This window comes from Streptomyces sp. NPDC006923, assembly GCF_040635655.1.
Lineage (GTDB): Bacteria > Actinomycetota > Actinomycetes > Streptomycetales > Streptomycetaceae > Streptomyces.
The window spans coordinates 115344-156060 of sequence record NZ_JBEYIF010000016.1; the positions used below are offsets into that span (position 1 = coordinate 115344).

Consider the following 40717-nt stretch of genomic DNA (forward strand, 5'->3'; position numbering starts at 1 on the left):
GGCGGCGAGAAGGGCGACCACATCTCGTACCCCGCGGCCTATCCCGGTGTGATCGCGGTGACCGCCGTCGACCGCTACGGCACCCACGCCGCCTTCTCCACCCGGCGCTGGTACGCCACCGTCAGCGCCCCGGGCGTCGACGTCGTCATCGCCGACCCCGACCGGAGCTACTACGAGGGGTGGGGCACCAGCGCCGCCGCCGCCTTCGTCTCGGGAGCCGTCGCCCTCGTACGCTCCGCCCACCCCGGCCTCACCCCCGCCCAGATCAAGAAACTCCTCGCGGACACCGCGCGGGACGCGCCGCGAGGCGGCAGGGACGACGCGAAGGGCTACGGCTTCGTCGACCCGGCCGCCGCGATCGAGGCCGGTGCGAAGCTGCCGCCCGCGCGTCCGCGCGGCGAGGCCGCCGGCTACGCCGCGACATACTTCGGCACCGGCCCGGACGTCCCGGCCGAGGAACCGCGGCCGGCCGGCTGGCTCGCCCCCGCCGCCGCCGGAGCCGGCGCCCTGCTGCTGGCCGCCGCGACGATGCTGTGGCGCGGCGGCGGACCGCGCCGGGGCTCACGCCGGTAGCCGGACGACCCGCCGCACCGCGCGGACGGCGGCCTCCTCGACCCGCGCGATCCCTTCCTCCCGGCTCCCGTGGCCGTCGGACAGCACCGCCACGAGACAGCCCCGCACCCGGCCCACCGAGTGGACGACCCACAGGCCGCTGCCGGATCGTGGCAGCCAGCCGTTCTTCAGCGCCCAGTCGCCGCCCGCCGCCGAGACGCCCCAGTGCTGTCCGGCCACGACCCGTCCCATCAGGGCGGCCAGTAAGCCGCGCGCTCTTCCGTCCAGCGGCGAGTCCGTGCCGAACACCGCCTTCAGCAGGGTGAGCTGATCGCGCGCGGTGGTCCGGGTCAGTCCCCAGGCGGGCGCGGCCGATGTCCGCGTCATACCGAGCCGGGCGTGCGCGGCGTCCAGTCCGGCCGGGCCGCCGGCCGCGGCCCGCAGCGCCGTCGCCGCGTCATTGTCGCTGCGCTCGATCATGGCCTCGGCCAGCCGCAGCTCCTCGGCCGTCAGCCACCGGCCGCTGTCCCGCGCCCGCAGCAGCACGGCGGCCAGTATGGCCACCTTCACCACGCTGGCGGTGACATACGTACGGTCCTCGCCGTACACCGCCTCACGCCCGCCGGCCGTGTCGTACACCGCGAAGGAGAGATCCACCCCACGACCGTACGTCCCGCGGGCGGGGCTAGGCTCGACCCGTGGCGCTCAAGAACATCCCGGACTCCGGCTTCTCCGACGACGACGGCACCGCCGACCCGGCGCTGACGGCGGCCCTCGCCGCCTGGGCCGAGGACCGGTCGGCCGAGGGACAGGTGCTGACAGCGCTGCGCGGCGCCCGGCTGCTGGTGCCCGTCGTCGCGGTCCTCGGCGAGACGGAGGAGGACGAGAACGGCCTGCGCCGGGAGAAGACCAGCGACATGGCCGTCCCTACGCTCCGGGCCGGCGACCGCCGCGCGCTGCCCGCCTTCACCTCGGTCGCGGCGCTGGCCCGCTGGGATCCCGGCGCGCGTCCTGTCGCCGTACCGCTGCACCAGGCGCTCCGGGCGGCGGCCCACGAGCGGGCCGACACCGTGGTGCTGGATCTCGCCGGGCCCGTGGCGTACCAGCTCACCGGCCCCGCGCTGCTCGCCCTCGCCGAGGGCCGTACCAGCGCCGACCCGCTCGACGACCCCGCCGTGGTCGCGGCCCTGCGCTCGGCCGTCGCGGCCGAGCCCGCGGTGGTCCGGGCCCATCTGGTCCGGGGCGGTGCCGGGGGCACCCTCGCGCTCGTGCCGGCGCCCGGCGCGCTCCCGGCGGAGGCGGTACGCCGGGTCGCCGGGGCGCTGGCGGCCGACGAGGTGCTGAGGGCCCGCCTGGTGCGCGGGCTCGACCTGGCACTGCTGCCGGCCGAGGCCACGCCGCCCGGCGAGCCCCTTTTCGTGCGTGACTGAGGTCGGGAAGAAGCGGCGGACCGGTCAGCCGTAGACGGCGCCCGTGTACTTCTCGCCGGGGCCCTGGCCCGGCTCGTCGGGTACGACCGACGCCTCGCGGAACGCGAGCTGAAGTGACTTCAGTCCGTCCCGCAGCGGCGCCGCGTGGAACGAACTGATCTCCGTGACGCTCGCGTCCAGCAGACCGGCCAGTGCCTGGATCAGCTTGCGCGCCTCGTCGAGGTCCTTGTGCTCCTCGCCCTCCTCGGTCAGGCCGAGCTTCACGGCGGCGGCGCTCATCAGATTCACCGCGACCGTGACGATCACCTCGACGGCGGGGACTTCCGCGATGTCGCGGGTCATGGCGTCGAAGTCGGGAGACTCTTGGGGGGAGGTCGCGTCACTCATGGACCACACGATAGGCCCCACCGCCCGGGGACCGGTCCCTGCCGTCCGTTAGCCCCTGTGCGCCGGAGCTGCTAACCTTGTGTAACGGACCAGCAGGGCGCACGCGTGCCCTGCTCACAAGTGGAGGCTCCGATCTCCCACCTGGCTGCCCCTCCGGGGCGGCGGGTCACCGGTCAGGTGGTGCCCATCGTTCCGTACGGACGATGGAGCCGCCCGATGCGCCCCGCGGTCGACGCGGCGGTGCTCCGGTATTTCTTGGAGCTCCTGCCTGTGTCCCGTCCGGGGCATTTTTCATGTTCCGCCGCGGTTGGTCTGAGTAAACAGACGTTACGCGGCTGTCTGCCAGACAGTCGTGTGGTGCTACCGAGGAGGATCCATCAGCGCCGAGCCCCGCATCAACGACCGGATTCGCGTTCCCGAAGTGCGACTTGTCGGTCCCAGTGGCGAGCAGGTGGGCATTGTGCCGCTCGCCAAGGCCCTGGAGCTTGCGCAGGAGTACGACCTGGACCTGGTCGAGGTCGCGGCGAACGCCCGTCCGCCCGTGTGCAAGCTCATGGACTACGGGAAGTTCAAGTACGAGTCGGCCATGAAGGCCCGTGAGGCGCGCAAGAACCAGGCGCACACGGTCATCAAGGAGATGAAGCTCCGGCCCAAGATCGACCCGCACGACTATGACACCAAGAAGGGTCATGTCGTCCGGTTCCTCAAGCAGGGTGACAAGGTCAAGATCACGATCATGTTCCGTGGTCGTGAGCAGTCCCGCCCAGAGCTGGGCTTCCGACTGCTCCAGCGTCTCGCTTCGGACGTCGAGGACCTCGGCTTCATCGAGTCCAACCCGAAGCAGGACGGCCGGAACATGATCATGGTTCTTGGCCCGCACAAGAAGAAGACCGAGGCCATGGCCGAGGCTCGTGAGGCGCAGGCCGCTCGCAAGGCGGAGCGTCAGGGCTACGCGACCGAGGAGTCCTCGGAGGAGGACGCTCCGGCTGAGGCCCCGTCCGAGGCCCCTTCCGAAGCGTGAGCCGAGAGGGTGCCATCCAGGCGCCCCCGGCTCCGGTCCGGAATCACATACCAGAGATCTGACGCTCCCGCGCACCGGTCCACCGACCGGTGGGGAGCGCCACTGACGAGGAGAGAACGGCGCTATGCCGAAGAACAAGTCGCACAGCGGTGCCAGCAAGCGCTTCAAGATCACCGGCTCCGGCAAGGTGCTGCGCGAGCGGGCCGGCAAGCGCCACCTGCTCGAGCACAAGTCGTCCAAGCTGACGCGTCGCCTCACCGGCAACGCCGAGATGGCCCCGGGCGACGCCAAGAAGATCAAGAAGCTTCTCGGCAAGTGATGTCGCGACCCCGGGTGACCGGGGGCGCGGCACAGGACCGGGACCCATTCGTTTCCGGGCCGTGTGAGTCCAACCACGGCCCCGCTACAAGGAGTTAAACGTGGCACGCGTCAAGCGGGCAGTCAACGCACACAAGAAGCGCCGGGCAATTCTGGAGCAGGCCAGCGGTTACCGCGGCCAGCGTTCGCGCCTGTACCGCAAGGCGAAGGAGCAGGTCACCCACTCCCTCGTCTACAACTACAACGACCGCAAGAAGCGCAAGGGCGACTTCCGTCAGCTCTGGATCCAGCGGATCAACGCCGCTGCCCGCGCCAACGGCATCACCTACAACCGCTTCATCCAGGGTCTGAAGGCCGCCAACGTCGAGGTGGACCGCAAGATCCTCGCCGAGCTGGCCGTCAATGACACCCACGCGTTCGCCGCGCTCGTCGAGGTCGCCCAGAAGGCCCTCCCGAGCGATGTCAACGCCCCGAAGGCCGCCGCCTGATCCCGTCAGGCCGCATTTCCTTCCCGCCGGACCCGCAGGCACCGCGCCTGCGGGTCCGGTCTGTTCCCGGACCTCTCACGCGAGGGCCGCGCCCCGCCCTCCGGGGTGCCTCCCGTACCGAGCCCCCTCGTGACCGGCACTCCCGTACAGATCCTTCTCGTACAGACGAAAAGTGAGCCACCGCCCATGGGTACCCCCGAGCTGATCTCCCCGCGCTCCCCGCGCGTCACGGCAGCCAGACGGCTCGCGAAGCGGGCCTTCCGCGGCAAGGAGCGCCGGTTCATCGCCGAGGGTCCGCAGGCCGTACGCGAAGCCGTGGCCCACCGGGGTGACGGCGACCGGCCCACGCTCACCGAGCTGTTCAGCACCGCCGAGGCCGCCGAGCGGTACGCCGACATCATCGACGCGGCCCGCGCCACCGGGGCCCGGGTGCATCTCGCGCCCGACTCCGTGCTCGCCGAGGTCTCCCAGACGGTCACCCCCCAGGGGCTGCTGGGCGTCTGCCACTTCCTCGACTCGCCGTTCGAGGACATCCTGCGGGCCCGCCCCCGGCTCGTCGCCGTCCTGGCCCATGTCCGCGACCCCGGGAACGCGGGTACGGTGCTGCGCTGCGCGGACGCCGCGGGCGCCGACGCCGTGGTCCTCACCGACGCCTCCGTCGACCTCTACAACCCCAAGTCGGTCCGGGCCTCGGCCGGCTCGCTCTTCCATCTGCCGGTCGCCGTGGGCGTCCCCGTCGAACAGGCCGTCCAGGGGCTGCGGGACGCCGGCATCCGTATCCTCGCCGCCGACGGCGCGGGTTCGGACGACCTGGACGACGAGCTGGACGCGGGCACCATGGGCGGGCCCACCGCCTGGATCTTCGGCAACGAGGCATGGGGCCTGCCGGCCGAGACCCGGGCCCTCGCGGACGCGGTGGTGCGTGTGCCGATCCACGGAAAGGCCGAGAGTCTGAACCTCGCGACGGCCGCGGCCGTATGTCTGTACGCCTCGGCGCGTGCCCAACGAGTGCGTGATACGCGCTGAGGGGGTCCGCTCCGTCACGTTCAGCTAGTAGGGTTGCGGCTTCGGGGGCCCACTGAGCGACGCGGAAGAGGTGGGATACGGGGATGACTGTCGGGACGAGCAGACCCGCCGCTGTCCAGGGACCCGTTCCGTGCGCGTCCGGCGATTTCGGGATCGATCCGGACGACCTTCCGGACGGGCTGGTCGTCGCCGACGAGACCGGCCGGGTGATCTGCTTCAACACGGCCGCCTCGCGCATCACCGCCGTACCGCTCTCGGACGCGCTCGGCCACCCGCTGGAGCGGGCGCTTCCGCTGGAGGACCTGAAGGGCCACCGCTGGTGGGCCCTGACCGACCCGTACGGCGGCCTCGCCACCCGGGTCGGCCAGCCCGAGCGCAATCTGCTGCTGCCCGGCGGCCGTGAGGTCCTGGTCTCCGCGCGGTATGTGCGTGATTATCCGACCGGACCGGTCCGCAGGCTGGTGATCTGCGTGCGCGGCACCGAGGCGCGCCGCCGCACCGAGCGCAGCCACGCGGAACTGATCGCGACCGTCGCCCATGAGCTGCGTTCCCCGCTCACCTCCGTGAAGGGGTTCACGGCCACGCTGCTCGCCAAGTGGGAACGGTTCACGGACGACCAGAAGCGGCTGATGCTGGAGACCGTCGACGCCGACGCCAACCGCGTCACCCGGCTCATCGCGGAGCTGCTCGACATCTCCCGTATCGACTCAGGTCGCCTGGAGGTGCGCCGCCAGCCGATCGACATCGGCGCGGCCGTGGGCCGCCATGTCCAGTCGCACACCGCCTCGGGACAGTCGCCGGACCGCTTCCTCGTACGGATCGCGCAGCCGCTGCCCGATCTGTGGGCCGATCCCGACAAGATCGACCAGATCCTCGGCAACCTGCTGGAAAACGCGGTGCGCCACGGCGAGGGAACCGTCACCATCGAGGTGGCACCAGCCCCAGCCGAGAACGACGAGAAAGGTACGGCCGTCACCGTGTGCGACGAAGGCCCTGGCATCCCCGAGGAGTCGATGGGCCGTGTCTTCACCCGCTTCTGGCGGGGAAGCAAACGCGGTGGGACCGGCCTCGGCCTGTATATCGTCAAGGGCATCGTCGAGGCACACGGCGGGACGATCACCGTCGACCGCGGACCCGGCGGCGGTGCCCAGTTCCGCTTTGTCCTGCCCGTCGGTGCCCCCGCCTATTTGACATAGGATCTGGCGCGAAGCGTCAGGCGGGGCGGTGGCGGGCGGGCCCGAGCGGCCCACGGGATTCTCCACGTTCGTTCGACCTTTAGACTCGACCTTTGGCACCTTTGCGTCCTCAGTGATCGAAGTGATCGAGCAGGGTCGTTTCGCCAGCCAATCGGAAGTACGGGAAGAGATGTCCGCACCCAACAAGTCGTACGACCCAGTCGAGGTCGAGGCACTGAAACCGGCAGAGATCGAGCGCGTCAGGGACGAGGCGCTCGCGGCCTTCGCCGCCGCCGGTGATCTCGACGCGCTCGCTCACGCGAAGACCGCGCACACCGGTGGCACCTCGCCGCTCGCCCTCGCCAACCGCGAGATCGGCGCCCTGCCCCCGCAGGCCAAGGCCGAGGCGGGCAAGCGCGTGGGCCAGGCCCGCGGCGCCGTCAACAAGGCACTCGCCGCCCGTCAGACCGAGCTGGAGGCGGAGCGCGACGCCCGCGTGCTGGTCGAGGAGGCGGTGGATGTCACGCTGCCGTACGACCGCGTCCCGGCCGGTGCCCGGCACCCTCTGACGACCTTCATGGAGCGGGTCGCGGACGTCTTCGTGGCCATGGGCTACGAGGTCGCGGAGGGCCCCGAGGCCGAGGCGGAGTGGTTCAACTTCGACGCCCTGAACTTCGTGCCCGACCATCCGGCGCGCCAGATGCAGGACACCTTCTTCGTCCGGGGCCCCGAGGGGACCGAGGGCGACGAGTCCGGTGTCGTGCTCCGTACGCACACCTCGCCGGTGCAGGCCCGCACCCTGATCGACCGCGAGCCGCCCGTCTATGTCGTCTGCCCGGGGCGCGTCTACCGCACCGACGAGCTGGACGCCACGCACACCCCGGTCTTCCACCAGATCGAGCTGCTCGCCGTCGACGAGGGCCTGACCATGGCCGACCTCAAGGGCACCCTCGACCACATGGTCCAGGCGCTCTTCGGCCCGGACATGAAGACCCGGCTGCGGCCGAACTTCTTCCCGTTCACCGAGCCGTCCGCCGAGATGGACATGGTCTGCTACGTGTGCCGCGGCGCCTCCGTCGGCAACCCGGACCGGCCCTGCCGCACCTGTGGCAGCGAGGGCTGGATCGAGCTGGGCGGCTGCGGCATGGTCAACCCGAAGGTGCTCGTCGCCTGCGGTGTCGACCCCCAGAAGTACAGCGGATTCGCCTTCGGGTTCGGCATCGAACGGATGCTCATGTTCCGCCACAACGTCGAAGACATGCGAGACATGGTTGAGGGTGACGTCCGGTTCACCCGGCCGTTCGGGATGGAGATCTGATGCGCGTCCCGCTTTCCTGGCTGCGGGAGTACGTCGACCTGCCGGCGACGGAGACCGGCCGTGACGTCCAGGCCAAGCTCGTCTCCGCCGGTCTTGAGGTCGAGGCCGTCGAGCAGCTCGGCGCCGGACTCAAGGGCCCGCTCGTCGTCGGCAAGGTACTCACCATCGAGGAGCTGGAGGGCTTCAAGAAGCCCATCCGCTTCTGCACCGTCGACGTCGGTACGGCCAACGGCACCGGCGAGCCGCAGGAGATCGTCTGCGGCGCGCGGAACTTCGCCGTCGGCGACAAGGTCGTCGTGGTCCTCCCCGGCGCGGTCCTGCCCGGCGACTTCGCGATCGCCGCCCGCAAGACATACGGCAAGACCTCGCACGGCATGATCTGCTCCGGCGACGAACTGGGCATGGGCGACGACGGCTCCGGTGGCATCATCGTGCTGCCGCCCGAGTACGAGCCCGGCACCGACGCCATCACGCTGCTGGAGCTGGTGGACGAGGTCCTCGACATCGCCGTCACCCCCGACCGCGGCTACTGCCTCTCGCTGCGCGGAGTCGCCCGCGAGACCGCCATCGCGTACGGCCTGCCGCTGAGCGACCCGGCGCTCCTCGACGTCCCGGCCCCGAACTCCTTCGGCCACCCGGTGAAGGTCGCCGACCCCATGGGCTGCGACCGCTTCACGGCCCGCACGGTCACCGGTCTCGACCCCGAGGCACGCTCCCCGATCTGGCTGCGGCGCCGGCTCCAGAAGGCCGGGATGCGGCCGATCTCGCTCCCCGTCGACATCACCAACTACGTGATGCTCGAACTGGGCCAGCCGCTGCACGCGTACGACCGCGCCCGGCTCGACGGGCCGATCGGTGTCCGCCGCGCCCTGCCCGGCGAGCAGATCACCACCCTCGACGGCGCGAAGCGGGTCCTGGACGCCCAGGACCTGGTCATCACCGACAACCGGGGGCCGATCGGTCTCGCGGGCGTGATGGGCGGCGCGAACACCGAGATCGCCGACCCCGCCACCGATGCCGGGACCGGCGACGTCAGCGGTACCACCGAGGTCGTCATCGAGGCCGCGCACTTCGACGCGATCTCCATCGCCCGCACCGCGCGTCGGCACAAGCTGGCGTCCGAGGCGTCCAAGCGATTCGAGCGGGGCGTCGACCCGGAGGCCGGGGCCGCCGCCGCGCAGCGCACCGTCGATCTGCTGGTGCTGCTGGCCGGCGGTTCCGCCGACGCCGGGGTCACCGAGATCATCGCGCCCTCCGCGCCGCACACCATCGCCATGCCCGCCGACCACCCCGACCGGGTCGCCGGGGTCGGCTACGGCCGCGAGACCGTCGTACGACGGCTCCAGCAGATCGGCTGCGACGTCTACGGGCAGGACGAACTGGTCGTCACCGTCCCGTCCTGGCGGCCCGACCTCGGCGCGCCCAACGACCTCGCCGAGGAGGTCATCCGCCTGGAGGGGTACGAGAACCTCCCCTCCACGCTGCCCACCCCGCCGTCCGGCCGCGGCCTCACCGAGCGGCAGCGGCTGCACCGCCGCGTCGGCCGCGCCCTGGCCGGCGCCGGCTATGTCGAGGCACTCAACTACCCGTTCATCGGCGACGCGGTGCTCGACGCCTTCGGCCTGCCGGCCGACGACGCCCGCCGCCGTACGGTCAGGCTGGTCAACCCGCTCTCGGACGAGGAGCCCGCGCTGCGCACCACGCTGCTGCCCGGTCTCCTCACGGCGCTGCGGCGCAACGACGGCCGCGGCTCGCACGACCTGGCCCTCTTCGAGACCGGTCTGGTCTTCCGCCCGACCGGCGAGGAGACCGTACCGGTGCGGCTGCCCGTCGACCGGCGGCCGACCGACGAGGAGGTGGCCGGGCTCAACGCCGCGCTGCCGCGCCAGCCGCGTCGTGTCGCGGCCGTCCTGGCCGGAGCCCGCGAACAGGCCGGCTGGTGGGGCAAGGGCCGCCCGGCGGACTGGGCGGACGCCATCGAGGCGGCCCGTACCGTCGCCCGGGAGGCGGGCGCAGGACTGACCGTCCGCGCCGAGCCGCACGAGCCGTGGCACCCCGGCCGCAGCGCGGCGCTGCTCGCCACGGTGGACGGCGAGGAGACAGTCGTCGGCCATGCCGGGGAGCTGCACCCGAGGGTGGTCAAGGCGCTCGGGCTCCCGGACCGCACCTGCGCCATGGAGGTCGAACTCGACCTGCTGGAGCGGGCGGGCTCCGGCGCGCTCCAGGCGCCGCGGATCTCCGCGTACCCGGTCGCCACCCAGGATGTGGCGCTGGTCGTGCCGCGGGAGGTGCCGTCCGCCGAGGTGGAGAAGGCACTGCGGGAGGGCGCGGGCGAACTCCTGGAGTCCCTGCGGCTGTTCGACGTCTTCGAGGGCGAACAGATCGGGGCGGGCCACAAGTCGCTGGCCTACGCGCTGCGTTTCCGCGCGGCGGACCGCACGCTGACGGTCGAGGAGGCCACCACGGCCCGGGACGCGGCGGTGGATCTCGCCGCGCGGCGGACCGGGGCGGTCCTGCGCGGCGCCTGACCGTCCTGCCCGAAGGCCCGTGATGAGGGGCGGTCCCGGATCTTCCGGGGGCGCCCCTCATCCGTTCAGGTGAGAAGCCGCGGCGAACGCCGACCGGCTGACAGGGGCGACCGGGACGATCGCGATTCCTGGCCCCGGGCCGCCTTCCGGACCGGGACGATGTCTCCGGGCCCCTTCCGGCGAGGGTGGGGCCGGCCGCGCGGATCGCGTCGCCCGCCCCGCCGCGGAGTAGCGGGCAGGTCAGCGGGACGGGCGACGCGGTTGCGGGCCGTCGAGCTGTACGAGGGGGAGCCGACGGCCCGGCCGCCTCTTTACGAGGTGTTTCAGTCAACCGACCGGGCGCCTGTGGCGGCAGGGTGCACGGGGCACGGATCCGGGCATTACGTTCACACCCCGTGCGTTCCCCGTTGCACTACGCTGGTCCGGCCGAGCCACCGGAGGGGCACATGCAGCCCAACACCCTGCTCGATTCCCTGCTCGACGAAGCCGGTGTCTCGCACGCCGGTCTCGCCGTCCGGGTCAACCAGGCGGGCCGGGCCAGAGGTCTCGCCCTGCGCTACGAACACACGGCGGTGGCGCGGTGGTTGAAGGGCCAGCGACCACGCGGTCAAGTGCCCGATCTGATCTGCGGAGTGCTGAGCGACCGGCTGCACCGGCCGCTCACCCTGGACGACATCGGGCTCGGGGTGTCCGGCGAGTCGCCCGTACCGGGCGGCACTCCGCTCTCCGGTTTCGTGGAGCGGGCCACCGCGCTCTGGCGCTGCGACGAACAGCAGCGGCCGCACATAGTGGACGCGCCCGCCGTCACCGGCACGCCCGCCGTGATGCCCGTCTGGGAATGGGAGAACCCTCCGGAGGACTCCGACGTCTCGCGCGGCGGCCGGACCCGGGTCGGCCCCGCCGACATCCAACTGCTCCGCTCGGCCAGGGCGCACTACGAACTGATGTACCGAAGGGCGGGCGGCGTCGCCACCCGCGCCCGGATCGTCGGCTTCCTCAACGCCGAGACGGCCCCGCTGCTGCGGGGCGGCTACGGCGACTCGCTGGGCCGCCAACTGCACCGGGCCACCGGCGGTCTGGTCGCCGTCGCCGGCATCTGCGCCTACGACTCCGACGCCCATGGGCTCGCCCAGCGCTACTTCCACCAGGCTCTGCGGCTGGCGAAGGCCAGCGGGGACCGGGGATTCGGCGCCTATGTGATCGCGCTGCTCGTCAACCAGTCGCTGTTCATGGGGGAGTACCGCCAGGCCGTCGCCTTCGCGGAGGCCGCGCTGCGCACGGCGGGACGCCAGATCACGCCGGCGCTCGCCGCGGACCTGTACGCGATGCAGGCCAAGTCGTACGCCCATCTGGGGGACGGCGCCGGCGCGCTCGGGTGTATCCGCAGGGCCGAGACGGAGGCGGAGCGCATCCGTCCGGGACATGAGCCGGACGAGACGGGCTATGTCCAGCCGGGGCTGGTGAATGTCCAGGTGGCGGAGGCCCTGTTGAGCCTCGGTGAGCTGGCGGCCGCGCGGACGCACGCGGCGGCGGCCGTGGACACCCCGGCGCACGACCGCGGCCGGGTCCACCGGCTCGCGATGCTCAGCCATGTCGAGCTGCGTCAGGGCGAGGCGGACCGCGCCGCCGGTACGGCGCGGGAGATGGCCGAGCGGGCCAGGGGGATGGAGTCCCGGCGACTGCGGGACCGCCTCAGGGAGGTGAGCGAGCAACTGATCGCGAGCGGATCCAGCGCCGCCGGGGAGACGGCCGAACTCATCGAGGGGGCGCTGCGCGTGCCTCTGTGAGTCCCCGTGTGACTCCTCCTCTGAGCAAGCCGCTGCTGCGATATTGCCATCAACTTGTCGGAAGGTGGCAGAACCGTGCAGTGGACGAAACTCAGCGAACAGACTGTGTATGAAAATCGCTGGTTCAGGGTCAATCTGGCGGACGTCGAACTCCCCGACGGCCGGCATCTGGACCACTTCCTCATCAGGCTCCGCCCGGTCGCCGTGGCGACCGCGGTCAACGCGGCCAATGAGGTGCTGATGCTCTGGCGGCACCGCTTCATCACCGACACCTGGGGCTGGGAACTGGCCGCGGGTGTGGTCGAGGACGGCGAGGACATCGAGAGCGCGGCCGCGCGGGAGATGGAGGAGGAGACCGGATGGCGCCCGGGCCCGCTCCGGCATCTGCTGACGGTCGAGCCGTCCAACGGCCTGACCGACGCCCGGCACCATCTCTACTGGGCCGAGGACGCCACGTACACCGGCCACCCGGAGGACGACTTCGAGTCCTCGCGCCGGGAGTGGATCCCGCTCAAGCTGGTGCCGGACATGATCGCCCGCGGTGAGATCCCGGCCGCGGGCATGGCGGCCGGGCTGCTGATGCTGCATCACATACGGCTGGGCTGACGGGAGTTCCGGCCGGCACGGCCCGTGCCGACCGGGTCCCGGTCCGCCGCCGGGCGCGCCCGCCCGGATCAGGAGGTCGCCCGGATCACCCGGATCAGGAGTACGGGTAGAAACCGGCACCCGTCTTGCGGCCGAGCCGGCCCGCGTCCACCATCCGCTGGAGCAGCGGGGGAGCGGCGTACAGCGGCTCCTTGAACTCCGCGTACATCGAGTCGGCGACCGAGGCCACGGTGTCCAGGCCGATCAGATCGGAGAGCTTGAGCGGGCCCATGGGATGGGCGCAGCCCAGCTCCATGCCGTTGTCGATGTCCTCACGGCTCGCGAGGCCCGACTCGAACATCCGGACCGCGGCGAGCAGGTACGGGATGAGCAGCGCGTTCACCACAAAGCCCGAGCGGTCCTGGGCCCGGATCGCGTGCTTGCCCAGCACCCCCGTGACCACGGCCTCGGCCCGCTTGACCGTCTCCTCGGAGGTCGTCAGCGCGGGGATCAGCTCGACGAGCTTCTGCACGGGCGCCGGGTTGAAGAAGTGGATGCCGATGACCTGGTCCGGGCGGGAGGTCGCGACGGCCAGTTTGACCAGCGGAATCGAGGAGGTGTTGGACGCCAGGATCGCGTCCCGGCGGGTCACCACCTGGTCGAGTACCCGGAATATCTCCGTCTTGACCTGCTCGTTCTCGACCACGGCCTCGATGACGAGATCGCGGTCGGCGAACTCCCCGAGGTCGGTGGTGAAGCTGAGGCGGCCGAGCGCGTCGTCGCGCTCCTTCTCGGTGATCTTGCCGCGTTCGGCGGCCTTCGAGAGTGAGTTGTGGAGGCGGGTACGGCCGATCTCCAGGGCCTCGCCGGTGGTTTCGGCGACCCTCACCTCCAGGCCGTTACGGGCGGCGACCTCGGCGATGCCTGCGCCCATCTGGCCGCAGCCCACCACTCCAACGCGGGCGACATCGGTCAGGGAGTCGGTCACATCGTGCCTTTCGCTGGTCCGTGTTCCGGCAGGTCCCCCGGGTGATTCCGGCGCCCGCCCGGCCCACGACGTTACTCCGCCGGGGGGTGTGGAGCGGGGTCCGGGGCGGGCAAGGATCAGCGGATACGCGGCCCCTCGCCCCGGGTGGCCGCGCGGACCTGACAAGGGACAGCGCATGCGCGACACGGGACACGGCGTGGGCCGGCTCGGCAGAAGAGGCTTTGTGACGGCGGCGGCGGGCGTGGTCGCCTCGGCGCTGACGGCGGACGCCGCCACGGCGGCCGCACGGCACGGCGCGCCGCGCCGGGAGATGCGCGGGATGTGGCTCGCGACCGTCGCCAACCGTGACTGGCCCGCGACGCGAGGGCTGACGGCCGCGCGGCAGCGGGCCGGACTGCTGAAGCACCTCGACGCGGCCGTGGCCCGCCGGCTGAACGCCGTGATCTTCCAGGTCCGGCCGACGGCCGACGCGCTGTGGCCCTCGCCGTACGAGCCCTGGGCCGAGTGTCTGACCGGCACCCAGGGCAAGGACCCGGGCTGGGACCCGCTGGGCACGGCGGTGCGCGAGGCGCACGCGCGCGGTCTGGAGCTGCACGCCTGGTTCAATCCGTACCGCGTCGCGAACCACACGGACCGGTCGAGGCTGACCAGGACCCATCCCGCCAGGGTGCACCCGGGATGGGCCGTGCCGTACGGCGGCAAGCTCTACTACAACCCAGGACTGCCCGAGGTCAGACGCTTCGTCCAGGACGCCATGCTGGACGCCGTCCGCCGCTACGACATCGACGCCGTGCACTGGGACGACTACTTCTATCCGTATCCGGTCGCCGGCAAGTCCTTCGGGGACGACGCCGCGTACGCGCGGTACGGCGGCCGCTTCCGGGACCGGGCCGCCTGGCGGCGGGACAACACCGACCGGCTGGTGCGGGAGACGGGCGCACGCATCAAGAAGATCAAGAAGCATGTCCGGTTCGGAGTCAGCCCGTTCGGAGTGTGGCGCAACGCCGCGACCGACCCGGCCGGCTCGGACAGCCGGGCCGGTGTGCAGACCTATGACGATCTGCACGCCGACACCCGGAAGTGGGTCAGGGAGGGGTGGATCGACTACATCGTCCCGCAGCTCTACTGGAACATCGGGTTTCCCGCGGCCGACTACGCGAAGCTGGTGCGCTGGTGGGACGGTGTCGTACGCGGCACGGGCGTCGACCTCTACATCGGTGAGGCCCTCTACAAGGCGGGTGCCCGGGCGCAGCCGAAGGGCTGGCAGAACCCTGCCGAGCTGTCCCGGCACCTTGACCTCTGCGCGAAGTACCCGGCGGTGAAGGGGAACATTTACTTCGCGGCGAAGGAGATCGCCAGCGATCCCCTGGGAGCGGTGTCCATGATTGCTGAGCGCTACCGGCGACAGGGATAGGGGCGCACACCTGCGAGGGATGGCTGCGGTTCTGGCCACGCCTCAACGGGAGGAGTGCGCGGCAGCGCTGGCCACTCTTCACGAGCTCCCGGCGAGACGAGTGGGGGCTCGAACCCCGCTCCCACTTCCCGGCCCGCGTGGCTCTGGGATGAGGGCGACCGTCCGGCGACACCTTGCCAGATCTTGACCTTGTTGATCGTGTCGGGTGAACGCGTGAATGCGGAATGTTACTTTCATTGGACGCCTGATATCCTGCGTCCAATGAAAATATCGCCGAGTCTGCTCCCCATCCTCCGGTCTCGCATGCAAGGGGAGCTCCTCGCGCTGGTGCTCCTGCACCCGGACCGCGAGTACGGCATCACCGAGCTCGCGGCCGAGGTTGGTGTGACCCCCACCGCTGTCCTGCGGGAGGTTGACCGGTTGGCTGGTGGTGGCATCCTGACTGATCGGCGAGTGGGGCGCAGTCGCCTCGTCAAGGCCCGCACGGACACTCCGCTGTACCGTCCGCTGAGCGAGCTCATGTCCGTCTCCTTCGGCCCCGTGCCCGTGCTCACTGATGCGCTCGCTGGACTCGAAGGCGTGGAGCGGGCCTACATCTACGGCTCGTGGGCCGCTCGGTACAACGGTGAGCCGGGGCTGCCGCCTGCTGATGTGGATGTCCTCGTTGTGGGTGCCCCCGATGCCGACGCGCTCTTCGACCTTGCCGAGGAGGCGTCACGGCGCTTGCGTCGTGAGGTCAACGTGCATCGGGTCGCCGCCGCGGCGTGGGAGGCCCGGACGGGCGATCCGTTCCTCACCAGCGTTCGCGAACGTCCGCTGGTACAGCTGAACCTTGACTTGGAGTCGCAATGACGCGCTGGGATCAAGGGCGGTCGACGGTTGACGCGCTCATCGCCAGCGGCGGACTTGAACGAGTCCCCGCTTCTCAGGAGGCCGCCGAAGCGGAACTGGTCCGGGCGCGGGTGCATGTCGGCTCCGCGCGGCAGTTGGCTGCCACGGACCCGGAAGGTGCGTACACGCTGGCCTATGATGCCGCGCGCAGGGCGCTGGCCGCGGTATTGCAGAACCAGGGACTGCGCGCGACCAGTCGCGGTGGTCATACCGTCATCTATGAGGCTGTGCGGGCGCAGCTCGACCCGCCGCTCGGGACCATGCTGCGTCCCTTCAACCGCATGCGGGCCCGACGCAACGAGGTCGAGTACCGGTCTTCGGAGGCCCCCGCGGTGACATCGGAGGAGGTCGCGGCCGACTTGGCGAAGGTGGAAGCGCTCATCGAGCTCGCGGAGAAGGCGATTCCGAACATGCCGCGTTACTGAAGCTCTGATCCGACGGATCGACCGCAGGGCTTGAGCGGCGGCCTTGTCTTCCCGTGCTGATTCTGTGCTGACTTGAGCCTCACAGAACCGCTTTTCCGCAGGTGGGAAAGCTGCCGCGTGCGTTCCGCTTCAATGTGTGAGGGGTGACCGTGCCGTGCCGGACGTAGTTGGTTGCTGAATCAGTCAGTGCGGCGGTCAATGAATTCCTTGATGGTCGCGGCGATCAGCGTAGGGTCCTCCAATGGCAGGGCATGGCTGAGTCCCGGCAGTACGCGGGTCTCGCTGTGCCGGAGCCAGGAGGCAAGTTGAGCGCTGCGTGCCGCGTGGGGTGTGTTGAGGCGTGCTCCCTCCCCGCCCACGACCAGCAGGACGGGCATGGTGACGTCGGCCGCCTCCGCCGGGCCGAAGTGCCATGCGCCGAAGGCAGGCCCTTCCTGCGTGAAGAAGTACTGGCTGCTTGCCACGGCTTCGCGCAGTCCCTTCTCACCGAGTTCGCGTACGAGGACCTTGCGGAAGTCCGGTCCGCTGACTCCGCCGAGGAACAGGTCGAAGCCGCGTTCGTAGTCCCCCTCACGCGCCGCTTCGATGGCGCGGGGCATCGCGGGGTTCTTGGGCTCGTCAGGTGCGTAGGGGAAGGCGGCTTCCAGGAGGACCAGTGAGCGCACCAGGTCGGGGCGGGCGTGGCCGAGTTGCAGGGCGACCGAGGCGCCGGTGGAGTGGCCTACCACGTGGGCGCGCTGGACACCGGCGTCCTCCAAGACCTTGACGGCATGCTCGGCGTGGGCGGACACGCCGACACCACCGGCCAGATCCTTGCTCTGTCCGTAACCGGCACGGTGTACACGCAGTACGCGATACCCGTCGTCCGTCAGGCGGCGGCCCGCCGGGGCGAACCAGTCCGCGCAGAACGACCCGTGCAGCAACAGCACAACGTTGTCGCCGTGGCCCCCTTCCGTGTACGCGATCCGTGCATCATCGGTGTCCAGGATTTTCATCGCTTTTTGGTCCTCTCTTGCTGTGGATCTCGCTGTGGAACTTCCCCTGTCTGCGTCTGCTGGGCCGCATGACCCGATGTGCCGGTCAAGGCTGCGGCAACGGAGATTTCTGCACAGGCAGGAGCGGCTGGCCCGTTCGGTGTGGAGGGCGGGGCCAGTGTGTCGCTGCGATTCCTCGGCTCTGCGACAAGGCTCTGCGACAAGGCTCTGGGACAAGTCTCTGCGACGGGGAGACAACCACGGTCCGGGGCGGATTGTGTGAGGTGGGCGTTACTACCCGTAGCCGGCGCCGGTCAAAGGCCCCCGTGACCAGGACCAGGACCAGGGCGGCCGGACGGCAGTGGCGCTTACAGACTTCTCCCTTCGGCGGGGGCATCGCCGGTGTCCGGGGCGGCTTCAGGGGCGCTCCAGTCGGCCAGCAGACGCCAAGCCTCCAGCGAACTGCGGTCGTCGGCCGGCATGGAGACGAAGAGCGTCTGGTCCTCGTCGCCCGGCGGGGCGAGGGCCTGGAAGTTGATGGTCAGCCTGCCGACCAGGGGGTGGTTGAAGTGTTTCTCGCCGTGGGTGCGGGCGAGCACGCGGTGGTCGTCCCACCAGCGGCGAAAGTGCTCACTCTTCATGGTCAGCTCCCCCACCAGCTCAGCGGTGCGGGCGTCGTCCGGGTGCCTGCCCGCGTCCAGGCGCAGAATCGCGGTCGCCTCCGCCGCGATCTGCTCCCAGTCCACATACAGCTCTCGCGCCTCGGGGGACAGGAGGACCCAGCGGGTGAGGTTGCGCTCCCGGTAGGGCATGGCGTCAAAGTCGGCCATCAGCGCTCTGCACAGGTGGTTGGTCGCCAGGATGTCTCCGCGGCGGCCCACGATGAAAGCGGCATGGTCGGAAAAAGAGTCCAGGAACTGCAGAAGCCCTGGTCGGGCCCGCTGCACCGTTGGCGGCGTACCCCGAGTGAGGCGGGGATGATTCTTCACCAGATCAAACAAATATTCCTTTTCGGCGTCGTCCAGGCGCAGCGCCTCGGCGACCGCCTCCAGGATGTTGTCGGAGGGGGTGATGTTCCTGCCCTGTTCAAGACGGGTGTAGTAGTCGCTGCTCACGCCGGCGAGCCGGGCGACCTCCTCGCGGCGGAGTCCGGGAACGCGACGGTAGGCGCCGCGCTCGGGCAGGTCCACCGATTCAGGGTCGATGCGGTCTCGGCAACGGCGCAGGAACTGGGAAAGGTCCACGTTGCTGGCCATGCGTCCATTCTCCTGCCACCCGCAGGCCAACGGCGTAGCGATGGCTGGGTCGCGGCGTCCTACCCTCCGCACCTTCGTGGTCGATGCGCACGAGGATCATCGTGCGCGCTCCGGGCATGAAGTGCGCCAGGCGGCGCTGACCCGGGACGGGGCGGGGGGCCGCGGCGACGGCGTTGGTGTGGACGTCGCCGGTGAACCAGTCGGCCGGGCCCTTGGCGGTGTCGATCGGGCTTCGGGTGATCTGCACGAGCGATCGTCCGATCCGAAACCGAAGGAACCGGCCGCCACGAAACGCGGAGCCGCGTGCTCCAGTCCCCGTCGTCAGAGGTAGTCGGTGTGGACGCCGGGGGCGAACTGCCGGACCGCGGCGACGATCCGGCTGCGCTGAAGCTCCTCCGTCATCTTCAGCGGGACGGGAATCGTGAGCAGTATGCGGTCGGGCTCCTTGGGCACCAGGCCCGACTGAGGGATCGGGAGGGGCATGCCCTGCTTCACCTGGACGTGGATGGCGAAGTTGAACCCGGCTTCCCCCTGGGTCTTGCTGAGGGCGGAGACATCGCGCCACGGGATCACCTGCGTCCTGGAGCCCGTGCCGACCTTGTCCGCGCTGCGGACGCTGATGCCTTCGGCGTCGAAAGTAACGGTGTATCCGTGGGCGGTGGGGCCGTTCACGATCCTGGCCACACAGAAGAACGGAGCGACGGACGCCGCGACGGCGATCACGAACATCGCGGGGTCCTCCGGGCCGTTGCCGCTCCAGATGAGGTACGCAATCCAACCGCAGAACCCCGCCGGCAGCAGCCATCCCACGGCGGCCGCCAAGCGACGGCCGACGGGCAGGATGATCTCCAGGGAGGCGGGTGCCCGCCCGGTGCCGTCCGAGTGCGGTGCGGTGCCGGCCCCGGTGGTCGCCTCGTCCAGGAGGGTCTCGGGTGCGAAGTGCCGTACGGCGTCCAGGACCACACGTGCCACCGCGCGGGGGTCGGAGGACGCCGGCCGGGACAGCGCTCCGGCCGGTTCGACGCCGACGACGCGATTCGGCAGGCCCTGGTACAGGGTCGGTCCCAGTACGGGGTCATGTACCGCGCCGGCCGGCAAGGGCGCGTTGTCGAACAGCGCGAGACGCAGCGTGGCGATGCGCCCGTCGCCCACGGTTGCTTCGAGAGCGGCGATGTCCTCCCACGGGATGCGGTCCTTCTTCGTGCCGCGCAGCGAGACTCTGGTGATCGTCACGTCCGTGGTGTCCAGCCGGACGGTGCTCCGGGTGTGCGTCAGCAGGGCCGCGACGAGCGGCAGAAGACAAAGCGGTGGCACCAGCAGGAACCAGGCGAATCCCGTCAGCTCGTCGTTGCTGTCGAGGAGGAACAGAGGCAGGCTCAACACGCAACAAACAGCGAGCGTGAAGAGCAGCATGGGCAGTCGGACTGTCCAGGGCACGCCGAAGGTCACCGCCCGCAGTGCGGTGGTGCGTGCGGGCGGCTGGGTGGGCGGTTCCACCGGGGCCCGGCGAGCCTGGACCGTGGCGGGCGCGGTCGGGGCGACCCCCGGCGACGGCGCGGTAACGGCCTCAGACGAGGTGTGCGGTGGCACCTGCGAGTCCGGGTCGCCGGCCGCCGATGCCAGTGCCCTCAGCAACTGTGCCGCCGTCGGTCTGCCCTCCGGATCCTTCGCGAGGCACTCGGCGACCAGGGGGCGCAAGGAGCCCGGCACAGCGGCCAGGTCGGGCTCGTCGTGAACCGCTCGATACATCAGCCCCAGGTGGCTGCCCTCGCCGAAAGCCCGGCCGCCGGCGGCGTGGACCAGCACCGCGCCGAGCGCGAAGATGTCGCACGCGGGTCCGATTGTGCCGCCCTCGATCTGTTCGGGCGCGAGGAACCCCGGCGTGCCGATGACCAGGTTCGTGCTGGTCAGCCGGGTCTCATTGAGTGCCCGCGCGATACCGAAGTCGAGGACGCGCGGACCGTCGTCGGACATGATGATGTTGGACGGTTTCAGGTCGCGGTGCACCAGGTCGCACCGGTGGATGGTGAGCAGCGCCTCCGCCAGAGCGGCTCCCAGTGCCCGTAATTCCGCGCCGTCCATCGGCCCGTCCTCGACGATCACTCCGTCCAGGGTTCGCCCCGGCACATACGCGGTGACCATCCACGGCGGATCGGCGTCCGGGTCGGCATCGACGACCTGTGCGGTGTGGAAGCCGCCGACACGCCGTGCCGCCACCACCTCGCTGCGGAACCGCGAGCGGAATCCGGGATCGGCCGCGAGCTCCGGCCGTGCGATTTTGACGGCGACCAGGCGTCCGCCCGGGGACCGGCCCTGGTAGACCCGCCCCATGCCTCCCTCTCCGAGCCTGGCCGTCAGCTCATAGTCGCCGACGGCCTTTGGATCGTCAGGACCGAGCGCCTGCATGGTCAATCCCCCACCCGCCCATGTTCTTCGCTCGATGCCCCGCCTGGCAGGCCCGGTCGGGCGCGCAGCAGGGCTGTAGGCGTGAGCGTTGAAAACGCCTCTGCCCCCGGGGGCCATGGTGCCCCATCGCTCACCCGTTCGGGGAGTATGGCGGCGATCTGATCGGCGCGATGACCAGAGTGGTGGTGGACCACTTCCGGGTACGGGCGCCCGCCGGGGTGAGGTAGCCGTGTCTGCCGGACGTTGTGCCGGCGGCGGGCGGGGTGTGCCGGCGCGGGCGGGGGCGAGCGGTCAGCCGGCGGTCCGCTGGGTGACCGCGATGCAGACGAGGACCGCCACGGCCGCGATCGGAGCGGCGGCCGTGAGGTGCTCGCCGAGCAGGAGCACCGACCAGACCAGGGTGAGCACCGGCTGGGCCAGTTGGAGCTGACTCGCCTTCGCGATACCGATCGAGGCCATGCCCCGGTACCAGACGTAGAGGCCGAAGAAGGTCGAGCCCGCGGCCACCCACACCAGCCCGATCACCCCGTGGGCCGTGAGCCGGACCGGCTCGAAGGAGAGGGCCACCGCGGCGCCCGCCACCGAGAGCGGCAGACAGCCGATCAGGGCCCAGCCGATCACCTGCCAGCCGGGCATCGTCCGGGCCAGCCTGCCGCCTTCCGTATAGCCCGCCGCGCACACCAGCAGCGCCCCGAAGAGATACAGATCGCCGGCGGAGAGGGCGCCGCCGCTCTGCTGGACGGCGAAGGCGATCACGACGGCCGCGCCGGCGAGGGCCGCCAGCCAGAAGGTACGGGAGGGGCGGCGGCCGGTACGGACGGCGGCGAAGGCGGCCGTGGTCAGCGGCAGCAGCCCGACCACCACCGCCGCGTGCGAGGTGGTGGAGGTCTCCAGCGCCAGTGTCGTCAGCAGCGGAAAGCCCACCACGACCCCGCCGCCGACCACCGCCAGCCCGCCCCAGTGGCGGCGCTCCGGCACCGGGACGCGCAGGGCCAGCAGAAAGCCGCTTGCGATCAGCGCGGCCAGCGCGCCCCGGACGGCGACCAGGGACCAGGGGCCGAAGCTCTCCAGACCCCAGACGGTGGACGGGAAGGTGAGCGAGAAGGCGACGACGCCGAGCGCGGCGAGCAGGGTGCCGCCGCTGACCGCTATCGCAGGGGATGGAGTAGCGCTATCCTGTGCTGTCATGCATGAGCGTAGCAGCGTGGGAGAGCTGGCGGATTCCCTGCGGCATGAGCTGAACCGCTACCCACCTGGTGGAAAGCTGCCGTCGAGCCGTGCGCTGGTCGAGCGTTATCGGGTCTCTCCGGTGACCGTTGCGCGGGCCCTCGCCCGGCTCACCGCGGAGGGGCTTGTCGTCACGCGCCCCGGCGCCGGAGCCTTCCGCGCGCGGGCCAGGCCGGAGCCCGCGCCGGCCGGCGACACCTCCTGGCAGGAGGTCAGCCTCAGCGCGGACGCGGCCACCGAACTCGTACCGCGCGCCGTCGACGCCTCCGGCGTCCTGGTCACGCTCGCGGCGCCGCCCCCCGGCGTCATCGAATTCAACGGCGGCTATCTCCATCCCTCGCTCCAGCCGGAACAGGCGATGGCAGCGGCCCTGGCGCGGGCGGGCCGACGGCCGGGCGCCTGGGGCAGGCCGCCCACCGACGGCCTGCCCGAGCTGCGCGAGTGGTTCGCCCGGGGGATCGGCGACGGCTGCACCGCCGCCGAGGTGCTCGTCACCGCCGGCGGTCAGAACGCGCTGGCCACCGCGCTCCGGGCGCTCGCTCCGCCCGGCGCGCCCGTACTGGTCGAATCGCCCACCTATCCGGGGATGCTGGCCATCGCCCGCGCCGCTGGGATACGGCCGGTCCCCGTGCCGGCGGACTCCGACGGCGTACGCCCCGACCTGCTGGAGGCGGCCTTTCGGGCGACCGGGGCGCGGGTCTTCGTCTGCCAGCCGCTCTTCCAGAACCCGACCGGCGCCGTGCTCTCCGCGGCCCGCCGGCCGGAGGTCCTGCGCATCGCCCGCGCGGCCGGGGCCTTTGTCGTCGAGGACGACTTCGCGCGGCGGATGGTGCACGAGGACGCGGGGCCGTTGCCTCCGCCGCTCGCCGCCGACAACCCGGACGGTGTCGTCGTCCATGTCTGCTCGCTCACCAAACCGACCTCCCCGAGCCTGCGCGTCGGCGGGCTGGTGGCACGCGGTCCGGTGCTTGAGCGGCTCCGCGCCATCCAGGTCGTCGACACCTTCTTCGTGCCGCGTCCGCTGCAGGAGGCGGCCCTGGAACTGGTGGGCTCCACCGCCTGGAACCGCCATCTGCGCTCCGTCTCCGCCGCGCTGAAGTCCCGCAGGGACCTCCTGGTCACGGCGGTGCGCACCGAACTGCCCGCGCTGTCCGTCCCGCACGTCCCGGCCGGCGGCTACCACCTCTGGGCCCGTCTCCCGCACGGCACCGACGAGGCGGCCGTCGTCTCCGCCGCGCTGCGCGCGGGTGTCGCGGTCGCACCCGGCCGCCCGTACTTCAGCGCGGAGCCGCCCGCCGCCCAGCTACGGCTGAGTTTCGCGGCCGTGGCGGGTCCCGCGGAGATCACCGAGGGCGTGCGGCGGCTCCGTACGGCCTGCGACGAGGTGCTCGGCCGGGCCGACGGCTGAAACGCGCCACGGCGACCGGCGGCCCCGCGCCCGGTGACTCCGGGCCCGCCCGGGGGAACGCGCGCCGGACCGCTTCGCCGGCCGTTCCACCAACGGCCGCCGGGCACCCCTTGACCCGCCGGGCTTTCGGATCCACGATCTCGGCCATGAGTGTTCGGGTCACGTTGGTCGCCGCCGCGCGCAGCTCGGACCTGTTCGACGTGCGTTTCGACGACGACCGTCCCCTCGACCGGACCGGCTGGCACGAGGTGCAGCTTGTCGCCCACGCCCTGATCCCCCTGGCCGCCGCCGACCTCCGCTACTGTTCGCCGACTCTGCGCAGCCGCACCACCGGCGACGCCCTGGGCTTCGCCCCGCTCGTCCAGCCGGCTCTGCGCGACTGCGACATGGGCCGCTGGCGCGGTTTCACCCTCGCCGAGGTCGCGGCCCGCGAACCGGCCGCCGTCGACTCCTGGCTGGCCGATCCGCGCTCCGCTCCGCACGGCGGCGAGCCCCTGCTGGCCTTCATCTCCCGCATAGGAGGCTGGCTGGACACCCGCCCCGCCCAGGACATCAACGCCATCGTCGCGGTCGCCGAACCGGCCGTCGTACGAGCCGCCCTGGTGTACGCGCTGAAGGCGCCGCCCCGGACGTACTGGTACGTGGATGTCCGCCCGCTGTCGACCCTCACCCTGACCGGCGGCCCCGGCCACTGGACCCTGCTCCTCGGCGCGGGCGCCTGAACCGCGCCCGGACATTCGCCGGGATCGCCGCACGCTACCCGTTCCGGCCGGTCAGGCGCAGCGATGTCTCCCAGAGCCGTTCCGCGTTCGCGGGATCCAGCGCGTAGGGGGCCACTCCCTGGTAGTCCCCGGTGCGACGGCTGACCGCCGGCGCCTCCTGGCAGTCGTTGAAGTAACGGCCGCCGATGCCCTCCAGCGCCGGGGCCGTGGCCAGCAGCACGGAGGTCGCGGCGCCCTGCCGGGTGGTCTTCTGGAGCTCGGGCGGGGTGGACAGACGGTTGCCGACATGGCGCTGGAGACGGGTGGCGATGGCGCCGGGGTTGAGGGCGTTGGCGGTGATGCCGTCCGCCGCCCAGCGGCGCGTCGCCTCCACGGCGAAGAGGATGTTGGCCGTCTTGGACTGGCCGTACGCCGCCCAGGGTTCGTACGGACGGAAGGCGAAGTGCGGATCGTCGAAGATCACCGGCGACAGCAGATGCGCCGACGAACTCACCGCCACGACGCGGGCGCCGCGCGCCGCTGCCAGCGCCCGGTGCAGACCGGTGGCCAGCGCGAAGTGGCCGAGGTGGTTGGTGGCGAACTGGAGCTCCCACCCCTCCGGGGTGTGCTCTTCCGGAGAGGCCATGATCCCGGCGTTGTTGACCAGGATGTGCAGCGGCCCGCTCCAGGCGGCGGCGAACGCCCCGACCGACGCGAGGTCGGACAGGTCCAGCTCGGCGACCCGTACCGCTTTTCCGGTGGTCGCGGTGATGTCGGCGGCGGTCTTCTCCCCGGCCTCTGTGTTCCGGACCGCGAGGGTGACCTCGGCGCCCGCGGCCGCCAGGGACCTGGCCGTCTCGACGCCGATCCCCGAGGCCCCGCCCGTGACGACGGCACGCCGGCCGGACAGATCGATACCGGCGGCCACCTCGTCCGCGGTGGACGTGAAGCCGAACTGGGTGGTGACACGTGACATGGACGGACTTCCTTACTCACTGACTTCTTTACTCAGTGCGGGTCTTTTCGTACTCGTGAGCGCTTGTCGCTTCTGTCCTCACTGTGCGGGCGGCGCCGGGCGGCAGCCAGCGCCCCCGCGTTCCTGGTACTGCCAGGACCAGGAACGCCGTGGCGGAGGTGGCGTGGCCCTCGTCGCACGCCGGCCGGGGACAACGGGACACCCCTTAGCGTGGAGCCATGGCTACCAGCACCCACCTCGGTGAATACCTGCGGGCCCGGCGCGAACTCGTGCGTCCCGAGGACGTGGGTCTGCCGGGCGGCGGCCGCCGGCGCGTACCGGGCCTGCGGCGCGAGGAACTGGCCCTGCTCGCCGGGATCAGCGCCGACTACTACCTCCGCCTCGAACAGGGCCGGGACCAGCATCCCTCCGCGCAGGTCGTCGACGCGCTGGCCGGCGCCCTCATGCTGGACGACGACGCCACCGCGCATCTGCACCGGCTCGCGCGGCCCGCGCCCCGTCGCGGTGCCGGCAGCCCGGGCGCGGAACGGCCGCTGCCCGGCATCCGGCAGCTCATGATGAGCTGGACTGACACTCCCGCCTTTGTCCAGGGCCGCTATACGGATGTCCTCGCCGCCAACCCCATGGCCACCGCGCTGGGGCCGTACACGGAGGGCGTGAACCTGCTGCGCGCCACCTTCCTCGATCCGCGCGTGCGTGAGCTGCACCAGGACTGGGAGTACGCGGCGCCGGCGGTCGTCGCGTCGCTGCGTGCCGTGGCCTCGTCCGGCTCCGACGACCCGCGGCTGACGGAACTCGTCGGGGAAATCTCTTCGCGCAGCGAGGAGTTCCGTCGCCTCTGGGCCCGGCACGATGTCAAGCCGCGCACCAGCGGCATCAGCAGGATGAACCATCCGCGGGTGGGGCCGCTGGAGCTGAACTTCGAGAAACTGAGCATCAACGGGACGGACGGCCAGCTCCTGGTCGTCTACCACGCGGAACCGGGCAGCCCGGCCGCCCGCCGCCTGGCCCTGCTCGCCACGATCGCCGCCGAGCGGCCGGATGGGGTGCAGGGCCGGGCGCGGACATGACCCCGGTCAGGCCGTACCGAGCGTCTCCAGGATCTGCTCACCGTATTTCGCCAGCTTGTTCTCACCGACACCGGTCACCGTGCCCAGCTCCGCCAGCGTCGACGGCGCCAGGACCGCGATCTGGCGCAGTGTCGCGTCATGGAAGATGACATACGCGGGCACGCCCTGCTCCTTCGCCGTGGCGGCCCGCCAGGCGCGCAGCGTCTCGAAGACCGGCACGGCCTCCGCCGGCAGATCGACCGGCGCGGAACGCTGTTTGGCCGCCTTCTCCGCCCGGGCCGGCGCGGCTGTCCTCTCCGGCTCGCGCCGCAGCACCACCGGGCGCCGTCCGCCCAGCACCTCACCGCTGTCCTCGGTGAGGACCAGCGTCCCGTAATCGCCCTCGACGGCGATCAGACCCTGCGCCAGCAGTTGCCGTGCCACGCTCCGCCACTCCGCCTCGCGCAGCTCCGTACCGATACCGAAGACGCTGAGGGCGTCATGGTCGAACTGGATCACCTTGGCCGTCTTCTTGCCCAGCAGGATGTCGGTGATCTGGCCCGCGCCGAACTTCTGATTCCGTTCGCGCTTCAGCCTGACCACGGTCGACAGCAGCTTCTGCGCGGGCACCGTGGCGTCCCAGGACTCCGCGGGTGTCAGACAGGTGTCGCAGTTGCCGCACGGGCTGCTCTTCTGTCCGAAGTACGCCAGCAGCTCGACACGGCGGCATTCGACGGTCTCGCACAGCGCGAGCATCGCGTCGACATGCGCGCTCAGCCGCCGCCGGTGCGCGTCGTCGCCCTCCGAGGTGTCGATCATCTTCCGCTGCTGGACCACATCCTGGAGCCCGTATGCCAGCCAGGCCGTGGACGGCAGCCCGTCCCGCCCGGCGCGCCCCGTCTCCTGGTAGTACCCCTCGACGGACTTCGGCAGGTCGAGATGGGCGACGAAGCGTACGTCCGGCTTGTCGATGCCCATGCCGAAGGCGATGGTCGCGACCATCACCATCCCGTCCTCCCGCAGGAAGCGCGACTGGTTGGCGGCGCGCGTACGGGCGTCGAGCCCCGCGTGGTAGGGCAGCGCGTCGACTCCGTTCTTGACCAGGAATTCGGCGGTCTTCTCCACGGACGCGCGGGAGAGGCAGTAGACGATGCCCGCGTCGCCGGGGTGTTCGGCGCGCAGCAGGTGCAGCAACTGCCGCTTGGGGTCGTTCTTCGGCGCGATGCGGTACTGGATGTTGGGGCGGTCGAAGCTCGCCACGAAATGCCGGGCGTCCTGGAGCTTGAGCCGGGACGCGATCTCCGCGTGTGTGGCCTCGGTGGCGGTCGCGGTCAGCGCGATCCGCGGTACATCGGGCCAGCGTTCGTGCAGCGCGGAGAGCGCGAGGTAGTCGGGGCGGAAGTCGTGGCCCCACTGGGCCACGCAGTGCGCCTCGTCGATGGCGAACAGCGAGATGGTGCCGCGCTCCAGCAGCCGTACGGTCGCCTCGACCCGCAGCCGCTCCGGCGCCAGATACAGCAGGTCCAGCTCACCGGCGAGGAACTCGGCCTCCACCAGGCGGCGTTCGTCGAGATCCTGCGAGGAGTTGAGGAAGCCCGCGCGCACGCCGAGCGCCCGCAGCGCGTCGACCTGGTCCTGCATGAGCGCGATGAGCGGTGACACGACAACGCCGACGCCCTTCCGCACCAGCGCGGGGATCTGGTAGCAGAGCGACTTGCCCCCGCCCGTCGGCATGAGCACCAGCGCGTCACCGCCGGCCACCACATGCTCGATGATCTCCTGTTGGCTGCCGCGGAAGGAGTCGTAGCCGAAGACGCGGTGCAGCACCCGCAGCGCGTCGCTGGTCTCGGGTCCGGGGTCGGGATCGGGAGCGCTCATCCGCCGATTCTACGAGTCTTCCGGAGCGCCGTTCGGGACTGTCCGGAGTCCGGCACCGGGCGGCGCCGCTCATCCTCCGGCGCCCGGAGACGGCCGGTCATGGCCCCGGCGGGATGGTGTGGCTGAGGCGGAACATGTTCCGCGGGTCGAATCCGGCCTTGAGGGAGCGCAGACGCGCGTGCGCCGGGCCGTCGAAAGCCTCCCGGGTCCGCTCCGGAGTGGCGTCCGACGGGGCCAGGAAGTCGCGGTGCCGCCGGCCGCTCAGCCGGGGCCCCAGGTGGTCGACTGAGAGGGCGGCGGTCTCAGGGCGCGGGGGTGAACACGAGTGAGGCGTTGTGGCCGCCGAAGCCGAAGGAATTGACCAGTGCCGCCTTCAGCACGCCCGTCCGGGGCCGGTCCCGGACGATGTCGAGCGTGACGGCCGGATCCAGGTGTTCGAGATTCTGGGTCGCCGGGATGACCCGGTCGCGGAGCGCGAGAATCGCGGCCAGCGCCCCGATCGCTCCCGCCGCGCCGAAGAGATGGCCGGTCATCGACTTGGTCGCGGTGACGGCCGGATGGGTTCCGATGGCTTCGCCGATCGACCGCGCTTCCACGAGGTCACCCTTGGGCGTGGAGGTCGCGTGGGCGTGGACATGATCGATGTCGCGAGGCGACAGTCCGGAGTCGGCCAGGGCCCTGCGCATGGCGCGGATCTGGCCGTCGGGATGCGCGGCGGTGATGTGGTGTGCGTCCGAGGTGATCCCGGCGCCGGCGAGTGTCGCGTGGACCCGGGCCGCGCGGGCGGCGGCGGACTCGGCGCGCTCCAGGACGACCAGGACGGATCCCTCGCCGATGACAAAGCCGTCGCGATCGGTGTCAAAGGGCCGGGAGGCCCGCCGGGGCTCGTCATTGCGCGTCGAGTGGGCCTTCGCCTGGGCGAACCCCGCGAGCGGCAGCGGATGGACGCACGCTTCGGTGCCACCCGCCACCACGACGTCGGCCCGGCCGAGACGGATCAGGTCACGACCCATGGCGATGGCCTCGGCGCCGGACGCGCAGGCGCTGACCGGCGTGTGAGCCCCGCCCCGCGCGCCGAGTTCGATGCTCACCCAGGCCGCGGGGCCGTTCGCCATCAGCATGGGGACGGTGTACGGGGAGACACGCCGTACACCGGAGGATTCGAGGATGTCGTCCTGGCCGAGCATGGTCAGCGCGCCGCCGGTGCCGGTGCCGATCACCACGGCCAGCCGCTCGGGATCCACATCGGGCCTGCCCGCGTCGGCCCAAGCCTCGCGGGCGGCGATCAGGGCGATCTGCTCGCAGCGGTCCATACGGCGGGCCGACACCCGGTCCAGGACCCCGGCCGGATCCACCGCGAGCCTGCCCGCGATCCGCACCGGCAGGGCGGCCGCCCACTCCTCCTCGATCGCGCTGATCCCGGACCGCCCGGCCAGCATCCCGGACCACGTCGAGGCGACGTCTCCGCCGAGCGGTGTGGTGGCCCCGAGACCGGTGATCACCACATCGTTGATGGCAGTACTCACTGGGTGAACCCCTCTGTCGTATGTACTCGTCGATTTGTAGTGGATTGACAACTCCCTGCCCGGACACGCACGGGAAGGGATCGGCTCGGTGTCCACTCTGCCAAGGGAGTCACGAGAAAACGGGTGTCATACCCCACGGAGTCGGGCCACCGGGCTTTGTAGGGTTCGGGTATGCGCCGGACGGGCCCACCGGTAGTGACCCGGGCCCCGCGCCCTACTCGTAGTACTTCGGAGCTACGCGGCAGGTGCGCTCCCCGGCGGGACGCCGACCACCCGGTGTGATCCCTAACTTCGGTGCCGGAAGACAGAAGACATCCGGTACGGAAGGACCGATCCCCATGGCGTCCCGCCCGCACGGCAGCCGTCCGCGCCGCACTCGGCCGCGGCGTGCCGCGAAACTCCCGCCCGGCTCGCGCCACGCCCTGGCCGTGCTGGTCATGGCGTCGGTGGTGGTGCCGCTCCTGGGCGCGGCCCGCCCCGCGGCTGTCCCGGCCGCCGCCCCCGCCGTCCTCTCCCCGCTGAGGGCCGCGACCCCGGCCGTCCTCGACGAGCGCTACGCCGCCAGCCGCGCCGGCATCCGGGCGGCCGGGAGCGCGGCCGCGGGCCACGGCGACCGGAGCCGGGCCGCCGTACTGCGCGCCATGGCGGACCCGGCCCGCCACTTCCTCTCCTTCGACGGCCGCGACGGCGGCCGTACCGTCGAGGTCTTCGGCGACCTGTCGGGGGCCGGACGGATCGCCGTGCTGGTGCCCGGCTCGGACACCAGCCTCGACAGATACGGGCGCCTCCGGGCCGGTGCCTCGGCGCTCCGGCGGGAACTGGGCGGCGGAGCCGCCGTCATCGCCTGGCTCGGCTACCGGACCCCGGCCACGGTCAGCCCGCAGGCACTGACTCCGGGCCTGGCCGACGAAGCGGCTCCGCGACTGCGTGCTTTTGTGGCCGAGTTGACGGATGCCAGACCTGGCGCCCGGGTCTCGCTGCTCTGCCACTCCTACGGCTCGGTGGTCTGCGCCGGGGCCGCCCACGGCCTGCGGGTCGCCGACATCGTGCTGTACGGCAGCCCCGGCACCGGCGTCGACCATGCCGGCCGACTGCGTACCGGGGCCACCGTGTGGGCGGGCCGGGGCGACGGCGACTGGATGGCCGAGGTGCCGCACGCCCGGCTCCGACTTCCCTGTCTGACCGTCGGATTCGGTGCCGACCCGGTCTCCAAGGGCTTCGGGGCCCGCGTCTTCGACGCGGGCCCCGGCGGCCACAGCGACTATCTGAGGCCCGGTTCCGTGTCCCTGCGGAATCTCGCCAGGATCGTCTCCGGCCGGACACCTTCGGGCCGGACACCTTCGGGCCAGACGTCTTCGGGGGAGCGCCGCGATGCGTGAACTCGTCGGGCGGATCGAATCCGCCACCCCGCCGGGCCGTGACCGCGCCGTCGACGCCCTGCGTGCCTGCGCCATCCTCGGTGTGGTGCTCGGCCACTGGCTGGTGACCGCGCTGGTGGCCGACAGCGGTGTGCTGCGCGTCGCCAGTCCGCTGCGGTTCATGCCCGGACTGGCCTTCATATCCTGGGTGTTCCAGACGCTCGCGGTCTTCTTCATGGTGGGCGGGATGATGGCGGCGCGGAGCCGCGCCGCCGCGTCCGCGCGGGGCATCACGTACCGGCAGTGGCTCGGCGCCCGGATGGCGCGGCTGTTCCGGCCGGTGGCCGCGGTACTGGTGGTCTGGTCGCTGACGGCCGGCGCGCTGCTGGCGGCGGGCGCCGGCCTCGGGACCGTGCACACCCTGGTGAAACTGGTCCTGTCGCCGCTCTGGTTCCTGCTGGTCTTCGCGGCGCTGACGGCGGCGACCCCGCTGGTGGCCAGGGTGTCCCCGCTGTGGCCGCTCGCGGTGGTCCTGCACGTGGACCTGATCCGGTACGGCCTCGGCGGTCCCGCGTGGCTCGGCTGGATCAATCTGGCGGCCGGCTGGCTGGTGCCGTACTGCCTGGGGGCTCTCGCCGGGCTCGGGCTGGACCGGGGCGCGGAGCCGGGGCGCACGGGCCCGGCATCATCCGGACGGAAGACCCCCTGGCCCGGGCGGGCCACGGGATGGGCGCTGCTGCTGGGAGGCGCGACCGCCACGGCGGGCCTGGTCCTGTTCGGCGGCTACCCCGCAGCCATGGTCGGGGTGCCGGGCGCGGGGATCTCCAACCTCGATCCGCCCACCCTCGCGGCCGTCACCTTCGGCCTCGCCCAGTGCGGGGCGGCCCTGCTGCTGCTCGGCCCGCTGCGCCGGGCACTGAGGCGGCCGGCGGCATGGGCGGCGGTGGCGCTGGTCAACCTGTCCGCGATGACGGTCTTCCTCTGGCACCAGACGGCGATGATCGCGGTCGTCGCCGTCGGCCTGTTCGCGGGCGGCGCGCTGCCCGGCCTGCACACCCTGCCCGACGGCCCCGGCTGGGTGCTCGCCCGGCTCGCCTGGCTCCCGGTGTTCGCGGTGGCGCTGCTGGTGTGCCGGGCGGCGTTCCGTACGTACGAGGAGGGACGGCCGCGAAAGGGCGGCCGACTGGTGCCCGAGGGGCGCCCCGCCCGGTCCGGGCCAGTGCCGGGGCAAGCGAGCCCAGCCCGATCCAAACGAGAGGCCCTAGGGTGAAGCGCGTGATGGAGCGGATCGGCGCCCAGCGGCTGTCGGAGTGCGCGCGGGCGGCGCCGCGCGCACTCCGTGAGGACCTGTGGACGGTGGCCGCCGATCCGCTGCCGACCGCGGGACGGCCACGCTGGCTGGACTGGCTGCCGGCCTTCATGGTGCCGCTGGTGCTGTTGGCGGCGTTCATCACCGTGAACAATGTTGACGAACTCGCCTGGACCTACGACCTCGGCATCTCGTACGCCCTGCTGCTCGGCGGCCTCCAGTCGGCGGCGCTCGTCGTCGCCGTGTTCCGGCCGGTGCCCGCCTGGTGGGCGGCGACGATCCTGATGGTCGTCGTGGCGCGGGTCTCGGAGCCCCGTATCTCCGGAAGCGAGTGGTATCCCTGGACCGGCCCCGGGATCGCCCTGCAGGCCGGAGTGCTGTTCCTGCTGGCGCTGCGGGCCCGGCCCCGGACCGCGGCGGAGGCGCTGGTGATCAGCGTCCTCGCGGGCCTCGCCTGTGAGGCGTTCACCTCCCAGGCCCACAACTCCGTCGTCGGCAGTGCCGTCGCCGTGTTCAGCACCGCCGTCGTGCTCGGCGCCGCGCTGCGCGCCGGCGGTGTGGCCCGTTCACGGCTGGCCGCGCAGCAGGAGATCACCGCCGAGGAGCGCGCCCGGCGCACCCTCCTGGAGGAGCGCAACCGGATCGCCCGCGAACTCCACGACGTGGTCGCCCACCACATGTCGGTGATCTCCATCCAGGCCCAGGCCGCGCCCCACCTGGTGGAGAACCCGTCCGACGAGCTGAGGGAGAACCTCGCGGGCATCCGTCAGAACGCCGTGGAGGCGCTCACCGAACTGCGCACGGTGCTCGGTGTGCTGCGATCCGAGGACGCCCGGTCCGCGGACGCGCGGCACGATCCCCAGCCCACTCTCGGCCGGCTGGACGAACTGGTCGGCAATGTGCGCGGCGCCGGGCTCGCGGTCACCACCCGGACGACCGGCCGGCCGCGTCCGCTGCCGCCGGGCGTCGAGCTGTCGGCGTTCCGCATCGTCCAGGAGGCGCTCAGCAACGCGCTGCGGCACGCGCCGGGAGCGGAGGTGCGGGTGGAGATCGGGTACCGCCCGGCCGGGGTCACGGTCCGGGTCACCAACACCGCGCCGGACCGGGCCGCGCCGCCCTCGCCGGGCATCGGCCACGGCCTGCTCGGGATGCGCGAGCGCACTGCGATGCTGGGAGGCGAACTGGCCACCGGAGCCACGCCGGACGGCGGCTACGAAGTGACCGCGATGCTTCCCGCGAAGGCCCACGCCGAGCGCGCCGACCCCGCCGAGGACACCTCATGACGACCATCCGCGTACTGATCGCCGACGACCAGATGATGGTCCGCCAGGGCCTCACGGTGCTTCTCGACGCCGAACCGGACATCGAGGTCGTCGGCCAGGCCGTGGACGGCGCCGACGCCGTCGCCAAGGTCACCGAACTCGCCCCGGACGTGGCCCTGATGGACATACGGATGCCGGGAGTCGGCGGTATCGAGGCGACACGGCGTATCACCGGACCGGCCGGCGCCACCGTCAAGGTACTGGTCCTGACCACCTTCGATCTGGACGAGTATGTGTACGAGGCGCTGCGCGCGGGCGCCTCCGGGTTTCTGCTGAAGGACGCGTCCGCCGCCGAACTCGCCCACGCGGTACGGGTGGTGGCGGCCGGCGACGCCCTGCTCGCGCCGAACATCACCAAGCGCCTCATCGCCGAGTTCTCCCGGATGACCGGCGCTCCCCGCGCCCCGCTCAAGGACCGTGTCGGTGATCTGACGGAGCGTGAGACCGAGGTCCTGTCGCTGATCGCGCAGGGCCTGTCGAACGCGGAGATCGCGCGGCGGCTGGTGGTGGCGGAACAGACCGTGAAGACCCATGTGAGCCGGATCCTGGTCAAGCTGGGCCTGCGCGACCGGACCCAGGCCGCCGTGTTCGCGTACGAGACGGGACTGGTGCGCCCGGCCGGACACTGAGCCGTCCGCCGCCGGGTCCGGCCGGGCGCGCCACCCCCTCGCGTGGAGAAACGCCGACGCCGTGGTTCAGCGGCTGCGCAGGGCGAGAAACTCGTCCCAGGTCATCCGTCCGTCGCCGTCGGAGTCGGCGACGGCGAGCAGCGCCCGGGCCTGGGACTCCGACATGGTGCTGTCGCCCAGTCCGGCCATCACGCTCCGGAACTCCGCCGCGGTGATCGCGCCGTCCTTGTCCAGATCGAACTGGTCGAACGCCGCCCTGAGCGATTCGGTGTCCGTCATCTCTTTCCCTTCGCGATGCGGTCGGTGACGCGGTCACCGTACCGGCAGCCCTTCGGACCCCGTGGGGCCCGGCCCGGGCGGACCGCGGGCGCGCTCCCGGGCCCCGCGTCCGGTGCGGGGTCCTGTGCGGCACTCGTCAGTCTTGTGCGGGACTCGTCGCCGAGGGGTGTCCGCGAGGTAGCGTTCAGCGCAGATAAGGGAGTAAATGGACTGATAAAGGAGTAAACGGAACGGATGGTCTACTGGCGTTTGTTCTCGGATCGCCTCCTGGAGCACCCATTGGGTCGCGGGCTGGTGGCGATTCCGTTTGTGCTGATAGCGGTGATCACCGTCGTCGACATCCATTCGCCGGAAAACGTCCACCTCGGTCCGCTGCTGGTGGTCGCGCCCGCGCTGGCCGCCTCCTTCGGCGGGCCCCGGCTGACCGGTCTGACCGGCGTGCTGGCGGTGGCGGCCCAGGTCGTGATCGGGGTGTTCCACGGCGGGCTGACCACGACCAATCACATCGCGCAGATCGTCGCGCTGGCCATACTCTCCACCCTGGTGGTCGTGGTCTGTCTGGTGCGCGAGCGGCGTGGCCGGGAGCTGAACCGGGTGCGGTCGGTGGCCGAGACGGCGCAGCAGGTCCTGCTGCGTCCGCCGCCCCAGCGGGTCGGGCCGCTGCGGGTGGCCTGGCTGTATCTGACGGCCGAGGACGAGACCCAGATCGGCGGGGACCTGTTCGCGGTCACCCGCGCGGCTCCTGGCGGCAGCCGGGTGATCATCGGTGATGTGCGGGGCAAGGGGCTGCACGCCATCGGAGAGGCGTCCGTGGTCCTGGGCGCCTTCCGGGAGGGCGCTCACCGGTGCCGCGGCCTGCCCGAACTGGTGGCGGCCCTGGAGGACAGCGTCAACCGCAGCGTCGACGAGGTGGCCGACACCGAGCACGATCCGGGCGAGCACTTCGTCACCGCGCTCGTGCTGGACATCCCGGACCATGGCTCCCGGGCCGAGATGATCAGCTGTGGCCATCCGCCGCCGCTGCTGGTGCACGGCAGCGAGGTCCGGATGCTGCACTCCCACAGCATCGCGCCACCGCTGGGTGTGTGCGTACCGCCCGCGTCGAGCTTCCGCACCGATCCGTTCACCTTCGAAGCAGGCGACGCGCTCCTGCTCTACACCGACGGGGTCATCGAGGCGCGCTCGCCGACCGGGGCGTTCTATCCGCTCGCCGAACGGGTCGCGTCCTTCGCCGCGTCCAGCCCCGCCGCCCTGGTGCGCCACATCCACCGCGATCTGCTCAGCCACACCGGCAGGCACCTCGCCGACGACGCCGTCCTCCTGGCCATCGAGCGCACCCCCGCGCAGCAGCATTTCCCCGAGGCCCGGCGCATGGCCGATTCCCTCAGGGGCCATCGCCCGCTCGCGGGCCTGCCCGTGCCGCCCCCGGCGCGCCGACAGTAGGCGCCGGCAGTCGGCGTGGTCGGGCAGTAGGTGTGGTCGGGCCGGAACCCCACCGTGCCGTTACGCGCCTCCGGCTCCGGGGGCCGGGGGCGCGGGCGGTCGCTCGATGGTGAACGCGCGGGTGACCGGATTGACCCGGGCCGGCAGCACCGTCCCCTGCGTGGCGCCGCCGAACCGGTACTTCGGGACTTCGTTGCCGCACTCGAAGGGTTCGAAGCCGGGGCCGCTGATCCGCATCAGGAGCCGGACCTGGTGATAGTCGTCGTTGGTCGGCGGGGCGGAGGCGACCGCCAGCACCAGGGCGGTCGCGTCGACGCCGAGGGCGGCGAGCTGGAGCGTGGCACGCCGTTCCGCGCGGGCGGAGAGGGCGGTGGTCAACCCGACGCAGGCGATGAACGCCGCGGTCAGGGCGAGGCCGGCGCCGGCCCACACCCACCCGCCGCTGGTCTCGCCGAAATCGGCGGCGGTGCGGACGGTGGCATAGACGAAGGCCCCTCCCGCACCCAGGAACAGGACCGCGCCCACGGTACACGCGATTGCCGTGATCACCGGGCCCTTGGGGTCCAGCAGGACGGGTTCGTGGGCGCGGGCGGTGGCCATGGTCGCACCCTAACCAAGGAGACATGGCGTGCGCAGGGGCGCGGCCCGGTCGCCGCGCGTTCAGCGCCGGACCGGTCGGGGCCCGGCGTATGGCCGATCCCTCCAGGAGCCGTCGCCCGCTCGGTGGCCTGCCCCGACCCCGGCTGTGACCGAGATCTTTAGTTGGCGAATCATGAACTGAGACGCGCAGGTGGGGAGCGCGTGGAGAACCCTTGTTGGCAAATCATGAGAGGCATAGTTGGCGAATCATGGTCGCCGTCGCTGACTCTCTGTAACTGGAGGTAGCTCTACCTGCGACGACACCAGCGAGAGGTTGAGTGTGCTGCACAAGGCTTGCGAGATGACCGAGTCGACTGGCTAGGCCACCACTCGGCCGCCCTGGGCGTGGACGGGCTGGGGAACTGGCTGCCCCTCGATGTCTGCGGCGTCAACCACTCTCGTTCTCCTGAGGGGTGGCGTTCCATGCCAGGCCGCCGAGGTCGAGTTGGTGGCGGGCACGGGTGACGGCGACGTAGGCGAGACGGGCGTCCGTGCCGCTTACTTCCGGGGCCTGGTCGGCCGCGCTCGTGCTGGAGTTGGGTTCCTTCGGCTGGGGGAAGTCGTTGCCGATCCTGACGGTCGGCCATTCGCGGCCTTTGGCTTTGTGGGCGGTGGAGACAGTGACGTCGGCGTGTGCTTCCTCGGTGAGGTCGGACACGGCAGCGAGGATGGCGTCGGGACCGTGGGTGTCGACGAGGTCGACGAAGGGCTGCAGGTCGCAGCCGCCCGGATCGTGGGCGGCGTAGTCCTGCAAGTCGCCCCAGGACGCGAACAGCACCAGCTCGGGGTGATGAGTTCGGCGCCCTTCCTTCAAGTCGCGTGCGGCAGAGGCGAGTTGGGCCAGTTGCTGGCCTCCCCGGGTGAGGGCTACGCGGTGTCCTTCGCCGAGCAGACGCATGACCTCTGTCATCGCGCCGATGTTGGTGCGGCACAGCACGGCGTCGGGGTGGTCGACGCTGCTGACCTCTGCGGGAACGCTGGTGGTGCCCGTCAGCCGGATAGGGGCGTCGGCGAGTGCGAGCCACCGGTTGGCCTCGTTGGCGATCTGGGGCCCGAAGCGGAACGAGCGGGTGAGGGTCAGCTGTTCGGCGTCGAAGCCGGTCATCACGTCGGTTGCGCCCCGCCAGCCGTAGATGGCTTGGGCGGAGTCGCCGACCATGACGAGCTGGGCGTGGTCGCGCTGTGCGGTGAACACCTGCTCCAGCACCGGGTTGGTGTCCTGGGCCTCGTCGAGGAGGAGGAAGTCGGCCTCGATCTTCGGCCTGGTTAGCGCCCACATCTTGAAGTAGTGGTCGTGTTCGAAGCGGACGATGCCGTGGTCGGGGCGCTGCAGGTCCGCCCATGCCTTGGCGGCGAAGGGGAGCACGAGTTCGGCGAACTGCCGATGGGCGGCGGGGGCGTCAAGGCCGCGTAGGCGCGGCACGTGGTGTTGGGCCAGTGCGCTGTCGGCGGAGTGGCAGAAGCGGGTGACGGTGCGCAGCACGTTGTGGGACAGGGTTCTCTGGCTGATCTCGTGGTCGGCGATCCGTACGGGGCGGAGGATGCCGAGGGACTGTCCGGTCTTCCAGGCCGGCTGGCGGGGGCTGTTGAGTCGGTCGGCATAGCGGTGTCCGAGTGCGGCGAAGGCGGTGGCGTGGGCGGTCCGGCACTGCACCGTGGACGGGAAGCGGGCTGCGGCGTCCTGCGCGATGTCCTTGTTGAAGGCCAGGTAGCGTCCCCGGCGTTTGGTGCCGGCGGCGAGCATGCACAGGGTGCTGGTCTTCCCGGTTCCGGCTCCGGCCTGCAGTGCGAGGTGCCGTCCGGCGCGGAAAGTGTCCGCCGCGTGGACCTGTTCGTGAGTGGGGGTGGGCAAGGTGGGCTCCGTGGGATGGGAACGGCCGGAGCGGGGCGCAGCGGGTGGCTGCGTCCGGCCGGGGAGGCGACGGCGGGCTCAGCGTGGCAGACGTACCTGCAGAAGGCGGCCTGCGGCGCAGGCCACAACTTCTTCCAGGGTGTGGTGGGTGAGCAGGCGCTGTATCTGCGATTCGAGGCGGTGTCGCCGCTGGCCTCGCTCGTGCGTGAGATAGGCCGTGATTCGTTCGGTCAGGACGTCCCTGGCGCGCTGGCCAAGTGAGGCCGCCTCCTCGCGGATCTGCGCGTCGGCGCGGCGGCTGAGGGCGACATTGAGCAGGACATGGCCCTGGCGGTCGGGATCGTGCGTGGTCAGCACGTCGATCGGCAGGACTGTGTTCAGGCGGCGGCGCAGGCAGTGCAGGGCGCGGCCCGGGCTCTTGCCGCGCTGCACCGTCATCAGCCGGGTGCGGTCTGCGTTCGCGGCGAACGTCACCCGGTGGCTGGCCTGGTGAAGTTCCCGAACGGTGGCGGGCCGCGTCAGGACGATCTCGACGGCGTACTGATGCGTCACGACCAGACCCGCCGAGGTGCGTGGCCGCCGGGGCGGCGCCCGTGTGTGGGCAGGCGGGTGTGGATGTGCTCGTGGTGGCGGAGCGGGTCGAAGGGGTCCCAGTCCGCGACGGCGAGGTCGCCGGCGGTCGACGCTGTGGCATGGTCCCGGCACCGTTGGGTGCGCCACCGCAGCTGTTCCTGGTACGGCAAGTGCGGACAGGCTGTAGACGGCCATGACATCCGACGGCAGTGCGAGCTGACCGTGGTGCACGGTCACGGGTACCAGGGTCCACACCCCGTGCAACCCGCCGGGGCCGAGGACCTTGGCCGTACAGCGGGTTCGGCGCCGGGTCTGGGCGACGCACTGGATCTCATCGACAGGGCGGGAGGCCAGGTAGCGGACGAACAGTAGCTGCACGACGGGCCGGGCCGGACGGCAGACGGCCTCGCCCGGTGGCGGGCCGCCTGCCAGTGTGGCAGGTGGAGCGAGGACTCCGGTGTCCAGCAGACGGGAGGTGCGCAGGGCGAGAGTCCGGCGCAGGCCGGACATCTGCGGCGCGGCCGTCGGAGCCGGGCGGGCTGGGCACAGCAGGTCGTGTGTCAGCCGGCACCAGCTGCTCCCCTCGCCCGCGGGATGGGCGATGCCGCGGCTGACATGCCAGCGGCAGGACTCCGGCACCCCGGCCACCGGCAGTTCGTGCGGATGCAGCCGCACCAGCCGGTCGTCGGCCCCCAGGTAGCACTCGACCGGATTGCCGCATTCGCGGCAGGACGTGGTCTGGCCGCATCGCAGCATCCGGCTGGCACTGTCGGGGGCGATACGCAGGGACCGCCGCTGGGGCGCGCTCGCGCGGCTGCCGTCCCAGCGCCGCGCGGAAGGAGAAGGAGAGGAGCACATGCGGGCGAAGCTGCCAGCCGACACGCCCCGCCTGCGGTACGCGTCCCTGATGATCCCCCGGGCAGAGCAGAACGGGGCGACAACAGTGCGAACGCTTGCTCGCGCATTCGATAGGGCGTTGCCGGATCGAGTGAATCGCCGCCGGCGCTGGACGGGCCAGTATCAGCTGTCGGAGCTGCCGTCGGTGCCGGGGAGGCCGTGCTCGTGGCAGAGGGTGGCGAAGAGCTCGTCGAGCGGTGTGTCCAGGGCGTGTGCGAGGGCGTGCCATGTCTTGAGGGTGCCGACGGTGCGGCCCTGCTCGATCTCGATCACAGTGCGCCTGCCCAGACCGCTGCGGGAGGCGAGCTCGTCGTAGCTCCACCCGCGCTCAGCCCGTAGACGCCCGAGCTCCAGTCGGAGGGCGTCGAGGTCCGGATCGGGCGGCAAGATCGTCACCTGACCATCCGACGGTGCAGACCCCTGCCCTGTCAGTGCAGACCTCTGCCCTATTTCTCCCGATGGCTCCACCGGCGGGAGGGCAGGGGTCTGCACTACGGTGTCGGCCGTCCCGCCGTACCGCGCGGTGGGGCTGGCGCCGGACCGGGAAGGGAGGGACACACGCCCATGAGGCTGCGCACCGTGTGTCCTCAGGCGGCTCTACCGTCTTGATCGGGTTGATCGTGCCATTCGTAGGGTTGGGTCGCCCAGGGGTGCTGGGTGTGGCTATCAGGCGGCTGCCGTC

At 71.5% G+C, this 40717-nt stretch carries 38 protein-coding genes (1 of these 38 running past the window's edge); 22 read left to right on the forward strand and 16 right to left on the reverse strand.

The features are described 5' to 3' along the window. On the forward strand, window positions 1–573 hold the end of the coding sequence (gene mycP / locus ABZ707_RS26985) for a type VII secretion-associated serine protease mycosin (protein WP_360179779.1). It extends 618 nt beyond the left edge of the window; 573 of the gene's 1191 nt are visible here — the last part of the coding sequence; the start codon falls outside the window, past its left edge; the stop codon is at window positions 571–573. Here the strand turns inward: mycP and ABZ707_RS26990 are convergent. Further along, a complete protein-coding gene (locus ABZ707_RS26990) occupies window positions 562–1209 on the reverse strand; it encodes a serine hydrolase (RefSeq protein ID WP_360179781.1) in 648 nt (215 codons plus the stop codon). The two genes, mycP and ABZ707_RS26990, sit on opposite strands and share 12 nt — an antisense overlap. Window positions 1210–1250: 41 nt before the next feature. Here ABZ707_RS26990 and ABZ707_RS26995 point away from each other — a divergent pair, with 41 nt between their 5' ends. Further along, window positions 1251–1982, forward strand: a complete 732-nt coding sequence (locus ABZ707_RS26995) for an SseB family protein (RefSeq protein WP_360179783.1) — start codon at window positions 1251–1253, stop codon at window positions 1980–1982. 24 nt (window positions 1983–2006) lie between these two features. On the opposite strand, the gene ABZ707_RS27000 is transcribed toward ABZ707_RS26995, so the two are convergent. Next, window positions 2007–2369 (reverse strand): DUF1844 domain-containing protein, encoded by a 363-nt coding sequence (locus ABZ707_RS27000; protein WP_360179785.1) that lies wholly within the window; start codon window positions 2367–2369, stop codon window positions 2007–2009. Window positions 2370–2721: 352 nt separating this feature from the next. Here ABZ707_RS27000 and infC point away from each other — a divergent pair, with 352 nt between their 5' ends. From infC to ABZ707_RS27045, 9 genes are all read left to right on the forward strand, one after another. After that, the gene (gene infC, locus ABZ707_RS27005) at window positions 2722–3390 is read left to right on the forward strand and encodes a translation initiation factor IF-3 (RefSeq protein ID WP_360179787.1); all 669 of its coding nucleotides are present in this window, start codon (window positions 2722–2724) and stop codon (window positions 3388–3390) included. Between the two features lie 124 nt (window positions 3391–3514). Continuing rightward, on the forward strand, window positions 3515–3709 hold the full coding sequence (rpmI, locus tag ABZ707_RS27010) for a 50S ribosomal protein L35 (protein WP_030754426.1): 195 nt from the start codon (window positions 3515–3517) through the stop codon (window positions 3707–3709). Between the two features lie 100 nt (window positions 3710–3809). Further along, entirely contained in the window at window positions 3810–4196 is a 387-nt protein-coding gene (gene rplT, locus ABZ707_RS27015) for a 50S ribosomal protein L20 (protein WP_360179789.1), read from the forward strand. Window positions 4197–4382: 186 nt separating this feature from the next. Next, on the forward strand, window positions 4383–5222 hold the full coding sequence (locus ABZ707_RS27020) for an RNA methyltransferase (protein ID WP_360179791.1): 840 nt from the start codon (window positions 4383–4385) through the stop codon (window positions 5220–5222). Window positions 5223–5305: 83 nt separating this feature from the next. Then, window positions 5306–6418, forward strand: coding sequence for an ATP-binding protein (locus ABZ707_RS27025; protein ID WP_360179793.1), 1113 nt, complete (start codon window positions 5306–5308; stop codon window positions 6416–6418). A 169-nt stretch (window positions 6419–6587) separates the two neighbouring features. Beyond that, the gene (pheS, locus tag ABZ707_RS27030) at window positions 6588–7715 is read left to right on the forward strand and encodes a phenylalanine--tRNA ligase subunit alpha (RefSeq protein WP_360179795.1); all 1128 of its coding nucleotides are present in this window, start codon (window positions 6588–6590) and stop codon (window positions 7713–7715) included. Then, complete coding sequence (gene pheT / locus ABZ707_RS27035) at window positions 7715–10243, forward strand: phenylalanine--tRNA ligase subunit beta (protein WP_360179797.1); 2529 nt, start codon at window positions 7715–7717, stop codon at window positions 10241–10243. The genes pheS and pheT overlap by 1 nt, the downstream gene beginning before the upstream one ends. Before the next feature lie 446 nt (window positions 10244–10689). Continuing rightward, the gene (locus ABZ707_RS27040) at window positions 10690–12030 is read left to right on the forward strand and encodes a transcriptional regulator (RefSeq protein WP_360179799.1); all 1341 of its coding nucleotides are present in this window, start codon (window positions 10690–10692) and stop codon (window positions 12028–12030) included. A gap of 75 nt (window positions 12031–12105) precedes the next feature. Next, window positions 12106–12636: an NUDIX hydrolase gene (locus ABZ707_RS27045; RefSeq protein ID WP_360179801.1), complete on the forward strand. Its 531-nt coding sequence runs from the start codon at window positions 12106–12108 to the stop codon at window positions 12634–12636. A 94-nt stretch (window positions 12637–12730) separates the two neighbouring features. On the opposite strand, the gene ABZ707_RS27050 is transcribed toward ABZ707_RS27045, so the two are convergent. Then, window positions 12731–13591 carry a 3-hydroxybutyryl-CoA dehydrogenase gene (locus ABZ707_RS27050; protein WP_360179856.1) on the reverse strand — a complete coding sequence of 287 codons (861 nt, stop codon included), beginning with the start codon at window positions 13589–13591 and terminating at the stop codon, window positions 12731–12733. Window positions 13592–13778: 187 nt separating this feature from the next. Here ABZ707_RS27050 and ABZ707_RS27055 point away from each other — a divergent pair, with 187 nt between their 5' ends. From ABZ707_RS27055 to ABZ707_RS27065, 3 genes are all read left to right on the forward strand, one after another. Beyond that, on the forward strand, window positions 13779–15017 hold the full coding sequence (locus tag ABZ707_RS27055) for a family 10 glycosylhydrolase (RefSeq protein ID WP_360179803.1): 1239 nt from the start codon (window positions 13779–13781) through the stop codon (window positions 15015–15017). Between the two features lie 303 nt (window positions 15018–15320). Beyond that, window positions 15321–15869 (forward strand): ArsR family transcriptional regulator, encoded by a 549-nt coding sequence (locus tag ABZ707_RS27060; RefSeq protein ID WP_360179805.1) that lies wholly within the window; start codon window positions 15321–15323, stop codon window positions 15867–15869. Then, a complete protein-coding gene (locus ABZ707_RS27065) occupies window positions 15866–16333 on the forward strand; it encodes a hypothetical protein (RefSeq protein ID WP_360179807.1) in 468 nt (155 codons plus the stop codon). The genes ABZ707_RS27060 and ABZ707_RS27065 overlap by 4 nt, the downstream gene beginning before the upstream one ends. A 179-nt stretch (window positions 16334–16512) precedes the next feature. Here the strand turns inward: ABZ707_RS27065 and ABZ707_RS27070 are convergent, their stop codons facing one another. The 4 genes from ABZ707_RS27070 to ABZ707_RS27085 all read right to left on the reverse strand — a co-directional run bounded on the left by ABZ707_RS27070 (window position 16513) and on the right by ABZ707_RS27085 (window position 22157). Then, entirely contained in the window at window positions 16513–17328 is an 816-nt protein-coding gene (locus tag ABZ707_RS27070) for an alpha/beta hydrolase (RefSeq protein WP_360179809.1), read from the reverse strand. 347 nt (window positions 17329–17675) lie between these two features. After that, window positions 17676–18563 carry a helix-turn-helix transcriptional regulator gene (locus tag ABZ707_RS27075; protein WP_360179811.1) on the reverse strand — a complete coding sequence of 296 codons (888 nt, stop codon included), beginning with the start codon at window positions 18561–18563 and terminating at the stop codon, window positions 17676–17678. A gap of 321 nt (window positions 18564–18884) precedes the next feature. Further along, window positions 18885–20969 carry a protein kinase gene (locus tag ABZ707_RS27080; protein WP_360179812.1) on the reverse strand — a complete coding sequence of 695 codons (2085 nt, stop codon included), beginning with the start codon at window positions 20967–20969 and terminating at the stop codon, window positions 18885–18887. 291 nt (window positions 20970–21260) lie between these two features. Continuing rightward, window positions 21261–22157, reverse strand: a complete 897-nt coding sequence (locus ABZ707_RS27085; protein ID WP_360179814.1) for a DMT family transporter — start codon at window positions 22155–22157, stop codon at window positions 21261–21263. On the opposite strand from ABZ707_RS27085, the gene ABZ707_RS27090 reads away from it, so the two are divergent. Further along, window positions 22156–23604 (forward strand): PLP-dependent aminotransferase family protein, encoded by a 1449-nt coding sequence (locus tag ABZ707_RS27090; protein ID WP_360179816.1) that lies wholly within the window; start codon window positions 22156–22158, stop codon window positions 23602–23604. The two genes, ABZ707_RS27085 and ABZ707_RS27090, sit on opposite strands and share 2 nt — an antisense overlap. 146 nt (window positions 23605–23750) lie before the next feature. After that, complete coding sequence (locus ABZ707_RS27095) at window positions 23751–24326, forward strand: histidine phosphatase family protein (RefSeq protein WP_360179818.1); 576 nt, start codon at window positions 23751–23753, stop codon at window positions 24324–24326. A gap of 34 nt (window positions 24327–24360) precedes the next feature. Here ABZ707_RS27095 and ABZ707_RS27100 read toward each other — a convergent pair whose 3' ends face one another. Continuing rightward, window positions 24361–25281 (reverse strand): SDR family NAD(P)-dependent oxidoreductase, encoded by a 921-nt coding sequence (locus ABZ707_RS27100; RefSeq protein ID WP_360179820.1) that lies wholly within the window; start codon window positions 25279–25281, stop codon window positions 24361–24363. A gap of 218 nt (window positions 25282–25499) precedes the next feature. Between ABZ707_RS27100 and ABZ707_RS27105 the strand changes: the two genes are divergently transcribed. Beyond that, window positions 25500–26351, forward strand: a complete 852-nt coding sequence (locus ABZ707_RS27105; protein WP_360179822.1) for a helix-turn-helix transcriptional regulator — start codon at window positions 25500–25502, stop codon at window positions 26349–26351. 6 nt (window positions 26352–26357) lie between these two features. Here ABZ707_RS27105 and recQ read toward each other — a convergent pair whose 3' ends face one another. From recQ to ABZ707_RS27120, 3 genes are all read right to left on the reverse strand, one after another. Next, complete coding sequence (gene recQ / locus ABZ707_RS27110) at window positions 26358–28208, reverse strand: DNA helicase RecQ (RefSeq protein ID WP_360179824.1); 1851 nt, start codon at window positions 28206–28208, stop codon at window positions 26358–26360. 97 nt (window positions 28209–28305) lie between these two features. Next, a complete protein-coding gene (locus ABZ707_RS27115; RefSeq protein WP_360179858.1) occupies window positions 28306–28566 on the reverse strand; it encodes a BBE domain-containing protein in 261 nt (86 codons plus the stop codon). Then, window positions 28511–29734, reverse strand: coding sequence for a beta-ketoacyl-[acyl-carrier-protein] synthase family protein (locus ABZ707_RS27120; RefSeq protein WP_360179826.1), 1224 nt, complete (start codon window positions 29732–29734; stop codon window positions 28511–28513). Before ABZ707_RS27120 ends, ABZ707_RS27115 begins: the two co-directional genes overlap by 56 nt. 338 nt (window positions 29735–30072) lie before the next feature. Between ABZ707_RS27120 and ABZ707_RS27125 the strand changes: the two genes are divergently transcribed. Genes ABZ707_RS27125 through ABZ707_RS27140 form a run of 4 tightly spaced genes read left to right on the forward strand, consistent with a single transcriptional unit; the run spans window position 30073 to window position 34352 of the window. Continuing rightward, complete coding sequence (locus ABZ707_RS27125) at window positions 30073–31113, forward strand: alpha/beta hydrolase (protein ID WP_360179828.1); 1041 nt, start codon at window positions 30073–30075, stop codon at window positions 31111–31113. Then, the gene (locus ABZ707_RS27130) at window positions 31106–32362 is read left to right on the forward strand and encodes an acyltransferase (protein ID WP_360179830.1); all 1257 of its coding nucleotides are present in this window, start codon (window positions 31106–31108) and stop codon (window positions 32360–32362) included. The genes ABZ707_RS27125 and ABZ707_RS27130 overlap by 8 nt, the downstream gene beginning before the upstream one ends. Before the next feature lie 8 nt (window positions 32363–32370). Then, a complete protein-coding gene (locus ABZ707_RS27135) occupies window positions 32371–33684 on the forward strand; it encodes a sensor histidine kinase (RefSeq protein ID WP_360179860.1) in 1314 nt (437 codons plus the stop codon). Then, window positions 33681–34352 carry a response regulator transcription factor gene (locus tag ABZ707_RS27140; RefSeq protein WP_360179832.1) on the forward strand — a complete coding sequence of 224 codons (672 nt, stop codon included), beginning with the start codon at window positions 33681–33683 and terminating at the stop codon, window positions 34350–34352. The genes ABZ707_RS27135 and ABZ707_RS27140 overlap by 4 nt, the downstream gene beginning before the upstream one ends. 66 nt (window positions 34353–34418) lie before the next feature. On the opposite strand, the gene ABZ707_RS27145 is transcribed toward ABZ707_RS27140, so the two are convergent. Continuing rightward, window positions 34419–34631 carry an EF-hand domain-containing protein gene (locus ABZ707_RS27145; protein ID WP_360179834.1) on the reverse strand — a complete coding sequence of 71 codons (213 nt, stop codon included), beginning with the start codon at window positions 34629–34631 and terminating at the stop codon, window positions 34419–34421. Window positions 34632–34865: 234 nt separating this feature from the next. Here ABZ707_RS27145 and ABZ707_RS27150 point away from each other — a divergent pair, with 234 nt between their 5' ends. Beyond that, window positions 34866–36074, forward strand: coding sequence for a PP2C family protein-serine/threonine phosphatase (locus ABZ707_RS27150; protein ID WP_360179836.1), 1209 nt, complete (start codon window positions 34866–34868; stop codon window positions 36072–36074). A gap of 60 nt (window positions 36075–36134) precedes the next feature. On the opposite strand, the gene ABZ707_RS27155 is transcribed toward ABZ707_RS27150, so the two are convergent. From ABZ707_RS27155 to ABZ707_RS27170, 4 genes are all read right to left on the reverse strand, one after another. Further along, complete coding sequence (locus tag ABZ707_RS27155; protein WP_360179838.1) at window positions 36135–36674, reverse strand: hypothetical protein; 540 nt, start codon at window positions 36672–36674, stop codon at window positions 36135–36137. Between the two features lie 427 nt (window positions 36675–37101). Continuing rightward, complete coding sequence (locus tag ABZ707_RS27160; RefSeq protein WP_360179840.1) at window positions 37102–38565, reverse strand: UvrD-helicase domain-containing protein; 1464 nt, start codon at window positions 38563–38565, stop codon at window positions 37102–37104. Window positions 38566–38643: 78 nt separating this feature from the next. After that, window positions 38644–39996, reverse strand: coding sequence for a DUF6083 domain-containing protein (locus ABZ707_RS27165; RefSeq protein WP_360179842.1), 1353 nt, complete (start codon window positions 39994–39996; stop codon window positions 38644–38646). 162 nt (window positions 39997–40158) lie between these two features. Then, on the reverse strand, window positions 40159–40431 hold the full coding sequence (locus ABZ707_RS27170) for a helix-turn-helix transcriptional regulator (RefSeq protein ID WP_360179844.1): 273 nt from the start codon (window positions 40429–40431) through the stop codon (window positions 40159–40161). Window positions 40432–40717: the final 286 nt, after the last annotated feature.

Coding starts and splice junctions, on each gene's coding strand:
- ABZ707_RS27000 (WP_360179785.1), bottom strand. CDS start 2,369: ATGAGTGACGCGACCTCCCCCCAAGAGTCTCCCGACTTCGACGCCATG.
- rpmI (WP_030754426.1), top strand. CDS start 3,515: ATGCCGAAGAACAAGTCGCACAGCGGTGCCAGCAAGCGCTTCAAGATC.
- ABZ707_RS27020 (WP_360179791.1), top strand. CDS start 4,383: ATGGGTACCCCCGAGCTGATCTCCCCGCGCTCCCCGCGCGTCACGGCA.
- ABZ707_RS27025 (WP_360179793.1), top strand. CDS start 5,306: ATGACTGTCGGGACGAGCAGACCCGCCGCTGTCCAGGGACCCGTTCCG.
- pheS (WP_360179795.1), top strand. CDS start 6,588: ATGTCCGCACCCAACAAGTCGTACGACCCAGTCGAGGTCGAGGCACTG.
- pheT (WP_360179797.1), top strand. CDS start 7,715: ATGCGCGTCCCGCTTTCCTGGCTGCGGGAGTACGTCGACCTGCCGGCG.
- ABZ707_RS27040 (WP_360179799.1), top strand. CDS start 10,690: ATGCAGCCCAACACCCTGCTCGATTCCCTGCTCGACGAAGCCGGTGTC.
- ABZ707_RS27055 (WP_360179803.1), top strand. CDS start 13,779: ATGCGCGACACGGGACACGGCGTGGGCCGGCTCGGCAGAAGAGGCTTT.
- ABZ707_RS27060 (WP_360179805.1), top strand. CDS start 15,321: ATGCAAGGGGAGCTCCTCGCGCTGGTGCTCCTGCACCCGGACCGCGAG.
- ABZ707_RS27065 (WP_360179807.1), top strand. CDS start 15,866: ATGACGCGCTGGGATCAAGGGCGGTCGACGGTTGACGCGCTCATCGCC.
- ABZ707_RS27070 (WP_360179809.1), bottom strand. CDS start 17,328: ATGAAAATCCTGGACACCGATGATGCACGGATCGCGTACACGGAAGGG.
- ABZ707_RS27075 (WP_360179811.1), bottom strand. CDS start 18,563: ATGGCCAGCAACGTGGACCTTTCCCAGTTCCTGCGCCGTTGCCGAGAC.
- ABZ707_RS27080 (WP_360179812.1), bottom strand. CDS start 20,969: ATGCAGGCGCTCGGTCCTGACGATCCAAAGGCCGTCGGCGACTATGAG.
- ABZ707_RS27090 (WP_360179816.1), top strand. CDS start 22,156: ATGCATGAGCGTAGCAGCGTGGGAGAGCTGGCGGATTCCCTGCGGCAT.
- ABZ707_RS27085 (WP_360179814.1), bottom strand. CDS start 22,157: ATGACAGCACAGGATAGCGCTACTCCATCCCCTGCGATAGCGGTCAGC.
- ABZ707_RS27095 (WP_360179818.1), top strand. CDS start 23,751: ATGAGTGTTCGGGTCACGTTGGTCGCCGCCGCGCGCAGCTCGGACCTG.
- ABZ707_RS27100 (WP_360179820.1), bottom strand. CDS start 25,281: ATGTCACGTGTCACCACCCAGTTCGGCTTCACGTCCACCGCGGACGAG.
- ABZ707_RS27105 (WP_360179822.1), top strand. CDS start 25,500: ATGGCTACCAGCACCCACCTCGGTGAATACCTGCGGGCCCGGCGCGAA.
- recQ (WP_360179824.1), bottom strand. CDS start 28,208: ATGAGCGCTCCCGATCCCGACCCCGGACCCGAGACCAGCGACGCGCTG.
- ABZ707_RS27125 (WP_360179828.1), top strand. CDS start 30,073: ATGGCGTCCCGCCCGCACGGCAGCCGTCCGCGCCGCACTCGGCCGCGG.
- ABZ707_RS27130 (WP_360179830.1), top strand. CDS start 31,106: ATGCGTGAACTCGTCGGGCGGATCGAATCCGCCACCCCGCCGGGCCGT.
- ABZ707_RS27135 (WP_360179860.1), top strand. CDS start 32,371: ATGGAGCGGATCGGCGCCCAGCGGCTGTCGGAGTGCGCGCGGGCGGCG.
- ABZ707_RS27140 (WP_360179832.1), top strand. CDS start 33,681: ATGACGACCATCCGCGTACTGATCGCCGACGACCAGATGATGGTCCGC.
- ABZ707_RS27145 (WP_360179834.1), bottom strand. CDS start 34,631: ATGACGGACACCGAATCGCTCAGGGCGGCGTTCGACCAGTTCGATCTG.
- ABZ707_RS27150 (WP_360179836.1), top strand. CDS start 34,866: ATGGTCTACTGGCGTTTGTTCTCGGATCGCCTCCTGGAGCACCCATTG.
- ABZ707_RS27155 (WP_360179838.1), bottom strand. CDS start 36,674: ATGGCCACCGCCCGCGCCCACGAACCCGTCCTGCTGGACCCCAAGGGC.
- ABZ707_RS27165 (WP_360179842.1), bottom strand. CDS start 39,996: ATGTGCTCCTCTCCTTCTCCTTCCGCGCGGCGCTGGGACGGCAGCCGC.